The organism is Nocardia sp. NPDC049707, from assembly GCF_040674855.1.
Lineage (GTDB): Bacteria > Actinomycetota > Actinomycetes > Mycobacteriales > Mycobacteriaceae > Nocardia.
On the sequence record NZ_JBFANN010000051.1, the window covers coordinates 1 to 49,935 of the forward strand.

General features: G+C 64.1%; 51 protein-coding genes and 2 tRNA genes. 24 read left to right on the top strand and 29 right to left on the bottom strand.

The window, feature by feature from the left end; genetic code table 11:
• Positions 1-345 precede the first annotated feature (345 nt).
• Positions 346-1,923: a trehalose-6-phosphate synthase gene (locus AB0J29_RS31540; protein ID WP_364794202.1), complete on the bottom strand. Its 1,578-nt coding sequence runs from the start codon at positions 1,921-1,923 to the stop codon at positions 346-348.
• 90 nt (positions 1,924-2,013) lie between these two features.
• On the bottom strand, positions 2,014-2,184 hold the full coding sequence (locus AB0J29_RS31545; RefSeq protein WP_364381710.1) for a hypothetical protein: 171 nt from the start codon (positions 2,182-2,184) through the stop codon (positions 2,014-2,016).
• A 187-nt stretch (positions 2,185-2,371) separates the two neighbouring features.
• Between AB0J29_RS31545 and AB0J29_RS31550 the strand changes: the two genes are divergently transcribed.
• From AB0J29_RS31550 to AB0J29_RS31565, 4 genes are all read left to right on the top strand, one after another.
• The gene (locus tag AB0J29_RS31550) at positions 2,372-3,205 is read left to right on the top strand and encodes an alpha/beta hydrolase (RefSeq protein ID WP_364794205.1); all 834 of its coding nucleotides are present in this window, start codon (positions 2,372-2,374) and stop codon (positions 3,203-3,205) included.
• Positions 3,206-3,334: 129 nt separating this feature from the next.
• The gene (locus AB0J29_RS31555) at positions 3,335-3,577 is read left to right on the top strand and encodes an MbtH family protein (RefSeq protein ID WP_011207082.1); all 243 of its coding nucleotides are present in this window, start codon (positions 3,335-3,337) and stop codon (positions 3,575-3,577) included.
• A gap of 125 nt (positions 3,578-3,702) precedes the next feature.
• A tRNA-Thr gene (locus AB0J29_RS31560) sits at positions 3,703-3,777 on the top strand.
• A 196-nt stretch (positions 3,778-3,973) separates the two neighbouring features.
• Positions 3,974-4,071: transfer RNA gene (locus AB0J29_RS31565), tRNA-OTHER, on the top strand.
• A gap of 661 nt (positions 4,072-4,732) precedes the next feature.
• Here AB0J29_RS31565 and AB0J29_RS31570 read toward each other — a convergent pair.
• The 12 genes from AB0J29_RS31570 to AB0J29_RS31625 form a co-directional block, all read right to left on the bottom strand.
• Complete coding sequence (locus AB0J29_RS31570) at positions 4,733-5,221, bottom strand: h domain protein (RefSeq protein ID WP_364794116.1); 489 nt, start codon at positions 5,219-5,221, stop codon at positions 4,733-4,735.
• Positions 5,218-6,021: a hypothetical protein gene (locus tag AB0J29_RS31575; RefSeq protein WP_364794118.1), complete on the bottom strand. Its 804-nt coding sequence runs from the start codon at positions 6,019-6,021 to the stop codon at positions 5,218-5,220. The genes AB0J29_RS31570 and AB0J29_RS31575 overlap by 4 nt, the downstream gene beginning before the upstream one ends.
• Positions 6,018-7,445, bottom strand: coding sequence for an MlaD family protein (locus AB0J29_RS31580; protein ID WP_364794120.1), 1,428 nt, complete (start codon positions 7,443-7,445; stop codon positions 6,018-6,020). The genes AB0J29_RS31575 and AB0J29_RS31580 overlap by 4 nt, the downstream gene beginning before the upstream one ends.
• On the bottom strand, positions 7,442-8,692 hold the full coding sequence (locus tag AB0J29_RS31585) for an MCE family protein (protein ID WP_364794122.1): 1,251 nt from the start codon (positions 8,690-8,692) through the stop codon (positions 7,442-7,444). Before AB0J29_RS31585 ends, AB0J29_RS31580 begins: the two co-directional genes overlap by 4 nt.
• Entirely contained in the window at positions 8,689-9,954 is a 1,266-nt protein-coding gene (locus tag AB0J29_RS31590) for an MCE family protein (protein ID WP_364794124.1), read from the bottom strand. The genes AB0J29_RS31585 and AB0J29_RS31590 overlap by 4 nt, the downstream gene beginning before the upstream one ends.
• Positions 9,951-11,015: an MCE family protein gene (locus AB0J29_RS31595; protein ID WP_364794127.1), complete on the bottom strand. Its 1,065-nt coding sequence runs from the start codon at positions 11,013-11,015 to the stop codon at positions 9,951-9,953. Before AB0J29_RS31595 ends, AB0J29_RS31590 begins: the two co-directional genes overlap by 4 nt.
• Positions 11,012-12,040, bottom strand: a complete 1,029-nt coding sequence (locus AB0J29_RS31600; RefSeq protein WP_364794129.1) for an MCE family protein — start codon at positions 12,038-12,040, stop codon at positions 11,012-11,014. Before AB0J29_RS31600 ends, AB0J29_RS31595 begins: the two co-directional genes overlap by 4 nt.
• Positions 12,037-13,215, bottom strand: coding sequence for an MCE family protein (locus AB0J29_RS31605; protein ID WP_364794207.1), 1,179 nt, complete (start codon positions 13,213-13,215; stop codon positions 12,037-12,039). Before AB0J29_RS31605 ends, AB0J29_RS31600 begins: the two co-directional genes overlap by 4 nt.
• Before the next feature lie 48 nt (positions 13,216-13,263).
• Positions 13,264-14,115 carry an ABC transporter permease gene (locus AB0J29_RS31610; RefSeq protein WP_364794131.1) on the bottom strand — a complete coding sequence of 284 codons (852 nt, stop codon included), beginning with the start codon at positions 14,113-14,115 and terminating at the stop codon, positions 13,264-13,266.
• A 4-nt stretch (positions 14,116-14,119) separates the two neighbouring features.
• Positions 14,120-14,884: an ABC transporter permease gene (locus AB0J29_RS31615; RefSeq protein ID WP_364794133.1), complete on the bottom strand. Its 765-nt coding sequence runs from the start codon at positions 14,882-14,884 to the stop codon at positions 14,120-14,122.
• Positions 14,885-15,217: 333 nt separating this feature from the next.
• Positions 15,218-16,135, bottom strand: a complete 918-nt coding sequence (locus AB0J29_RS31620; protein WP_364794135.1) for a 3-oxoacyl-ACP reductase — start codon at positions 16,133-16,135, stop codon at positions 15,218-15,220.
• Between the two features lie 43 nt (positions 16,136-16,178).
• A complete protein-coding gene (locus tag AB0J29_RS31625; protein WP_364794137.1) occupies positions 16,179-16,367 on the bottom strand; it encodes a ferredoxin in 189 nt (62 codons plus the stop codon).
• A gap of 208 nt (positions 16,368-16,575) precedes the next feature.
• Between AB0J29_RS31625 and AB0J29_RS31630 the strand changes: the two genes are divergently transcribed.
• The 6 genes from AB0J29_RS31630 to AB0J29_RS31655 all read left to right on the top strand — a co-directional run bounded on the left by AB0J29_RS31630 (position 16,576) and on the right by AB0J29_RS31655 (position 22,264).
• Entirely contained in the window at positions 16,576-17,769 is a 1,194-nt protein-coding gene (locus AB0J29_RS31630) for an acyl-CoA dehydrogenase family protein (RefSeq protein WP_364794139.1), read from the top strand.
• Between the two features lie 127 nt (positions 17,770-17,896).
• Entirely contained in the window at positions 17,897-19,000 is a 1,104-nt protein-coding gene (locus AB0J29_RS31635) for an acyl-CoA dehydrogenase family protein (RefSeq protein ID WP_364794141.1), read from the top strand.
• A 1,021-nt stretch (positions 19,001-20,021) separates the two neighbouring features.
• A complete protein-coding gene (locus AB0J29_RS31640; protein WP_364794143.1) occupies positions 20,022-20,681 on the top strand; it encodes a hypothetical protein in 660 nt (219 codons plus the stop codon).
• A 61-nt stretch (positions 20,682-20,742) separates the two neighbouring features.
• Positions 20,743-21,054, top strand: coding sequence for a hypothetical protein (locus AB0J29_RS31645; protein ID WP_364794145.1), 312 nt, complete (start codon positions 20,743-20,745; stop codon positions 21,052-21,054).
• A gap of 14 nt (positions 21,055-21,068) precedes the next feature.
• Positions 21,069-21,848: a hypothetical protein gene (locus AB0J29_RS31650; RefSeq protein ID WP_364794147.1), complete on the top strand. Its 780-nt coding sequence runs from the start codon at positions 21,069-21,071 to the stop codon at positions 21,846-21,848.
• Between the two features lie 2 nt (positions 21,849-21,850).
• Entirely contained in the window at positions 21,851-22,264 is a 414-nt protein-coding gene (locus tag AB0J29_RS31655) for a hypothetical protein (RefSeq protein ID WP_364794149.1), read from the top strand.
• Positions 22,265-22,270: 6 nt separating this feature from the next.
• Here AB0J29_RS31655 and AB0J29_RS31660 read toward each other — a convergent pair whose 3' ends face one another.
• From AB0J29_RS31660 to AB0J29_RS31670, 3 genes are all read right to left on the bottom strand, one after another.
• Positions 22,271-22,618: a hypothetical protein gene (locus AB0J29_RS31660; protein ID WP_364794151.1), complete on the bottom strand. Its 348-nt coding sequence runs from the start codon at positions 22,616-22,618 to the stop codon at positions 22,271-22,273.
• Positions 22,611-22,850 carry an AbrB/MazE/SpoVT family DNA-binding domain-containing protein gene (locus AB0J29_RS31665; RefSeq protein WP_364794153.1) on the bottom strand — a complete coding sequence of 80 codons (240 nt, stop codon included), beginning with the start codon at positions 22,848-22,850 and terminating at the stop codon, positions 22,611-22,613. Before AB0J29_RS31665 ends, AB0J29_RS31660 begins: the two co-directional genes overlap by 8 nt.
• Before the next feature lie 234 nt (positions 22,851-23,084).
• Positions 23,085-23,861: a crotonase/enoyl-CoA hydratase family protein gene (locus AB0J29_RS31670; protein ID WP_364794155.1), complete on the bottom strand. Its 777-nt coding sequence runs from the start codon at positions 23,859-23,861 to the stop codon at positions 23,085-23,087.
• Between the two features lie 105 nt (positions 23,862-23,966).
• Between AB0J29_RS31670 and AB0J29_RS31675 the strand changes: the two genes are divergently transcribed.
• A complete protein-coding gene (locus tag AB0J29_RS31675; RefSeq protein WP_364794209.1) occupies positions 23,967-25,616 on the top strand; it encodes an acyl-CoA synthetase in 1,650 nt (549 codons plus the stop codon).
• A 92-nt stretch (positions 25,617-25,708) separates the two neighbouring features.
• Positions 25,709-26,536, top strand: coding sequence for an acyl-CoA thioesterase domain-containing protein (locus tag AB0J29_RS31680; RefSeq protein WP_364794158.1), 828 nt, complete (start codon positions 25,709-25,711; stop codon positions 26,534-26,536).
• Positions 26,537-26,541: 5 nt separating this feature from the next.
• On the opposite strand, the gene AB0J29_RS31685 is transcribed toward AB0J29_RS31680, so the two are convergent.
• Positions 26,542-26,958, bottom strand: a complete 417-nt coding sequence (locus tag AB0J29_RS31685) for a VOC family protein (RefSeq protein WP_364794160.1) — start codon at positions 26,956-26,958, stop codon at positions 26,542-26,544.
• Positions 26,959-27,141: 183 nt separating this feature from the next.
• Between AB0J29_RS31685 and AB0J29_RS31690 the strand changes: the two genes are divergently transcribed.
• On the top strand, positions 27,142-28,146 hold the full coding sequence (locus tag AB0J29_RS31690) for a sigma-70 family RNA polymerase sigma factor (protein WP_364794162.1): 1,005 nt from the start codon (positions 27,142-27,144) through the stop codon (positions 28,144-28,146).
• A gap of 456 nt (positions 28,147-28,602) precedes the next feature.
• Here AB0J29_RS31690 and AB0J29_RS31695 read toward each other — a convergent pair whose 3' ends face one another.
• Positions 28,603-30,153 carry an acyl-CoA synthetase gene (locus AB0J29_RS31695; RefSeq protein WP_364794164.1) on the bottom strand — a complete coding sequence of 517 codons (1,551 nt, stop codon included), beginning with the start codon at positions 30,151-30,153 and terminating at the stop codon, positions 28,603-28,605.
• Between the two features lie 22 nt (positions 30,154-30,175).
• Entirely contained in the window at positions 30,176-31,213 is a 1,038-nt protein-coding gene (locus AB0J29_RS31700) for an LLM class F420-dependent oxidoreductase (protein ID WP_364794166.1), read from the bottom strand.
• A 115-nt stretch (positions 31,214-31,328) separates the two neighbouring features.
• On the opposite strand from AB0J29_RS31700, the gene AB0J29_RS31705 reads away from it, so the two are divergent.
• Genes AB0J29_RS31705 through AB0J29_RS31725 form a run of 5 tightly spaced genes read left to right on the top strand, consistent with a single transcriptional unit; the run spans position 31,329 to position 35,840 of the window.
• Positions 31,329-32,291 carry an OB-fold domain-containing protein gene (locus AB0J29_RS31705; protein WP_364794168.1) on the top strand — a complete coding sequence of 321 codons (963 nt, stop codon included), beginning with the start codon at positions 31,329-31,331 and terminating at the stop codon, positions 32,289-32,291.
• Positions 32,292-32,300: 9 nt separating this feature from the next.
• Complete coding sequence (locus tag AB0J29_RS31710) at positions 32,301-33,362, top strand: thiolase domain-containing protein (protein ID WP_364794170.1); 1,062 nt, start codon at positions 32,301-32,303, stop codon at positions 33,360-33,362.
• Positions 33,359-34,528: a thiolase domain-containing protein gene (locus AB0J29_RS31715; RefSeq protein ID WP_364794172.1), complete on the top strand. Its 1,170-nt coding sequence runs from the start codon at positions 33,359-33,361 to the stop codon at positions 34,526-34,528. Before AB0J29_RS31710 ends, AB0J29_RS31715 begins: the two co-directional genes overlap by 4 nt.
• A gap of 8 nt (positions 34,529-34,536) precedes the next feature.
• Entirely contained in the window at positions 34,537-35,427 is an 891-nt protein-coding gene (locus tag AB0J29_RS31720) for a TIGR03619 family F420-dependent LLM class oxidoreductase (RefSeq protein ID WP_364794211.1), read from the top strand.
• Positions 35,424-35,840, top strand: a complete 417-nt coding sequence (locus tag AB0J29_RS31725) for a nuclear transport factor 2 family protein (protein ID WP_364794174.1) — start codon at positions 35,424-35,426, stop codon at positions 35,838-35,840. Before AB0J29_RS31720 ends, AB0J29_RS31725 begins: the two co-directional genes overlap by 4 nt.
• A 138-nt stretch (positions 35,841-35,978) precedes the next feature.
• On the opposite strand, the gene AB0J29_RS31730 is transcribed toward AB0J29_RS31725, so the two are convergent.
• Positions 35,979-37,244 carry a cytochrome P450 gene (locus tag AB0J29_RS31730; protein WP_364794176.1) on the bottom strand — a complete coding sequence of 422 codons (1,266 nt, stop codon included), beginning with the start codon at positions 37,242-37,244 and terminating at the stop codon, positions 35,979-35,981.
• A 141-nt stretch (positions 37,245-37,385) separates the two neighbouring features.
• Here AB0J29_RS31730 and AB0J29_RS31735 point away from each other — a divergent pair, with 141 nt between their 5' ends.
• Positions 37,386-38,549, top strand: coding sequence for a steroid 3-ketoacyl-CoA thiolase (locus AB0J29_RS31735; RefSeq protein WP_364794178.1), 1,164 nt, complete (start codon positions 37,386-37,388; stop codon positions 38,547-38,549).
• A 362-nt stretch (positions 38,550-38,911) separates the two neighbouring features.
• The gene (locus AB0J29_RS31740; protein ID WP_011207048.1) at positions 38,912-39,328 is read left to right on the top strand and encodes a helix-turn-helix domain-containing protein; all 417 of its coding nucleotides are present in this window, start codon (positions 38,912-38,914) and stop codon (positions 39,326-39,328) included.
• Between the two features lie 304 nt (positions 39,329-39,632).
• Here AB0J29_RS31740 and AB0J29_RS31745 read toward each other — a convergent pair whose 3' ends face one another.
• From AB0J29_RS31745 to AB0J29_RS31755, 3 genes are all read right to left on the bottom strand, one after another.
• Positions 39,633-40,025 (bottom strand): hypothetical protein, encoded by a 393-nt coding sequence (locus AB0J29_RS31745; RefSeq protein WP_364794180.1) that lies wholly within the window; start codon positions 40,023-40,025, stop codon positions 39,633-39,635.
• A gap of 169 nt (positions 40,026-40,194) precedes the next feature.
• The gene (locus tag AB0J29_RS31750; RefSeq protein WP_364794182.1) at positions 40,195-41,106 is read right to left on the bottom strand and encodes an SDR family oxidoreductase; all 912 of its coding nucleotides are present in this window, start codon (positions 41,104-41,106) and stop codon (positions 40,195-40,197) included.
• Between the two features lie 36 nt (positions 41,107-41,142).
• Entirely contained in the window at positions 41,143-41,940 is a 798-nt protein-coding gene (locus tag AB0J29_RS31755; RefSeq protein WP_364794184.1) for an SDR family oxidoreductase, read from the bottom strand.
• A gap of 119 nt (positions 41,941-42,059) precedes the next feature.
• Between AB0J29_RS31755 and AB0J29_RS31760 the strand changes: the two genes are divergently transcribed.
• The 4 genes from AB0J29_RS31760 to AB0J29_RS31775 are packed head-to-tail and all read left to right on the top strand — an operon-like array spanning position 42,060 to position 45,599.
• Positions 42,060-42,833: an enoyl-CoA hydratase family protein gene (locus AB0J29_RS31760; RefSeq protein ID WP_364794186.1), complete on the top strand. Its 774-nt coding sequence runs from the start codon at positions 42,060-42,062 to the stop codon at positions 42,831-42,833.
• Positions 42,833-43,717, top strand: coding sequence for a CoA-transferase (locus tag AB0J29_RS31765; protein WP_364794188.1), 885 nt, complete (start codon positions 42,833-42,835; stop codon positions 43,715-43,717). Before AB0J29_RS31760 ends, AB0J29_RS31765 begins: the two co-directional genes overlap by 1 nt.
• A complete protein-coding gene (locus AB0J29_RS31770) occupies positions 43,714-44,523 on the top strand; it encodes a CoA-transferase (protein ID WP_364794190.1) in 810 nt (269 codons plus the stop codon). Before AB0J29_RS31765 ends, AB0J29_RS31770 begins: the two co-directional genes overlap by 4 nt.
• Positions 44,520-45,599, top strand: coding sequence for a nitronate monooxygenase (locus AB0J29_RS31775; protein WP_364794192.1), 1,080 nt, complete (start codon positions 44,520-44,522; stop codon positions 45,597-45,599). Before AB0J29_RS31770 ends, AB0J29_RS31775 begins: the two co-directional genes overlap by 4 nt.
• Positions 45,600-45,719: 120 nt before the next feature.
• Here the strand turns inward: AB0J29_RS31775 and AB0J29_RS31780 are convergent, their stop codons facing one another.
• From AB0J29_RS31780 to AB0J29_RS31800, 5 genes are all read right to left on the bottom strand, one after another.
• Entirely contained in the window at positions 45,720-46,247 is a 528-nt protein-coding gene (locus tag AB0J29_RS31780) for a CAP family protein (RefSeq protein WP_364794194.1), read from the bottom strand.
• Between the two features lie 98 nt (positions 46,248-46,345).
• Positions 46,346-46,783: a hypothetical protein gene (locus AB0J29_RS31785; protein WP_364794196.1), complete on the bottom strand. Its 438-nt coding sequence runs from the start codon at positions 46,781-46,783 to the stop codon at positions 46,346-46,348.
• 182 nt (positions 46,784-46,965) lie between these two features.
• Positions 46,966-48,117 carry an acetyl-CoA C-acetyltransferase gene (locus AB0J29_RS31790; protein ID WP_364794213.1) on the bottom strand — a complete coding sequence of 384 codons (1,152 nt, stop codon included), beginning with the start codon at positions 48,115-48,117 and terminating at the stop codon, positions 46,966-46,968.
• A 127-nt stretch (positions 48,118-48,244) separates the two neighbouring features.
• On the bottom strand, positions 48,245-48,850 hold the full coding sequence (locus tag AB0J29_RS31795) for a TetR/AcrR family transcriptional regulator (RefSeq protein WP_364794198.1): 606 nt from the start codon (positions 48,848-48,850) through the stop codon (positions 48,245-48,247).
• Positions 48,851-49,021: 171 nt separating this feature from the next.
• Entirely contained in the window at positions 49,022-49,747 is a 726-nt protein-coding gene (locus tag AB0J29_RS31800) for a hypothetical protein (protein ID WP_364794200.1), read from the bottom strand.
• Positions 49,748-49,935: the final 188 nt, after the last annotated feature.

Genomic DNA, 49,935 nt, shown 5'->3' on the forward strand with positions numbered 1-49,935 from the left:
GTCGAGACTCGCGCCTGCGGCGCATGCGCTTCGACGACTCGGACGCGAGACGGGCCGCGAACGGGTCGCTCGTAAGACTCGCTCCGCGGTGGTCGTTGAAGGCAGGACGTTCGGCACCTGAAGTTGCACGCACCAGGCGGTCGAGCCTTGTCGCATGCGCTTTCGATGACTCGGACCCGAGACGGGCCGCGAACGGGTCGCTCGTAAGACTCGCTCCGCGGTGGTCACGGATGGTGGGCTGTTCGGCACCTGATGTACGCGTATCGGCACTCCAGCCTTGTCACATGCGCTTCGACGACTCGGACGCGAGACGGGCCGCGAACGGATCGCTCCGTCGGGGTTGCTTCAGCGTCGGGGAGTTCGCGACTCCGGGTATAGGTCGTCGTCGGTGAGCAGCGCACTCCCCGCGACCTGGTCTTGAGCCAGTGCCTCGAGGAATGCCCGCGCCCAGCGGTCCACATCGTGCGCGAGCACTTGGCGGCGCAGCGCGCGCATTCGGCGGCGGCGCGTATCGCGGTCGTCCTCCAAGGCGGAGACCACGGCATCCTTCACGCTGTTCAGGTCGTGCGGGTTGCACAGATACGCCTGGCGCAATTCGGCTGCGGCGCCGGTGAATTCGCTCAATACCAAGGCTCCGTTGAGGCCACTGTGACAGGCGACGTACTCCTTGGCGACCAGGTTCATCCCGTCGCGCAGCGGCGTCACCAGCATGACGTCGGCGGCCACGAAGAAGGCGATGAGTTCGTCACGCGCGATCGGGCGGTGCAGATAGTGCACGACCGGATAACCGACCCTGGCGAATTCACCGTTGATCCGGCCGACCTGACGTTCGATATCGCCGCGCATCTGGATATAGCTCTCCACCCGCTCCCGGCTTGGGGTGGCCAGCTGCACCATGACGGTATCGGTCGGATCCAGCCTGCCCTCCAGCAGCAACTCCTCCAGCGCGGCCAGCCGGATATCGATGCCCTTGGTGTAGTCCAAGCGGTCGACACCGAGCAGGATATTTTTCGGATTCCCGAGTTCGGCACGGATCTTCGCGGCCCGTTCGCGGACCGAGCGACGGCGCGAATGTTCATCCAGTTCGGCCGAGGCGATCGAAATCGGGAACGCACCGACCCGGACCGTGCGGAAGCCCACCTGCACCACGCCGAGCTTGGACCGCACCCCGACGGTGCCACGCGAGGTGGGCTGGCCGGCCAGCCTGCGGGCCAGAAAGAGGAAGTTCTGCGCACCGCCCGGCAGATGGAAGCCGATCAGGTCAGCGCCGAGCAGACCCTCGATGATCTCGGTCCGCCACGGCATCTGCATGAACAGCTCAACCGGCGGAAACGGAATATGCAGGAAGAATCCGATGGTGAGATCGGGCCGCAGCATTCGCAGCATCTTCGGCACCAATTGCAGTTGGTAGTCCTGCACCCAGACGGTCGCGTTCTCGGCGGCGACCTTCGCGGTGGCCTCGGCGAAGCGCCGGTTCACCGTGACATAGGCGGCCCACCAGGCCCGATCGTAGACCGGGCGCACGATCACATCGTGGTACAGCGGCCATAGTGTGCCGTTGGAGAAGCCCTCGTAGTAATCGGCGACCTCCGCCGCGGACAGCTGCACCGGATGCAGTTCAAGGCCGTCCTCGATGATCGGATCGATATCGACATCGGGAACGCCGGCCCAGCCGACCCACGCCCCCTTGTTATTGCGGAGCACCGGCTCCAGCGCGGTCACCAGACCACCCGGACTGCGCTTCCATCGGGTGGTGCCGTCGGGCCGTCGCTCCAGGTCGACCGGCAGCCGGTTGGCCACGACAACGAAGCCGGAGCCTGCCCCGTTCAGGTCGGCGAGGGCGGAGGGGACCACCGCGGTTTCGGATTCGGATGGGGGCTCTGAAAAGGCGGGTTCGAAGTCCTCGGACGGCTGTTGGGTCATCTGGTCCACTCACGCATCCTTTGCGCGTCGCTGTTAGGCGTTTGAAGTTGTGAGATAGTCGACGGCCTCGTTGACGTCGAGGTGAGGTGGCTACTCGCCCCGCGCGTTAGGCCCGATGCCCAGCATCGACAGCAGCATCCGGCATTCGTCCGCATCCTCCGCGTAGGCCGCGACGACGCGCTGCGCCTGACGCGCGGTCTCGTCGGCGAGTGGTTCCAGATCGTCGTCCGCGATGTCGTTCGCGCTGCTCTTCGCGGCCATCTTCTTGTCCTCCCGGCTCAGTACGCTCGTACGTGCGAATAGTCAATGGTATCTGGCCACCGTGGCGGTGTGCCGCACCCGGATACCGGTGACCTCGGACACGTTCGGCGGCATACCCTTCGCATGTTCGCCGAAACCGACGCCCTATACCGTGGGAACGCAGCACCAACTCCACGAAAGGGTCGATATGCCGCTGGCCACGGTGAACGGAATTTCACTCAACTACCAGGTCAAGGGCGACCGAACCAAGGGCACAGAAGCAAAGGGCGCGGGTCCGCTTGTCGTCATGATCATGGGCACCGGCAGTCCAGGCCGGGTCTGGGAGTTGCATCAGGTCCCTGCACTGGTCAAGGCGGGATATCGGGTATGCACCTTCGACAATCGGGGCATCAAGCCGTCCTATGAAGCGGCCGACGGTATGACCATCGATCAGCTGGTCGGCGATACCGCCGGACTCATCGAACTGCTCGATGAGGGCCCCGCACTGGTGGTCGGCACCTCGATGGGCGCGCGGGTGGCGCAGGAACTCGCGCTGGCGCGTCCGGAGCTGGTGCGCAAGGCCGTATTCATGGCCGGGCACGGCCGCCTCGACCAGTTCCAGAAGACGCTCTCGCTCGGCGAGCACGAACTCGACGCCAGCGGAGTCAGCTTGCCCACGAAGTACGAGGCGGCCGTGACCGCGGTGATGAATATGTCGCCCGCGACCATGGCCGATCCGAACGCCGCCCGCGACTGGCTCGACCTGTTCGAATTCACCGGCGGTCCGGTCACGCCCGGGATCCGCGCCCAGCGCCGGATGGATCACGATTTCGACCGAGTCCAGGCCTACCGCGGCATCAAGGTGCCGTCCCTGGCCATCGGATTCGCCGACGATCGGATGATTCCGCCGTATCTGTCCAGGGAGGTTGCCGAGGTCATTCCCGGTGCGCGCTACCTGGAAGTTCCTGATGCGGGGCACTACGGCTATCTCGAGCGCCCGGAAGCGGTGAACAAGATCCTGCTCGATTTCTTCGCGGCTTGAGGTAACTGCCAACGCGTAACGTCTGCCTTGCTAGGGTCGAAACAACGCTCGGGGAGCTTCCAGCGCTCGAACAGCGTTGGATGAGCCAAGGGCTATCCCGTACATGCGCCAGTATCCAGTGAGGTGAAATTGAGCACCAACCCCTTCGATGACGAAGACGGTCGCTTCTTCGTTCTGGTCAACGATGAGGAACAGCATTCGCTGTGGCCGGCCTTTGCGGAGGTTCCGGCCGGATGGCGAGTCGTTTTCGGCGAGGACAGCCGCGCCGCATGCGTGGAGTACGTCGAGAAGAACTGGACCGATATGCGTCCGAAGAGCCTGCGTGACGCCATGGCCGCCGATGATGCGGCCCGTCAGGGCGCCCAGTCCTGACCCGGTATCCGATACTGCGCCGGGCTCAGTACTGAACCGTCACTGCGTGACACCGTCAAGCCGGTGTCACGCAGCTGGCGTGTCCGGTTATGATTGGCACCGTTTTGTAAAGTAAGACCCCGTCCGCCTCCTTAGCTCAGTGGTAGAGCACTCGCCTTGTAAGCGAAAGGTCGTCAGTTCAATCCTGACAGGGGGCTCCAGCCGAGCACGTCGGTCACCGCGCGCCCGCCCACGCGACAGAGGCCCTGCCGTTTGTGTAAGCGAAAGGTCGTCAGTTCAATCCTGACAGAGGGCTCCAGCCGAGCACGTCGGTCACCGCGCGCCCGCCCACGCGACAGAGGCCCTGCCGTTTTCGTAAGCGAAAGGCCGTCAGTTCAATCCTGACAGAGGGCTCCAGCCGAGCGCGTCGGTCACCGCGCGCTCGCCCACGCGACAGAGGCCCTGCCGTTTTCGTAAGCGAAAGGCCGTCAGTTCAATCCTGACAGCGGGCTCCAGCCGAGCACAGCAGCTACAGCGCGCTCACCCACGCCCCAGACGCTCTCGTACAACCTTCCCGCGCAACAACACTAACCAAACCGCACCGACAGCAGGGCCGCCAGCGAATGCACCGCTGGCGGCCCTCCTGCTGGAACACTTCCGCTCAGTGCGGGGGCGTGTACTGCCAGACGAGACCGTGGTCGCCGGTCATCTTCGGGTTGCACCACATCGTCCGGCCGTCGGCGTCCTGGGCCGTCGTACCCTGGACATCGCACGGCTGCCCCGGGCCCGGCGGCTGCGCGCGGGCCGTGCCAACTGGGAGCAGAACAACGGCTACTGCCAACGCCGCTGCTGCGGCTGTGGAATATCGAGCGCCCATATCGAACAACCTCCCTGGCCGAGAGACTGCGTTAACGGGTTTCGGACTCCCCTAGCCTAGAAGCAAATTGACCGTTACGCATTTTTCTGTTGCGTCCACCGGCGTAGAAGAGATCTCGACAACATTGCGTCAGGAACAACGGAGCGAGGCGTGGGGCCGGATCCGCTCTGCGCTGCGCATCCGATGCATGCGCACCCGATCAAAGGATGTGCGAACACAGTCGACTACCGGCCGAGATCCACCCAGGGGGACGATCGCGCCCTGCTTATAGCATCGTGCACCGCTACCGGTGCACCGGATCAGATCGGCGTGACCTGGGAAATCAGCCAGTTGTCGTCGCTCTTGTCCAGGGTGACCCGGACCCGGCTGCCGGTGGAAGTGCCCTGCGGCGATTCCTGGCTGGTGGTGACCTGGTTGAGGAAAATCAGGACAACAGCATGCGAGCGATCGGCCGACACCACGCCGCGAGCTTCGGTCGTCGCCCTGACGCTGAGCTGTTTTTCCTTGGCGCCCGGCGCAATGGCCTGCTTGATCAGTTTCAGGTAGTCATCGCGGAAGCTCGCCGAGAGCCGATCGGCTGCCTTCGGCAGCTCGGTGTCCACGGTCTTGTAGTCATAGGTGAACATCGCCGATACGGTGCGGTCCGCCGCGTCCACCGCTTCGGTGCGTGACTGCTCCGATCGCCGATCGTCCCAGTACCGGAATCCGTTGATACCGGCCACAATTCCCGCGACAACCACGATTGCGGCCGTGACGAGCAGCAGGATCTTGCCTCGTAGTCCACTCATCCCACGAACTCCACGTTGGACGCGGACAGCCCGGAACCGTTGCGGGTCACGGTGACCCGGAACCGGTAGAACCGCGTCTGCGGCTCGGCCTGACCCGCGTTGGTCAGTGTCTGTTTGGCGGCGACCAGGATCTTCGCCGAGTCCTCGCTGTCGCTCTCGACCGCGGCCTCCACGACCTCGCCGTTGGAGACGACCTTGGCCTCCTTGACGATATTGAGGAACGGGTCGACCCGGCCATCGAATTCGGTCTTGAACTGGCCGGAAGCGACCGAAAGGATGCGGTCGATGTCTTCCTTGGCGGAATCGGCCCTGATGGTGGTGAGGTTGAGGATCGCCTGCCGTGCGGTCTGGGTGTACTCAGCGCGGCGGGCATCGCGGTCGTCGACCGACTTCATCGCCATGACCGACCAGCCCGCGCCGACCACTGCGGCGATGGCGACGAGTGCGAGCGCAGCCGCAGCGAGGATGCGTCCCCGGCCTGCCTTCGGGTTCTCGGCCGGCCCGGAATCACCTGGTTCGTCAGCGTCCTGTACGGTTTGCGTCCCCGATTTGCCGAGGTACACCAGGCTGCCCTCGCCAGGCGTCGGCTCGGCGGCCCGCACCGTCGAGGCGGTGACAGCAGTAGGCGCGAGTTCGGGTCCGGTCCCGGCGGCCGGTGCCGCGACACGAGCCGAGAATGCCTTCGCCACTTCGGGAGTCGCGCCTGTCGCAGCCGCGGACTCGGTCTCCTCGACCGGAGGGCCCGCCGAACGCACCGCGCGTCGCCGCCCGCGGTGAGTATCTTCGTTGATCTCACTCATCGTTGCTGCTCCTCAAGCATTGCCTGCCAGCTCGACGGTACCGTGCCCGATCCGCCCGACCCGACATCGCCTTGCCGGTAGGTGCGTCCGTCCGTGCCGATGTACACGCCGGTAGCGGGGTCGTAGGACCTGGCGGCCGCCGGCGTGCCGCCACCGTAACTCGCGGGGGCGACCGGCACCGCCGCTGGCGCGTCGGACGCACCGGCGGGAGCCACCGGCCGCGGCCGACCGAACGCGGGATTGTCGCCCTCCGGCACGTACCCGGCACGGCACAATTCCGGAGTCGGAGCGCGCACGCCTGGCACCTCCATACACGGGGTGTTGCGGATGCCGCGCACCGCGACAGGTGAATCCTGCGGCACCTTGCAGTACAGGCCGGGCGGAGTGTCGATGGAGTCCAGCTCACTGGGCGAGCGACGCTGATCCGGCGGCAGGAAACCGGTAGTACAAGCGGGCGGATCGTTGATAACGGTCATGAAGTCGACCAGCACGCCATATTCCAGCGGTCCGCGGATGATGGTCTCCAGTGCCGCGATCAGCGGTGGGAGAACCACCAGGAGTTGTTCCAGCCCAGGGTGATACGTGACACCGACCTGTCCGACACTGACCAGATTGCGCAATACGATCGGCAGCGTGGGTCGCAGATCGTTGAACTGCGCGCTGGCCCGCTGCAGCGCGGCGGGACCATTGCGCAGCACGCTGCGCAATGCGGGATCGTGCGCGCGCAGTTGGTCGGTCACCGTCGCCAGATCGCGTGTCCACGAACGGATCGCCGCGTCGGACTGTGTTTGGGTGTCCAGCAACGGCCCGATCTGATCCAGCAGCTTCTTGGTCGGTTCCGCGCTGTTCTGCGCCTCCTGCACCAGCAGGGACGCTGAATCGATGAATCGCTGCAGATCCGGGCCCGCACCGTTGAAGGCCCGGAATGCCTCGTCGATCACTTGCCGCAACCGGGTGTCGGCGACGCTGGACAGCAGCCGGTCGGTCTGGTCGAGCAGCGATCCCACATCCTGTGGCAGCTTGGTGCGCTCCACCGAAATCACCGAGCCATCAGCCAGATTTCCGCCTTTGGGCTGCTCGACGGGCACCAGATCGACATACTGCTCACCGATCGCGGAAACGCTGCGGACCAAGGCATTGACATCGGCCGGAATCTTGTAGTCGCTCGCGATGGACAGTTTCGCCTCGACACCGTCCTTGGTGAGCCGAACTTCTTTGACCACACCGACATTCGTGCCGCGATACGCGACGTTCGCCGTCTCGTAGAGGCCACCGGTCGCGTCGAGTTGGACGATCACGTTGTAACGTCCGATGCCGAACATCGCGGGCAGCTTGACGTACATACCGCCCATCACCACCAGGCCGATCACCGTGAGTACGGCGAAGATCGACAGCTGGGTGCGGACGAATCGGGTGAGCGTCATCGTGCCGGACCCCCTTGTGGCGCAGTGGCTCCCGGCAATGGCACGGTCAGTCCTGGAATGGCGGGCAGCCCTGGGATCGCCGGCAGGCCAGGGATCGTCGGGGTGGGCTGGGCCGGAGCGGGCTGCGATTGCAGTGGCCCGGTCGCCGGATCCTCGTTCTGGGTAGCCGTAGCGGGCGCGAACCCGCCGAGCACACCTTCGACGCCGCCGAACCTACCGCCGAGCGGTGTCCCGGTGAGCCAGTTGGTGTCCAGCCGTTTCGCGGTCATATCGATGGTGATGTACAGGTTGAGGTAGTCGCCCTTGATCGCGTTGTCGATGTTCTTCATCGGGAACGGGAACGTGGGCAAGATCTTGAGCGCCTCGATGAGGTTGTTGCCGGTATCGGCGAGCGTCTGCACCACCGGCGCGAGGCTGCGCAAATTCGACTTCAGGTTCTCACCGCTCGCGGCGACGATCCGCTGGGTGACGTCGCTCAGTTCGCCGAGCGCGGTGATCGCATGGGTGATGTTCGCGGTGCGATCGGCGAGCACGGTGAGCGCGGGATGGATCTGCTCGATGGCGGTGGCCAGCATCTCGCGTTGCTGGACGAGTTGGCCGCCGAGGCGATCCAATCCGCTCATGGCCCTGATGATGTCGTTGCGCTGCGCGTCGAGTCTGGTGGTGAGTTCGGCCAGTTGCGGCAGCAGATCACGGACGTCGTTCTCGCGACCGTGCAACGCGGAATTGAGTTCGCGCGTGATCGTCTCCAACTGGGCGATCCCACCGCCGTTGAGCACCACCGAGAGCGACGAAAGCACCTGCTCGGTGGTCGGGTAGACCCCGGCGCGGTCCAGCGGAATGAGATCCCCCGCGCGCAGTTGCCCCTGCGGCGCGACATCGGTCGGCGGGGCCAGCTCGAGGTGATTGCTGCCGAGCAAGCTGGTCTGACCGATCTTCGCGACCGCATTGGTTGGGAGCTTCACCTCGGGATCGAGCGAAACGGTGACCAGCGCGTGCCAGCCCTCCACCTCGATCTTGGTCACCGTCCCGACCGTCACATCATCGACGCGAACCGGTGAATTCCTGTTCAGCGTAGTGACATTCGGCATCTGGATACGTACTTCATAGGAGCCTTTCCCGGTCCCCGCGGTGCCCGGCAGCGGCAGCGAATTCAGGCCGTCCCACTGGCAGCCGGATGCACCGAGCGTCACCGCGATGCCAACGGCGAGAGCACCTATGCTGCGCATCGAACGCGCTCGCATCATCGTCCTCCTCCCGGAATAGCCAGTCCCTCTAGCCCGTTCGGCACGGTCACCGCCGCCTGCTGCGGCGCTGCGGACGACGGCGCCCGCTCCGCCAGGCTGGGTGGGCTGTACACCAACTGGTTCGGGAACGCGGTCACGCTGGAGGCCGGATTCAGCAGGATCGGCGCGTAATTCATGGCCAGCGAGCTGATCACGGGTGCGAGATACTGGGCGCACAGATCGGCGGAGCGGGCGGAATCATTGTCCTCCAGCGCTCGGATCGATCCGCACAGGAAGCTGAGCGGATCAGCCGTGTTGTTCAGTGCCACCGCGCCGTTGACCGTGCCGGTCGCGGGCTTGTAGATCTGATAGAAGTTCACCAGTGCTGTCGGTCCCGAGTGCAGCACCCGCTCCAGTTCCGGCCGCTTGTCCACCAGTATCTGCGTCACGTCGGCCAGCCGCTGCACGCCCTCGGTGAGTTCGGCGCCGCTGCCCTCCAGGAATCGCTTCACGTCCGCCAGCGCCGAGTCCAGATTGTCCAGTCCGGCACCGAGATCCGTGGAGACGCCGGCCAGCACCGAGGACACCGAGGCGAGCCTGCCGCCGAATTGCACGATCTGTTCGTTGCTCGACGACAGCACCTCGACGAACTTCTGTAGATTCCGGATTGTGCCGAAAAGGTCGGTGCGGCCGTCGGACAGCGTGTTCAAGGTCGCCGACAGCTCCCGCAGCGTGTCACGCAGCTTCTGACCGTTGCCATCCAAATTATCGGCGGCAGTGTTGACGAAGCGCCCGAACGACCCCTGCGTGTCGCTACCCACGGGGCCGAGAGTCGTTGCCAGCTTGGACAACTCGGCCTTGATGTCGTCCCACTCGACGGGCACCGCGGTGCGATCGAGCCCGATCTCCGCGCCGTCGCGCAGCTTCGGTCCACCGTTGTAGGCAGGTGCGAGTTGAATGAACCTGGCCGCCACCAACGATGGCGAAAGGATCACCGCGCGTGCGTCGGCGGGTATGTCGACGCCACGATCGATGGTTACCCGCACCTTCACCCGGTCACGGCCGGGCTCGATCGCATCGATGCGGCCGACCTTGACGCCGAGCACCCGCACATCGTCGCCCACGTACAAACCCGTCGTGGCGGGGAAGTACGCGGTGATCGTGGTCTTCCCGATCCGGCTGATACCGGTGTACACACCGGCCAGCACCAGGGCGGCGACCAGCACTCCCGCGACAACCAGCACCCAGCGCGGCAGCTTCCGAACTTTGGTCAGCAGGCTCATCGTGGCGGCTCCTGGACTGCGGGCCCGATCGACGGTCCCGGGTTCGTGAAGAGATTGCGCAGGTCATCCGGGAGATGTTGCGGCCACACCAGGGCGTCCACGAGCGGCTGCAGTTCGGCGCTCGACGCGTTCACCACGTAGGCGTTGAACCAGGGACCGCTGCCGACCTGTTCACCGAGCGCCGCCGAGTACGGTCCGAGTCCATCGAGTGCTTCACTGATGTTCTGCTTGTTCCGCTGCAGCAGCGCGAGCACCGAATTCAACTTGTCCAGTGCCGGTTTCAATTGCGCCTCGTTATCAGCGACAAGTCCGGACAGCTGTTGGGACACACCGTTCACGTACACGATCAGCTGCGCGATCGCGCCACGACGCCGATCCAGCTCACCGAGCAGGTCATTGCCGTCCAGGAGCAGTGCATTGATCTGGTTGCTGCGGTCGGCGACGATCTTCGTGACGTTCTGCGCACGGGTCAGCAGCTCCGACAACGCCTGATCGCGGGCATTGATGCTGCGCGACAACGCGGTCACGCCGTCCAATGCGGAACGCAGCGGCGCGGGGGTATCGGCGAAGGTCGCCGATAGTGCGTCGAGGGTCTTGTCGACCTGATCCATATCCAGCCCCTGCACCGTGCGACCGAGATCGCCGAGCGCGTCGTTGAGCGAATACGGAGAGGTGGTGCGTTCCAACGGAATCGTGTCATCGGCACGCAACGCTCCGGAACCTTCCGGCGTCACCTCGAGCGACTTGCGGCCGAGCACCGTATTCGTCTTGATCGCCGCAGAGGTCTTCTGTCCCAACACGATCGACTCGTCGAGGCTGAACCGGACGAGCACCTTGGCCCCGTCCAGATGGACATCCTCCACCCGACCCGAGCGCACCCCGGCGACCTGCACGTGGTCGCCGGGCACCAAACCACCCGCGTCGGCGAAGTACGCCGTGAAGGTGGCGCCACCGCGAATGAACGGCAGCCGGTCGAATTGCAGTGCCGACAGTGCCACCGCGACCCCGACGACAATGCCGACGATACCGATGGTGATGGCTGGTGATCGCTTCTCGTTCATTTATTCGGCGCACACCTTCCGGTCGTCTGCTCACCGGGCAGGTTGACCTGCATCACCTTGCCGTCGGGGCCATCTACGAGCATGTTCGTGCCGCAGATGTAGAGCTGCAGGAACGACCCGTAGGCGCCGATGCGGATCAGCTGCCGGTAGGTGGCGGGCAGGCGTTCGAGCACCCACTGCACGGTGTCGGAGCCATCGTCGAGATTGGTGGCGAGCCGCCCGGTCTGCTCGATGGTGGCACGCAGGTCGGGGCGCGCCTGACCGAGCAGCTCGGTGAGATCACGGCTGGCTCCGGCGATGCGGGGCAGTGCGTCACCGATCGGGTCCCGCTCGGCGGCCAAACCACTGACCAGGCGCTGCAATTCGTCGATCGTGGTGGCGAATTGGTCACCGCGCTGGTCGATGGTCTGCAACACCGTATTCAGATTGTTGATCACGCTGCCGATCAACTCGTCGCGGTCGGCGAGGGTCTTGGCGAACGAGCCGCCGCTGTTCAGCAGTTGCACCAGCGTGCCGCCCTGGCTCTGGAAGATCTGCAGCAAAGCATTGGTCAGATCGTTGACCTGCCCGGGATCGAGGCCACGGATCAGCGGCTTGAAGCCACCGAGCAGCATGTCCAGGTCCAGCGCGGGCGCGGTCTGCTCCTTGCCGATGGTGCCGCCGTCGGGGAGCACCTTCGTCGAGCCGGGCCCTTCGAGTAGTTCCAAATACCGGTCGCCAACCAGGTTTTCGTACTTGATCGTCGCGCGGGTGCTCGAGAGCACCCGGTACTTGCGGTCGACATCGAAGGTGACGTGGGCCAGATGGTCCTTACCCACCTTGACCGAGGTGACCGAGCCGACGGGCACACCGGCGATGCGCACCTTCGAGCCGGGCAGCATCCCCGACGAGCTGGTGAACACCGCGTGGTACCCGTACTCCCGCGCGAAACGCATTTGGCTGAACACGATCGCGAGCCCGGCGAAGACCAGGGTCATCACCACGGTGAAGATGGCCAACTTGATTGTTGTTCCATTGTTTTTCACGGCTTGGCCACCCCCGGTAGCCCGGCGAACAGCAGCTGGAACACCTTGGGCGCCTCGTTGAATTGCGGCGATCCCGTGTGTGGCTGGTACACCGTGCCCTCACTGGTATCGGTGACGACATAGTCGGCGTGGCTGCCGGGCACGCGGTTCGCGACGCCGTCACAGTGCGGTCCGCCGGTGGCATTCACCTTCGGCAGATCATCCGGATAGGTATAGGGCTTGGCACCGAACATGAAGTTGGTGTTCATCCCGACGCCGGGCTTGATGCCACCGAACATGGCCTCGGCTGTCGGCATCAGCGGCGCGATGCCATTGATGACGCAGCCGAGCGCCGGCGCGTACTCCCACAGCAGACGGGTCGTCGGCTGCAACAGATCCAGCGCGGTGGCGAGCTGATTCTCGTTCTCCCGCAATACCGAACCGGTGGTATCGGCCAAGCCGATGAGGTTCACGAGCACCTCGTCCAGGCTGCTCTTCTCGTCGACGAAGGTATTGCTCGTCGTAATGAGGTTGTCGACGGTGCGCAGGAGGTCCGGGACGGTGTCGGCGTAGAGGTTGGTGACATCGGCCGTCTTGGTCAGGTCTTGTTGCAGGGTCGGCAGATATGGGTTGATGTCCTTCAAATACGCATCGCTGCGCGACAGCAGCTCACCCAGCTTCTGCCCCCGGCCCTCCAGCGCGGTGCCGAGCGCGGTCATCGTCGCGTTCAGTTTCTCCGGCTCGATCTTGCCGAGCAGATCCGACAGATGCTGGAACAAGGTGTTGAACTCGACGGTCACCGCGGCGGCGGTCACGGTCGCGCCGGGCTTCAGCGAAGTCGACGAGGGCTCCTGCGGCACGGTGAAGTTGATGTACTTCGCACCGAATACCGTGGTGGAGCGGATGTCGACGCCCGCATTCGACGGAACCAGTTTCAACAGTTCGGGATCCAGCGCGAGCTTCAGCCGCGCACCCGCACCGGTCTGGTCGATCGCCGCAACCTTGCCGATCTCCACCCCACGCATCTTCACCTTGGCGTCCGGGTCGAGGACGAGACCGCTACGCGGTGCGTCGACTGTGACCGTGACCGTTTTGGTGAAGCCACCGGCGAACATGATCATTGCGACGGCAGCGATGGCGACCAGGGTGAGCACCATCGCGGCGCCCGCCAGTTTCAGGCCGAGCCCACCGCGCATGGCTGCTGCCAGGCCGTGTTCTGCTTGCTTCGATTGCGCCATACCGCTTTACCCGGAGAGATGGAAGTTGCCGGAGGTGCCGTAGATGGCCAGCGAGATCAGCAGGGTCACCGTGACCACCGCGACCAGTGAGGCCCGCACCGCATTGCCGACCGCGATCCCCACACCGACCGGCCCGCCCGCGGCGTTGTAGCCGTAGTAGGTGTGAATCATCATGACCGCCAAGGCCATGAGGATCGCCTGGGCAAAAGACCAGAGGATGTCGCTCGGGATCAGGAAGGTGGAGAAGTAGTGGTCGTAGACGCCCGCCGACTGCCCGTAGATGACCACGGTGGCGAATCGGCTGGCGACGAACGAACAGATCACCGCGAGCGCGTACAGCGGCACGATCGCGATCATGCCCGCGAGCACCCGGGTACCGACCAGATACGGCATCGGCCGGATCGCCATGGACTCCAGCGCATCGATCTCCTCGGCCACCCGCATGGCGCCCAGCTGCGCGGTCGAACCCGCGCCGATGGTTGCCGCCAAACCGATTCCGGAGATCACCGGTGCCGCGATGCGCACATTGATGAATGCCGAGAAGAAGCCCGTCAGCGCCTCGACACCGATGTTGCCGAGCGAACTGTAACCCTGCACCGCGATGGTGCCGCCGGTGAACAGCGTGAGAAATCCGACGATGACCACGGTGCCGCCGATCACCGCCAAAGCGCCTGTGCCCATGCTGATTTCGGCGATCAAACGAATGGTCTCGGTCCGATAGTGCAGCAGTGCGCGTGGGACGGAACCTATTGTCTGCCCATAGAACACCGCATGTTTACCAACCGAATCGAGCGAGTTCGAAAAACGACGCGCTCGCCGCACGGTACGCGGGAAGCGGGATTGGATTACGAATGCCATCGCCTCACCGCACCGCGAACTTGATACCGACGGCGGTGACCACGACATTCACCACGAAAAGGGCCATAAAGGCGAAGACAACGGTCTGATTCACCGCATCACCGACACTCTTGGGACCACCTTTGACATTCAGGCCGAGATAACAGGCGACCAGTCCGGCGATCAGCCCGAACAAACCGGCCTTCACTTCGGAAATGACCAGCTCGGGCAGACGGGTGAGCAACGTGATGCCATTGACGAAGGCGCCCGGATTCACATCCTGCAGCAGCACCGAGAACAGGAAGCCGCCGATGATGCCGACGGTGCACACCAGGCCGTTCAACAGCAATGCCACGAACATCGAGGCCAGCACCCGCGGCACCACCAGTCGGTGTACCGGGTCGATGCCGAGCACGCGCATCGCATCGATCTCTTCGCGAATGGTTCGCGCGCCGAGATCCGCGCAGATCGCGGTGGCGCCTGCGCCCGCCACGATCAGTACGGTGACAATCGGCCCGACCTGGGTGACCGAACCGAATGCCGCGGCGGCGCCGCTGAGATCTGCGGCGCCGATTTCGCGTAACAGGATGTTGAGCGTGAAGCAGACCAGCACGGTGAAGGGAATCGCCACCAGCAGCGTCGGAACGATCGAAACGCGTGCGATGAACCAGCCCTGATCAATGAACTCGCGTCCTTGGAATGGTCGTCGAATGCTGGCCCGCGCGACGTCGGCAACGAGTTCGAAGAATCCGCCGACTGCCCGCAATGGCACAGCAAGGACCTCGTTCATGCACGATCCTCCTTGCTCATCCTGCTGATTCCGCACATCGCACGATGGCCCGCCTTGGCCACATCGCCGCAACGATTAGAACACGTTCACATTGCTATAGGAAGCTTTTTGGCACATTTGAGCTGCCATTCTTCTCAAATTCGGCCCATGAATTTGTAACAGGTGTCATTTGAGCGTGGCCTAACCCTTGTGGGGTGTCACACACGTTGACTCCCATGTCTACCAAGCGCCGCATCGGCGATCAACAACAACTGGTCAAGTGATCAGCTGGTATCCGATGGCACCCGCCATCACAGAGCAGCCCGAATCGCTCCGAGCGACCCTCGAACCGTGTCAGCTATCGAGATCTATCAACGAGGACGCTGAAAACGTACGCCCCGACGGCCGCTGCGCGAAGTAACCACCGAGCGTGGCGGCGAGATCATTTACCGACCAGTGATCATCGGCGGCGTCGAAGCGCTGCTCGACCACGGGCGCGGCCATCAGGGCGACCATCGGTCCGTACACCACGAACAGTTGACCGTTGACCGCATCGGCGGCGGGCGAGGCGAGATATGCGACCAAGCGGGCCACATGATCCGGCGAAAGCGGATCGACGCCGCCGTCCGGCGCCGCGCTGAAGACCGCCTCGGTCATCGCGGTGCGCGCCCGCGGCGCAATAGCGTTGGCGCGCACGCCGAATCGGGACAGCGCACGCGCGGCCGACAGCGTCAGCGCGGTGATACCGGCCTTGGCCGCGCCATAGTTGGCCTGCCCCTCCGGACCCAGCAGACCCGCCTCGGAAGAGGTATTCACGAGCCGGCCGTAGATCGGCGCGCCCGCGGCCTTGGACTTGGCCCGCCAGTAGGCGCCCGCGTTGCGGGTCAAGAGGAAATGGCCGCGCAGATGCACGGCGATCACCGCATCGAAGTCCTCGTCGGACATGTTGAACAGCATTCGGTCGCGGGTGATGCCCGCATTGTTCACCACGATGTCGACGCCGCCGAACGCCTCATCGGCGGTGCTGATCAGCGCGTCGGCAGTCGCACGCTCGGCGATGCTGCCCGCGACGAACTCGGCCTTGGCGCCGAGCGCACGGATATCGGCGAGGGTTTCGGCCACCGCATCGGATTCCGTCAGGTCGTTGACCACCACCGACGCGCCCGCCCCAGCCAAGGCCAGCGCCTCGGCCCGTCCCAGTCCGGCGCCGCCACCGGTAACGATGGCCACCCGCCCCGCAAGGCCCACACCCGTGTTGTCTACATCACTCACGCGGCCGACTCTAGAACGTGTTCTTACCTACGGCAAGCACGGGTCACTGCAATTTCAGCGCCGCCTTCGGACACTGGGCGACCGCATCCTCGACATCCGCGAGCCGATCCTCGGGCACGTCGGCCGCCACGATGTGCAGCACATCCTCGTCATCGAGTTCAAACACGTCGGGAGCGATTCCGACACAGATTCCATTGGCTTCGCACTGATCCAGATCGACCGTGACCTTCATAGGAACTCCTTAAACGCGACTCTGGTCGAAGCGTAACAACACCAGGTCGTATCGGGTACCGCCGTTGTGCGGATTAAGCAGCAATACTGGAACATGTTTCAGTCCATATGCAATGATCGGTTGACCGACATAGAACCAGGGGCTCCGCTATATACACCCCGCCGACTCCGCGAGCTCCGTCGGCTGACCATCCCCGAGAGGTATTGCCATGCGCATTGCGTACACGCCGCAGCAAGAAAAGCTCCGCGCGGAACTGCGTGACTACTTCGCGCGGCTGATCACCCCGGAGCGCCGATCCGCGCTGAGCGCGACCACCGGCGAGTACGGCCACGGCAACGTCTACCGCGAGGTGGTCCAGGAAATGGGCCGCGACGGCTGGCTCACCCTGGCCTGGCCCAAGGAGTTCGGCGGCCAGGACCGCTCGACCATGGACCAGCTGATCTTCACCGATGAGGCGGCCATCGCCGGCGCGCCGGTGCCGTTCCTCACCATCAACTCGGTGGCGCCGACGATCATGCATTACGGCAGCGAGGAGCAGAAGAAGTTCTTCCTGCCCAAGATCGCCGCGGGCGAACTGCACTTCTCCATCGGCTATTCGGAACCGAGCGCGGGCACCGACCTGGCCAGCCTGCGTACCACCGCCGTGCGCGATGGCGACGACTACGTGATCAACGGCCAGAAGATGTGGACCAGCCTGATCGCGTACGCCGACTACGTCTGGCTCGCGGTGCGCACCGATTCGAATGCCAAGAAGCACAAGGGCATCAGCATGCTCATCGTGCCGACCACTGCCGAGGGCTTCTCCTGGACTCCGGTGCACACCATGGCCGGACCGGATACCAGCGCCACCTACTACCAGGACGTTCGGGTGCCGACGAGTTCGCTCGTCGGCCAGGAGAACGGCGGCTGGGCGCTGATCACCAACCAGCTCAACCACGAGCGCGTCGCACTGACCTCGGCCGGACCGCTCATGGTCGCGCTGAACCAGACCACCGAATGGGCACGCGATACCAAGGCGGGCGACGGTTCCCGGGTCATCGATCAGGAATGGGTGCGGCTCAATCTGGCCAAGGTACAGGCCAAGGTCGAATATCTGAAGCTGCTGAACTGGGAGATCGCCAGCCGGGCCGATGCGGGCGGCGATGCCGCGCCACGGCCGTGGGATGCCTCGACCTGCAAGGTCTACGGCACCGAGCTGGCCACCGAGGCCTATCGATTGCTGATGGAGATCCTCGGCCCGCAGGCCTATCTGCGTCAGGACTCGCCCGGCGCCGAGTTGCGTGGGCGGTTGGAGCGGTTCCACCGCGCCGCACTGATCCTCACTTTCGGTGGCGGCACCAACGAGGTCCAACGCGACATCATCGCCATGACCGCACTGAAGCAGCCGGCCTCGGCGCGCTGAACCTATGGCGGTGTTCCCGGGGCCCTGCGTGGTCACGCAAGCCGATCGTTTCGAGCGACCTGCAAGCAGTCGCTACGGCTACGCCGCCGGGCCCGTCGCTCACACCGCAGAAAGCAGGTAGATCACCATGGATTTCACTCCCACCGAGGCCCAGCTCGACCTGACCCGCCTGACCGCCGAGGTCTGCGCCAAATTGGTCACCGCGGACCGGATCCGCGAACTCGATGCCGAGGGCCGCTTCGACGAATCGCTGTGGCAATCCCTTGCCGAGACCGGTGTATTGGCCGCCGCACTGCCGGCAGCGGTGGACGGCGGCGATTTCGGCGCACTCGAGCAGAGCGCCGTACTACGTGAACTCGGCAAGCATGTCGCGGCGGTGCCGTACCTGTGGTCGATCGTCGTCGCTGCGGGTGCGCTGGCGCACTTCGGCTCGGCGGCGCAACAGGAGTGGGCCCGGCGGGCTGGTGCGGGCGATGTCATTCTCACGGCCGGGCTCGCCGAGGAGCACAACTGGGAGCCGACCAAGCCGACCACCGTGGCGCACGAAGCCGATGGCTGGCGACTCACCGGCGCGAAGACCACCGTGCCCTACGCCGATCGTGCGGCCCGAATCCTGGTCTCGGCCACGGTTTCCGGAGCTCCCGCCCTCTTCCTGGTCGACCCCACCGATGCGTCGGTCACGGTGACCGCGCAGCGCGTCGTCGACTTCAGCGCCGAGTTCGGCGTCGAATTCCATGACACCCCCGCCGAATTGGTCGCGACGGTGGCCGAGGGCGCCGAAATCCTGGACTGGATGCTGACCCGCGCCTGGCTCGGCCTGAGCGCACAACAGCTCGGCACCCTGGAGCGCGCACTCGAGCTGGTCGCCGACTATGCCAGGGAGCGTGAACAATTCGGTAAGGCCGTCGGCAGCTTCCAGGCCGTAGCCCAGCGCCTGGCCGACGCCTATATCGACGTCCAGGGCCTGCGACTGGCCGTCACCCAGGCGGCATGGCGGGTCTCGGAGGACCTGGCGAGCGCCGAAGCGGTACACACCGCCAAGTTCTGGGCGGCCGATGCGGGACATCGCGTGGCGCACACCGTGGTTCACGTACACGGCGGCGTCGGAATCGACCGCGACCACATCGTGCACAACTACTTCACCGCCGCGAAACACAATGAATTCGCACTGGGCACCGCGACCGATCACCTGCGAGCCATCGGCTCGCTCCTCGCGGACACTCCTGCCTGATCCAGGATTACCGCACCATATCGGCCCGCCGGTCCTGCCACCGGCGGGCCGATCGACGTGCCGACACAACCCGTATGATCAGCCCGTTCGCACTAGTACTACGCAATACACGTATTACAGACACGGCTGCCCGTACCGCGGTCGCCGGATATCGACTCCTGGCACGTGATGCCGCCCGGTATCGCGGCTATCTTCCCATCATGGGACTGATCACACCCACGCCATGACCACGGCCGCTGGTTGATCTCCGCCTTGGTGGCAAGCATTGCACACCAAGGCGATTCGCAACCCACTTCGACGCCGCGCTGCAATCGTTCGCCGCGCCAGCCTGATTCAGCGCTTGGCCGAGCTATCACGCCCAGCTAGGGCAACTGCCGTCCGCACGCACGGGCACGACGTAAGCCGAATCCCCAGCATCGATCTCACTGGCAGAATCCCCGCGCCCGAATGGAACCGTTCGTCCGATCCATGCGTCAAGTACATTAGACGAACGATCAGCGAGGGAGGGGCTGTCGATGGACGTGGGGCATTCGACTGTGAACGCGCTACACCAACAGGCCGTGGCGGGAGCTAGCGCAAATGGGGGTTCGATGCAGATTCCAGAGAAGACAACGCTGTCCGCGTCAACGGCCAGCGGTTACCGCGAGGTGCGATGATGTCCGGAGGACACTACAACCACTACGACGACCCCGACGAATTCTGGGACGAAGAGCCCCTTCAACTGAAGCCCAAAACCTCTCCCGCGGTATCGACTCCACACCATCCCTCGAGCGCGCCTCCTTCATTGAGTCCGGCTCCGCCGGCAACGCCCGCTCGTCCCGTCACCCCACATCGCCCATTCAACCCGCCTCCTCTTGCCGCTTCTGCGGATCCCGATCTTTCGCAGACATCGAGTTTGCCGGGGTCTCCATTTTCAACCTCCAGTACCACGCCTCCTCGAACACCAGATTCAGTAGGATTCGACAAGCTACTTAACGACCTCGCCCAGTTCCACGGGTATACCCAGGCAATATCAGGTCTGATGCAAGAGGTCTTCGCCGCCGGGCCGTCCCATGTCGCAGGTCGCGATAGCACGGGGGCAGTGGAGGTCATTCTCACGGACACAGGAGAACTCGCTCGAGTTATCGTTTCAGACAACTGGCGGCGATACCTCGATCCTAGCGGTATCGGTACAGCTGTTGTCAACGCCGTCAAAGACGCCGAGCAAAAGCGTTTCGAATCGGTCTGTATCACCGCAGTAGAAAACGGCAGTATCGAAAGACTCGAAACACTAAGTATTAACGACGTCGTACCGACCGAGTTCACCCCACCAGAACCCGCACCCTCCCCGGCAGTCGGCACCGAGCAACTGCTGGAGGAGACACTTCAAATGCTGAACAGCAATCCCGATGAGGCGAAGTTCGGCGAATTCGTGGGCACGGCTGGTTCGGAGGACGAGCTCTATGCATCGATCACGTTGAGCCAAAACAGTATTGTCGACTGCATCGTCCGCATTCCATGGGGAATGGATGCCGGAGGCGGCCCGATCGCGTGGGCAATCAAAGAATCATATGACCAAGCCCATCGTCACCGGCACGCAACTGTGAATGACAGTGCCACAAACACGTTCAGCACATTAGTCAACGACGCGCTTCAAGCGCTTGTCAACTTTCAGATTCAATCACCTGATGACAAACGGTAAGCCCACTGCACGAGGGATTGGACTCTACTAGACATGCAAATCAATCAAAGAGGGGAAACCAGTGGGTGCTGATCCACAGAAACTCAAGGTTGCCACTGACTCATTGCGTACCGACGCAGGCGTTTGGGATGGCAAGTCAACCACCATGTCAGATCTCAAGACGAAGATAGAGACACTGACGTTCAGTCACTTCGAGGCGGGGTTGTTCCAGCTTATCGTCAGCGCTAACGATGAACTTGTCACGAACTTGGCCAGCCGATCAGGCGAAGCTTCCCAGCGCTTCACCGAGGTGGCCGACGTGCTGCGTTTTTGCGCCGATACTTACGAGGCCGAGGATGCGGCGGGCAAGCATCGCATCGACAATATTTGGTAAACAGGAAGCTGATAATGAGTTTTGACGTTTCTCAATACAATTCGGTTCTCGATGGGTTGGACAAGTTCTTCAACAAGGTTGACAGCGCAATTAAAGTTGATGTCCCGAACGCCAAAGACGACGCCCTCGACCTCCCCTACGTGAGGCTGATTCCCGAGATGCAGCGGGTTATCAAGGCTTGCGCAGACAAGATTATAGAGATTTGCAAATGGATATGGGAAAAGATTAAAGAAATCTACCATGGAGTACGTGCACCGTACGAAATGTACCTGCGAAGCCAAGACTGGTCGGACGTGCGGGATGCTGCAAGCGGGGTAAAGCAGGGGCTCGACCCGAACAATGTCCAAGCACTTCGAAACTGGGAAGGTGCGGCGCGAACATCGTATATGCAGACGTGCACCAGCCAGAGTGCCGCTGCAGGAACATTTTCCGACATCGCCGAGAAAGCGAGGAGTGCGATGATGGACTCCGCAGTGGGGGGCCTCGCCTTTTATGCCGGGATACTGGCGATATGTGCTGAATTCCTATTCGGTCTCGCCAGGGCGATCGGCGAACTGCTCTCCGGCGTTGGCGCAGGTATCAGCATTGCCGATATTGCCGCGACGTCCGGGATTTCCACAGCAGCGCTTTGGGCTGCACTCGGCGCGGCGTCGACCTTTATCGGAATGCAGGCAAAAGCATTCAGCGAGCTCGATAGGGCCTTCCCCGACGGGAAGTGGCCGGACTCGCAGGCGTCGAGTTTCAGTGATGCATCGGTTGAAGGGGATAACAAATCTAATTGGAAGATCGTGTAATCGTGTCCAGTGAAGAGATCCAGAGCGTGGCCAAATGGGAACGGCGAGTCCGCCTGTTCGGGCTCGTCATCCTAGCCATAGTGCCCACCCTGATCGGGTGTGGACTCATGTTCACGTTCGTCGGTGCTGTGGCGGGAGTCGGTCCCGTCCAGCGCGTTGCGATCGGGTTAGCGTTGGCAGTGCAGCCACTAGCGATCGCAATCAGCCGACGAGAGCCGCCACAGGGGCGACTCCTGGTCACAGTTCGCAGCGCGTTTTTCACTGCATATGCGGCGGTGGCAGTAGCAGCGATTCTCGCTGCCCTGGACGAGAACACGGAAATCTTCGCAATCCCGATCTACCTTATGCAGGTCGCTTCCCTCCACGCCTTATATGAACGCTGCACCCAACGGTTTGAAGCATTCCGCAAGAAATGAATCCTTTTACCTGCGCCGAGAGCTGTTGTCGCAGTGGTTGGCCGGGTTCGCGGGTAATATGACGATGGGAAACCCCTGAAACGCCTTGCCCGCCAAGAAGCCAGCGCGGAATGGTAGGGCCGCACGCTCGAACTCGTCGGCGGGCAGCAAATCGTCCAACTCTTCGACGGTGTCGTACCCGACGGAGACCTCTGCGTAGATGATCGGGTTGATGACCACCCGACCGGAATCGAGAGCCTCGGTGATTCGGTCCGTCGACCACTCCGCCCACTGCACGTCATTGGTCATGACGTCGAGTAGGACACACGAATCGATGAGGACGGCGGGTCCGCCGATGGGAGTTGGGCTACTCACCACGGAGCAGGTCCATGATCTCGTCCGTGCTCATACCTTCGATATCTCGGCTGTCCGCGGTTCCGCGCAGGCGCCGGACGAGGCGTTGCCCATGAGTGGGGGCGCCTTCGGTGCGCACGATCCGAAGGGTGCCATCGACCTCGATGATTTCGACGTCATCGCCCGCACGCAGATTGTGCTTGGCGCGCAGCTGTGCGGGGATCGTCACCTGACCCTTGCTGTTGAGCAGCACAATGCCCTCCTCGAGCCATATCTGTAATACGTGTATTACGTAATACTCGCCCGAACGCGCTGATCGCCGCGAAACCCGTCTGCCGCCGGGACTACGCGCCCGGCCCCGATCAACCAGGCTCTGGCTTGGTGCTTGATCGGGCATCGGGGTGATCGTCGACCAATACGCCAGGCTCTGAGCCGGTCGAACGGTGACCGAGCACTACCATTCGAACTCAGCCGGGCGACAACGGATTCAGCTGCCGGTGAAGGTGGGCTTGCGCTTCTCGGCGAAGGCCTTCGGCCCCTCCTTGGCATCGGCCGACCGGAAGACCGCCATGCCGAGCTTCGCTTCGATCTGGAAGGCGTCCTCCTCCGGCATGGCCTCGGTTTCCCGGATCGTGCGCAGAATCGCCTGTACCGCCAGGGGGCCGTTGGCGGCGATCTGCCCGGCCAGCTCGAGCGCCTTGTCCAGGGCGGTACCGTCCGGCACCACGTGGCCGATCAGCCCGATCTCCTTGGCCTCGGCGGCGGTGATGTGCCGACCGGTCAGCAGGATGTCCGCGGCCACGGTGTAGGGGATCTGGCGGACCAGTCGCACCGCCGAGCCGGCGAGCGGGAACAGACCCCAACGCGCCTCGGACACACCGAATTTCGCACCCTCGGCAGCCACTCGGATATCGGTGCCCTGCAGGATTTCGGTGCCACCGGCAATGGCCGGACCTTCGACCGCCGCGATCAGCGGTTTGGTGAGTCGGCGGCCCTTGAGCAGCGCCTCCAATTTGGTCGGATCGAAGCTGCTTGCGTTGTCACCGGGATGCCGGGCGGTCATCGCCTTGAGGTCCATACCCGCGCAGAACGCGCCGCCCGCACCGGTCAGGATCGCGGCGCGAATTTCGGGATCGTTGTCCACCTGATCCCAGGCGTCGCGCATGATCGCCATCATCTCGGCCGAAAGGGCATTGCGGGCCTCGGGCCGATTCATGGTGACGATGAGGACATGATCGCGCTTCTCGACGAGGCAATCTGGCATTGCTGATTCTCCTGACTTTCCAGGGGTATGGCAGGTCGGCGGAGCCGGCCGGGGTGGGCAAATTCGGCCTTGTCAGAAACAGTAACACGTTCTATTTTTAGCTTTGTGAGCTACAACATAGCGGACCTAGTCGAACACGCCATCGATCTGATGCCCGACCGCGTAGCGCTGGCCGACAACGGCCGCGAGGTGACTTACGCGCAGCTGGAGGAGCGGGCCAACAAACTCGCCAACTACCTGCTGCAACAGGGTGTCCAACCGGGCGACAAGGTGGGCATCTATTCACGTAACACCATCGAGGCCGTCGAGGCCATGGTCGCGGTCTTCAAGGCTCGCGCCGTGATGATCAACGTGAATTTCCGATACGTCGAGAACGAGTTGCAGTACATCTTCGACAATTCGGATATGGTCGCCCTGATCCACGAGCGCCGCTACAGCGACCGGGTGGCCGGGGTTCGCCCGAATACGCCCCTGCTGAAGACGGTCGTCGTCGTCGACGACGATACGACCGGCACCATCCCCACCGCAGCCGATTCGGTGGAGTACGAGACGGTGCTGGCCGAGTCTTCCGGTGAGCGCGATTTCGGCGAGCGCTCGGCCGATGACATCTTCATGCTCTACACCGGCGGCACCACCGGCCTGCCCAAGGGCGTGATGTGGCGGCACGAGGACTGGTGGCGCGTGCTCGGCGGGGGCATCAACTTCCTCACCGGCGAATACGTCGAGGACGAATGGCATCAGTCCAAGACCGGTGCAGGCAACCCACAGATGGTCCGCTTCCCGATTCCGCCGATGATCCACGGTGGCTCACAAACCGCGACCTTCCACAGCCTGTTCGACGGCGGCAAGGCCGTAATGATTCCGGAATTCACCGGACACGGCGTGTGGCAGCACATCGACCGGCACAAGATCAACCTCATCTTCATCACCGGTGACGCCATGGCCCGGCCGATGGTGGACGCGCTCGCCGAGGGCAATCCGGAAACCGGTGAGCCATACGATCTTTCGAGTCTCTACGTGATCGCCAGCAGTGCCGCGCTGTTCTCGCCGACGCTCAAAGACCAGTTCCTGGAACGACTCCCGAACCGGATGATCACCGATTCCATCGGCTCTTCCGAAACCGGTTTCGGTGGTCTGGCCGTTGTCGCCAAGGGCGCCAACCACACCGGCGGCCCGCGGGTGAAGATCGATGCCGCCACCCAGGTGCTCGACGACCAGGGCAATCCGGTGGCGCCGGGCTCCGGGCAGGTCGGCTTCCTCGCACGCAGCGGCCACATTCCGGTCGGCTACTACAAGGACGAGGCCAAGACCAAAGCGACGTTCAAGGAGTTCAACGGAATTCGCTACTCGATTCCCGGCGATTACGCCCGGGTCGAGGAGGACGGCACGGTCACCATGCTCGGCCGCGGTTCGGTGAGCATCAATAGCGGTGGCGAGAAGATCTACCCGGAGGAGGTCGAGGGCGCGCTCAAGATTCACCCCGAGGTCTTCGACGCGCTCGTGGTCGGCGTTCCCGATGAACGTTGGGGGCAGCGGGTGGCGGCGGTCGTGCAGTGCCGCGGCGATAAGCGGCCCACCCTCGATGAGTTGCGTCCGGTGCTCACGCAGGAGATCGCGGCCTACAAGCTGCCGCGCAGTGTATGGTTCGTCGACCAGATCAAGCGCAATCCGGCGGGCAAGCCCGACTACAAATGGGCCAAGGCGCAAACCGAGGAGCGCCCGGCCGACGAGCACGCCGACGCGAGCAACAAGTAGTAGCGGCTGGGCATAGACATCGGCAAGGGCTGCCGAGCAACGCGGCAGTCCTTGCCCATTTGCCGTTGGTTCGGCGGCGATTGGAGATCGAATTGGCAACGCCCTATGCGTTTTTCGCGGCAACCGACAACGGGTTCGAGCCGCTGCCGTTCGCAGCGAGCCATTGGTCGCCGAATATGGTCAATGGGCCCGCGATCTGCGGACTGTTGGCCAGGGCGCTGGAGCAACAGCACTGCGCGGATGGCTTCTCGCCCGCCCGACTGACCGTCGACCTGTTCCGGCCCACCTTGAAAAAGCCGGTGACGGTGGTGACCGAGTTGGTGCGCGACGGCAAGCGGATTCGGGTCGCCGATGCCGCCCTGATGCAGGATGGTATGGACGTGGCCCGCGCCAGCGCGGTCTTCCTGAAGCGATCGGCGCAGCCGCCGGGCGAGCGGTGGACGCGCGCGCAATCCCCACAGCCGCCGCCGGTTCCGGTCGCGGACGGACCGACAGCGCCGCTGTGGAGCAGCGACGATGGTCTCGACGGCTGGTCGCCCAGAATCGGCGATCATCAGAACAGCGCACGCAAGCGCATATGGCAGGCCCCACTCTCGGTGGTCGAGGGTGAGCCGCCTTCGGCGTTCGCCGGTGTGGCGATGATCGGCGAGTCGACCAGCCTCATGACCAACTGGGGTACCACCGGAATCGGTTTCATCAATGCCGATCTCACCCTGGCGCTGGCGCGCCCGCTCATCGGGTTGGAGATCGGGGTCGAGGCCGACAGCCATATCAGCGCCGATGGCATCGCCGTCGGCAGTGCGACCTTGTTCGATCGGCACGGATCCTTCGGCACCTGTGTGGTGACCGCACTGGCCAATGCCGCCCGGCAGGTCGACTTCGCCGATGGCGATCCACTGGAGCGAGCCGGCATTCGCTGACGCCCTCAGGTGCCGGGATAGTCCATCCAGAACGGCTCCCATTGGTGGCCGTCGGGATCGATGAAGGTGCGGCCGAACATCCCGACCTGGGCCTCCTGGGCCCTGCGGTCCTCGTTGATTTCCTCGGTGCCGCCGGCGGCCAGTGCCGCGTTGGTGAGTACGTCGACTTCGTGGGCGCTGGCCAGGGATAACGCATAGGCGCCACCGCTGGTCGCGACCGTGTCGGCGATCGGACGCTTGCTGAAGGTCGTGAAGAAATCCTTGGTCAGCAGCATGGCGCAGATATTGTCGTCGATGACGATGCAGGCGGAATTGTCATCGGTGAAGTCCTGGTTCACCTTCCAGCCGATGGCCGCGTAGAAGTTCTTGGACCGGCCCAGGTCTGCGACCGGAAGATTGATGAAGATCATCTTGCTGGGCATGCGGGGTCCTTACGTCGTCTTCGGCGGTTTCTCTGTAGAGACGGAATGAACGCGCTGAACTCATCGCTCGCGGGCGTTGCGTGACCGGATGCAAACCCACACCAGGCCGAGATGATCTTGATTCCGCAGGTAGGTGGCTTTTTGTGCTCGAATGTGTCGGTGGGCTGTGGCAGGGTGACACCCATGAACGACTCGTCCGGCTCCACTGTCGGCCTCACCCCGGATGTCCTCGAGTCCTTCGAAGGACATCGGCGAGAGCTGTGTGCGTACGCCTATCGCATGCTCGGCTCCTCCTTCGAAGCGGAGGATGCGGTGCAGGAAACCTTCACGCGCGCATGGAAGTCCTATGGCTCGTTCGAGGGGCGCGCCAGCCTACGGTCCTGGCTGTACAAGATCACCACGAACGTCTGTCTCGATATGCTCGACGGCCCACAGCGCCGGGCCAGGCCGATGGATCTGTCCGGTCCGTCGCGGCCGGATTCGCCGATGCCCATACCGCAGCCGGATTACGTTTGGATCGAACCGATCCCGAACGCACTGGCCTTCGGATCGGATCCGGCCGAGCATGCCTCGGTCAAGGACACACTGCGGCTGGCATTTGTCGCGGCCTGTCAACATCTGCCCGCGACCCAACGCGCCATCCTGATCATGCGCGAGGTGCTGCGGTTCTCGGCCAGCGAGACGGCCGAGGCGCTCACCATGTCCTCCGCCTCGGTGAACAGCGCACTGCAACGCGCCAGAGCCACCATGTCGAAGGTGCAGCCCACAGCCACCGACACCTACGACGAAACCGATAGCGACCAGCGCAAACTCGTCGACGATTTCGTGAAGGCCTTCGAGGCCTACGATATGGACACCCTCACGACCCTGCTGAAAACCGATGTGGCACTGTCCATGCCGCCGCTCGAACTCTGGGTCTCGGGCCCCGAGAACGTGGCCGCCTTCATGCTCGGCCACGGCAAGGGCTGCCGCGATTCCCGCATGATCCGTCTGCAAGGCGCCAACGGCCTCCCCGCGTTCGGCCACTACAAACCGAGCGAAACCGAACCCGGCGTCTGGCTCCCCTGGTCCATCACGGTGCTCGAACTCGACGGCGACGCAATCACCGGACTCAACTTCTTCCTCGACATCGAAAAGCTGTTCCCGCTTTTTGGTTTGGCACCGGAGCTGCGCGAATCGGTTGCGTGAGGTTGGTCGTCCATGGGTGAGCGGCAGGGTACCGGAGAGAGTGAGCTGAGCAGGGGCGGCTGGGCCGAGGCAGAGGCGGGCGAACCGGACAAGCAGACCGGCAAGCCAACGGATGGATAGCCACAGCCAACCGCTACCCAAGTGAGGCCAGGCCGGTAGATGGCCGCTGATTCCGGTGCGGCGCACGAATTCGCGTGGCACGCATGAATTCTCGGGGCAAAAACCATGCGTGGCGCGCGAAAACGTTTGCGGCACAAGTGACTACGGCAAGGTAGGGCAGACCAGTTGACGCTCGGACCGGACCTGGGGACGAGCAGATCGATCCAGCGGGCCTCGTCGAACCAGAGGACACGCGCGGCTGTCCCGCATAGTCTGTGACCATGGCGCACAACCAGCGCTATCGCGCAGAACGCGTACCCTCTGCGGGATAGGCACTGGACATGCGACAGACACTCCCTACGCTGGGATGTAGCGGTCGCGAAGTTTGCGCTTGTAGAGTTTGCCGTTGGGGTCGCGGGGGAGTTCATCGACGTAGTCGATCGAGCGGGGCATTTTGTATTTGGCCAATTGGGTTGCGGCGTAGGCCAGTAGTTCGGCGGTGAGGTCGGCATTGCCTTCGACACCGGCGACGGGCTGGACTACGGCCTTGACCTCTTGGCCCCAATCCGGGTGGGGTAGACCGAAGACCGCGACATCTTCGACCTTGGGGTGGGTGGTCAGGACGTTCTCGATTTCGGCCGGGTAGATGTTCACACCGCCGGACAGGATCAGGTCGGAGCGGCGGTCGTGCAGGTAGAGGTAGCCGTCCTCATCGAGGTGACCGATATCGCCGACCGTGAAAAGGTCGCCGACTCTTGACTCTTCGGTCTTCTCCTTGGCGTGGTGGTATTCGAAGCTGGACGCGCCCATCTTCATATAGACCAGACCCGGCTCCCCGACGGGCAGCTCGGAGCCGTCCTCCTCGCTGAGCACCTTGATGACCGACCACGGCCAGGCCTTGCCCACCGAGCCCGGCTTCTTCAGCCAGTCGGTGCCATTGATGACCGTGCCGCCCCCTTCGGTCGCCGCGTAGTACTCGGTGACCGTCGGCCCCCACCACTCCAGCATCCGTCGCTTGGTTTCGGCGGGGCACGGGGCCGCGCCGTGCACCATGCTGCGCAGCGATGACACGTCGTACTCGGCGCGCACCTCCGCCGGCAGCGCGAGCAGCCGGTGGAACTGGGTCGGCACCATATGGCTGTGGGTCACCCGATACTTGTCGATGAGCCGCAGCATCTCCTCGGCGTCCCAGCGATCCATCAGAACGAGCTTGTGCCCCAACTGAATAGAGATAGTCGCGAAGTTCAGCACGGCCGTGTGATACAGCGGCGAACCGCAGATGTGCACGTTATCGTCATAGGGCTTCAGTTCGAACAGACCGAAGAACGCGGACGAATACACCGGTACGACATCCGGGTCGGTGCCGGTGAGTGGACGCCGAACGCCCTTGGGCCGCCCCGTAGTTCCGGAGGTGTAGAGCATCGGCGCACCGGTCGTCCGGTTATCGGGCCGACCGGTATCGGCCGCCCCCAGCCACGACACCGGCTTGAAGCCTTCGATCTCGCCGACCGCGAAGCGCGCGGTGGCGGGCAGTCCGGCCTCATCGGCGGCGGCGATCGCGGCAGCGGCGAACCGGTCGCTGGCGATGAATGCCTTGGCCTCGCTGTCGGCGAGGATGTAGGCGACCTCCGGGCCGGTCAGATGCCAGTTCACCGCGACGATGTACAGCCCGGCCTGATAGGCCGCGAAGTAGGCGGCCACCGCCTCGACGCAGTTGTGCACCATGGTGACCAGCACGTCGCCGGGCTGCAGGCCGAGCGACCGTAGTCCGATGCCGTAACGGTTTGCGAGCGTGGCCAATTCGCGATAGGTCACTTCGCGGCCGGATGGATCCACCAGTGCGATCCGATCGGGTTCCGTGTTCGCGATGTTCCAGAGACCGAGAATTTCTACTGAGTCCTGCGTCATCCCTACGAATCTAGAACGTGTTCTACATCTGTACAAGGGGTGCGAGCCGATGCAGTTGCTCGATATCTGGAACCGACACCAGCATCTCGGTGACACCCGCGGCTTCCCAGACCCCGAGTTGCTTACGGACCTGCTCCTCGTCGCCGATGATCGCGGTATCCACAATCAGCTCATCCGGCACCATGGCGGCGGCCTCGGCCTTCTTCCCGGATTGGAACAGCCTGCCGATCTCGTCGACCTCGCGCTCATATCCCATGCGCCGGTAGACCTGCGCGTGGAAATTCAGCTCCGGTGCGCCCATGCCACCGATGTAGAGCGCCATGATCCAGCGCATCCGCTCCAACTCGCTCTTGGGATCGTCGGTGATCACCACCTGACAGCTCGCGGCGATCTCGAAATCGTCCCGCGAACGCCGCGCGCCGGCCCTGGCGAAGCCCTCATCGAGCCAGTCGTTGTACATCCCGGCCAGCCGCGGCGCGTAGTAGATCGCCAGCCAGCCATCGGCGATCTCGGCGGTCAGTGCCACATTCTTGGGCCCCTCCGCACCCAGCCAGATCGGCATATCCGCTCGTAGCGGGTGCACGATCGGCTTGAGCGGCTTGCCGAGTCCGGTCGATCCCGGTCCGGTGTAGGGCAGCGGGTACTGCGGCCCGTCATTGGTGACCGGCGCCTGCCGCTCCAGGATGCGGCGAATGATGCCGACGTACTCCCTGGTGCGCTGTAGCGGCTTGGCGAACGGCTGCCCGTACCAGCCCTCGACCACCTGCGGTCCGGAAACGCCGAGCCCGAGGATGGCCCGGCCACCGCTGAGATGGTCGAGCGTCAGCGCATGCATCGCCGTCGCGGCGGGGGTGCGCGCCGACATCTGCACCACCGAGGTGCCCAGCCGCACCCGATTCGTCGACGAGCCCCACCACATCAGCGGTCCGAAGGCATCCGACCCCCAGGATTCGGCGGCGAAGACCGCGTCGAACCCGGCCGCCTCGGCGGCGACCACCAACTCACCGGCATTCTGTGGCGGCTGCGCCATCCAGTAGCCGAGTTGCAATCCGAACTTCATGGCCGACCTCTTTCCACACGACTTCTTGCCACCAGAATAAGAACCTGTTCTACTCGATATCGTGACTCAGGGGAATACGGCATCCGGCATAATTACGGATGAGAGAGGGTCGGATTTGAACACCGGCCCCGATGTACTCAGCGCACCCCTGCGGGTGCAATTCGACTACACACGATCGGTCGGACCGATCATCGGCACCTTCCTGACCAAGCTGCGCGCCCGCAAGATCGTCGGCATGCGCGGGTCGGACGGGCGGGTACTGGTGCCGCCGCCGGAATACGATCCGGTCACCTCCGCGCCGCTGACCGAATTCGTCGATGTGGCCGATACCGGCACCGTCCAGTCGTGGACCTTCGTGCGCGAGCCGCTGCCCGGCCAGCCGTTCGACCGCCCGTTCGCCTGGGCCTTGATCAAGCTCGACGGCGCGGACACCACACTGCTGCACGCGGTCGATGTCACCGCGCCCGAGGACATCCACACCGGACTACGCGTGGTCGCGCGCTGGGCCGACGAGACGATCGGCAGCATCAAAGACATCGCCTGCTTCGAACCGGGCGAGACCTCCACCGCACCGGCGGAACCCAGCGCGGACGGTGAGCCGATCGAGGTGATCACCACCCCGGTCGACCTGCACTACATACACAGCGCATCGCCGCAGGAGACCGTCTACCTGCGCGGTCTGGCCGAGGGCAAGTTGCTCGGCGGACGCACGGATGCCGCGGGCAAGGTGTACTTCCCGCCGCGCGGCGCCAATCCGACCAACGGCCGTCCGACCGACGAAATCGTCGAGCTGCCCGACCGCGGCATAGTCACCACCTTCTGCATCGTGAATGTGCCGTTCCTCGGCCAGCGGATCAAGCCGCCGTACGTCGCGGCCTATGTGCTGCTCGACGGCGCCGATATCCCGGTGCTGCACCTGGTGCTCGGCTGCGAGGCGAGCGAGGTGCGGATGGGCATGCGAGTGGAGGCGGTGTGGAAGCCACGCGAGGAGTGGGGCTTCGGGCTCAGCAATGTGGACCACTTCCGACCCACCGGCGAGCCGGATGCCGACTACGAGACCTATAAGCACCACCTCTGAGAGGCCACGTTGACGAACAACGCTCTGCCTACCCACCCCGCCGCTTGCGACATCGCGGTTGTGGGCTTCGCCCACGCACCGCATGTGCCGGAGACCTTCGGCACCACCAATGGTGTCGAGATGCTGGTGCCTATCTTCCAGCAGCTCTACGCCCGACTGGGCATTACCAAGTCCGACATCGACTTCTGGTGCTCCGGTTCTTCGGATTACCTTGCGGGCCGCGCATTCTCGTTCATCTCGGCGGTCGACGCCATCGGCGCGGTGCCGCCGATCAACGAATCACATCTCGAAATGGACGCCGCGTGGGCGCTCTACGAGGCATTCGTCAAGCTCCGCTCCGGCCAGGCGCAGACGGCGCTGGTGTACGGCTTCGGCAAGTCCTCCGCGGGTACGCTGCGCCAGGTTCTGACCATGCAACTCGATCCGTATCTGGTGACGCCGCTGTGGCCGGACGCACTGTCCATCGCCGGTTTGCAGGCACAGGCCGGACTGGATGCCGGACGCTGGACCGAGCGCGATATGGCGGCGGTGGCCGCCGGTGCTTCCGGTGACATCGAAAGTCTGCTCGCCACACCGTATGTCGCCGATCCGCTGCGCGCGCACGATGTCGCACCGGTCACCGATGGCGCGGCGGCGATTGTGCTCGCGGTCGGCGACCGAGCGCGCGAACTGTGCGAGCGCCCCGCCTGGATCACCGGTATAGCGCATCGGGTGGACACCCCCAACCTCGGCGCCCGCGATCTGACCGTCTCCCCGTCGACTTCGGCTGCGGCACAGTCGGTTACCGGCGGCGATACCAGCGGCGTCGATATCGCCGAATTGCATGCGCAGTTCAGCCATCAGCAGCTGATCCTCGCCGAGGCTATCGGCCTGCGACCCGAGACCAAGGTGAACCCGTCGGGCGGCGCACTTGCCGGGAATCCGATGTTCGCGGCGGGTCTGGAGCGCATCGGCTTCGCGGCCGAGGCGATTATCGCGGGCACCGCGAATCGCGCGCTCGCTCATGCCAGCAGCGGTCCGGCGTTGCAGCAGAACCTGGTGACCGTTTTGGATTCGGAGGCGAGCCGATGAATTTTCCCGCTGCGGTGCTCGGCACCGGACAAACCCATCACGTGACGAAACGAACCGATGTGTCCATGGCGGGCATGTGTCGCGAGGCCATCGATCGCGCGCTCGTCGATGCCGGACTCACCATCGCCGATATCGATGCGGTGGTGGTCGGTAAGGCGCCGGACTTCTTCGAGGGCGTCATGATGCCCGAGCTGTATCTGGCGGATGCGTTGGGCGCCACCGGAAAACCGCTGCTCCGCGTGCATACCGCCGGATCCGTCGGCGGCTCCACGGGTATCGTCGCCGCCAATCTGGTGCAGGCCGGGGTGCACAAGCGTGTGCTCGCCATTGCCTGGGAGAAGCAGTCGGAATCGAATGCCATGTGGGCGTTGTCGTTTCCGGTGCCCTTCACCATGCCCGTTGGCGCGGGTGCGGGCGGCTACTTCGCCCCGCATGTGCGGTCCTACATCCGCCGCGCGAACGCACCGGGCCATATCGGCGCGATGGTGGCGGTAAAGGATCGCCGCAACGGCGCGAAGAATCCGTTGGCACATCTGCATCAGCCCGATATCACGCTGGAGAAGGTGCTCTCCTCCCAAATGCTGTGGGATCCGATCCGATTCGACGAGACCTGCCCGTCCTCGGACGGTGCGTGCGCGCTGGTGATCGGTGACGAGGAGGCCGCGAAGGCCGTCGAGGCCACCGGTAAGAAGGTCGCGTGGGTGCACGGCACCGCCATGCGCACCGAACCGACCACCTTCGCCGGACGCGATCAGGTCAATCCGCAGGCCGGACAGGATGCCGCGGCCGCGCTGTGGCACGCCGCCGGAATCACCGACCCGCTCAACGAGATCGACGTCGCCGAGATCTACGTGCCGTTCTCCTGGTTCGAGCCGATGTGGCTGGAGAACCTGGGCTTCGTCCCGCAGGGCGACGGTTGGAAGCTCACCGACAAGGGCGAGACCGAGATCGGCGGCACCCTGCCGGTCAATCCGTCCGGTGGCGTGCTCTCCTCGAATCCGATCGGCGCTTCCGGGCTCATCCGATTCGCCGAGGCCGCCAAACAGGTCATGGGCCGGGCCGGGGACTACCAGGTCGCGAATGCCAAGAAGGCGCTCGGGCACGCGTATGGTGGTGGGTCGCAGTACTTCTCGATGTGGGTGGTCGGCTCGGAGCAGCCCAGTTGATGACCCCGCTGAAGTTCACCATCGGCATCGCGCTGAGCCCGCTCGAGCAGCTGCCGGAATTGGCGAAAACCGCTGAGGAGTGCGGATTTTCGTCGATCGCGCTACCCGATTCGCTGTTCTATATGAAGTCGGCGGCGGCGAAGTATCCCTATACCACCGACGGCAGCCGCTTCTGGGGCCCGGAGACGCCATGGGTCGACCCGCTCATCGGTGCGACCGCCATGGCCGCGGTGACCAGCCGAATTCGCTTCTACACCAACGTGCTCAAGCTCGGTTCACGCAATCCGCTGCTGCTTGCGCGTCAGGTGGGCTCCGTCGCCAACCTGTCGGGCAACCGGTTCGGGTTCGGTGTCGGAATCGGCTGGGCGCCCGAGGAATTCGAATGGTGCGGGGTGCCCTACGCCGATCGCGGCGCACGGGTCGACGAGATGATCGAGGTCATCAAACTGGTACTCGGCGGCGGCATGGTCGAGTACCACGGGAAATTCTTCGATTTCGAACCGCTGCAGATCAGCCCGGCGCCGAGCGAACCGGTGCCGTTCTACATCGGCGGCCACACCGCGCCCGCACTGCGCCGGGCAGCCAAGATCGGTGACGGCTGGACCTCAGCCATGATGACCTACGACGAACTGTGCGCCACCATTGGCAAGCTCACTACGCTGCGCGCCGAATTCGGCAGGGAGAGCGCACCTTTCGAAATCCAGGCGGTGTGCATCGACAAGTTCGGCCGCTCCGGATATCAGGATCTGGCCGATGCCGGGGTGACCGATGCGATCGTGGTCCCGTGGCTGGCCGACGGTATCGGCTTCGATGGTGAGCTGGCGGCCAAACAGGAGTCACTGCGCCGCTTCGCCGCGAAGAATATCGAGGAACCCATCGTCGCGAAGGCACGCGTATGAGTAATTCCGAACATCCAGCACGAGCCGCCGGACTCGCGTCGCAGGCCGCGGTGCGGGCCAAGGACAAGCAGGCCTGGCTCGAGCTGTTCGCAACGGACGGCATTGTCGAAGATCCCGTCGGCCCTTCGGGTTTCGATCCGGATGGCAAGGGCCATCGCGGTAAGGAGGCCATCGCGGCCTTTTGGGATATGGCGATCGCGAAGACCGATTCGATCGAGTTCCTGTTCGAGGATTCCTTCGCCTGCGGTAACGAGATCGCCTTCACCGGCCTGATCCGCACCACGATGGGCGGACACCAGATCGATGCCGAGGGCGTCTTCACCTACAAGGTCGACGAATCGGGCAAAATCGCTGCGCTGCGGGCCTTTTGGGAGGTCGACCGCGCCATGGCGACGGCGAAACCGAGCATCTGAGCGGCTGCCCCTCCCCTCCGGGGGCAGCCGCAACAAGGGCCCTCGCACCGGCTTTGGACACACCGGTACGAGGGCCCTTGTCTGTCACCGAAGCCGGGGGACCGAGACTGCCGACACCAAGCCTGGATCCCCCGCATTTCAGTGCGCGACCGGGCAGCCCGAGGTCTTGTAGTCGACCTGGAATTCCTTGACCCCGTTGAGCCAGCCGGAACGCAGCCGCTTGGGATCACCGAGCTTGGTGATATCGGGCATGGCGTCGGCAATGGCGTTGAAGATCAGATCGACCTCCATCCGCGCCAGATTCGCACCGATGCAGAAGTGTGCGCCGGTACCGCCGAAGGACAAGTGCTGGTTGTCCTTTCGCATGATGTCGAACTGCTCCGGGTTCTCGAAGACGTCCTCGTCGAAGTTGGCCGAGCGGTACAGCATGACCACCCGCTGCCCCTTCTTGATCTGCACGCCGCCGAGTTCGGTGTCCTCCAGCGCGGTCCGCTGGAACGAGGTGACCGGGGTGGCCCAGCGGATGATCTCGTCGGCGGCGGTGGCCGGACGCTCGTTCTTGAACAGCTCCCACTGGTCCGGATGCTCCAGGAAGGCCGCCATGCCATGGGTGATCGCATTGCGGGTCGTCTCATTGCCCGCGACGGCCAGTATGATCACGAAGAAACCGAACTCCTCCGGAGTCAGCTCATCGCCGTCGACATCCGCTTCGATCAGTTTGGTCACGATATCGTCGGCCGGGCATTCCTTTCGCGCCGCGGCCATCTGATAGGCGTAGCCGAGCACCTCGGCGGAGGCGGAGGCCGGATCGGCCGTGCTCTCCGGATCGTCGTAGCCGGTCATATCGTTGGACCAGGTGAAGACCTTCCCGCGGTCCTCCTGCGGAATGCCGATCAGCTCGGCGATCGCCTGCAGCGGCAGTTCGGAGGCCACCTGAGTGACGAAGTCGCCGGAGCCGTTCTGCACCGCCGCCTTCACGATGGTTTCGGCCCTGGTCTCGAGTTCGGCACGCAGACCGTTGATCACGCGCGGGGTGAAGCCGCGGGAGATGATCTTGCGCAGTTTGGTGTGCTGAGGTGCGTCCATGTTCAACAGCACGAAACGCTGCAGTTCGATCTGCTCGCGGGTGATGTCGTCATTGAAGCGCGGGATCGCGGTGTTCTCGAAGGTGGAGAACACATCGCTGCGCCGCGACACCTCCTTGACGTCGGCATGCTTGCTCACCACCCAGAAGCCGTCGTCATGGAAGCCCCCGACCTCGGCGGGCTGTGGATTCCACCAAATCGGTGCGGTACGGCGCAGTTCGGCGTACTCCTCGACCGGAACACGCTCGGCATAAATGTCCGGGTCCGTGACATCGAACCCATCCCGCAGGTTCGGCCGGGCATTGCGCTGGTCTACCACCAGATGCTTCCTTCGACAAACTGAAACACGTTCTACAATTATTCAAGCATAGGCTGCATAATGAGGGAAGAACTGGACTGATTCTGTCCGCACATGCGTGAACACACGTTTCAGTTTCCTGTCCCAGACGAAAGGTTGAACATGGGCACACCCGTCATCGTCGAGGCCGCTCGCACCCCCATCGGCAAGCGCGGCGGCTGGCTCGCCGGACTGCACGCCACCGAACTGCTCGGCCTCGCCCAGCGCGGACTGCTCGAGAGGGCGCATCTGGATCCCACATCGGTCGAGCAGGTCATCGGCGGCTGCGTCACCCAGGCCGGCGAGCAGTCCAATAACGTGACCCGCGTCGCCTGGCTGCACGCCGGGCTGCCGTGGCAGGTCGGCGCCACCACCATCGACGCGCAGTGCGGATCGGCGCAGCAGGCCAACCACCTGATCGCCGGACTGATCGCAACCGGCGCCATCGATATCGGCATGGCCTGTGGCGTGGAGGCAATGAGCCGAGTTCCCTTGGGCGCCAATGTCGGCGAGAACGCGGGCCCGCGCCGCCCGGCTTCCTGGAATATCGATCTGCCGAATCAGTTCGAGGCGGCCGAGCGTGTTGCCAAGCGGCGCGGCCTCACTCGCGATGATCTCGACGAACTCGGCGTCCGCTCGCAGCGGTTGGCGGCCCAGGCTTGGGCCGAGGGACGCTTCGACCGCGAGGTGCTCACCGTGGCGGCGCCCGCCGTCGACAAGGAAGGCAAGCTCACCGGCGAAAAGCTGGACGTAACAAGGGACCAGGGCCTGCGCGACACCACGCCCGAGGGGCTGGCCAAGCTGAAGCCGGTAATGGAGGGCGGAATCCATACCGCGGGGACCTCATCGCAGATCTCCGATGGCGCGGCAGCGGTATTGCTGATGGACGAAAAGGCCGCACAGCGAGCGGGTTTGCGCCCTCGCGCCCGGATCGTGAGCCAGGTACTCGTCGGCGCGGAGCCCGAGTTCCATCTCGACGGTCCGGTGCAGGCATGCACCCGACTGCTCGAACGGTCCGGAATGAATATCGGTGATATCGACCTGTTCGAGATCAATGAAGCCTTTGCGGCAGTTGCACTTTCATGGGCTTCTGTACACAAGCCGGACATGGATCGCGTAAATGTAAACGGTGGTGCGATTGCCCTCGGACATCCCGTTGGCTCAACCGGATCTCGGCTCATCACAACGGCTTTGCATGAACTCGAGCGTTCCGGCGGCAGCACCGCGATGGTACTCATGTGTGCAGGTGGCGCATTGGCGACAGGCACCATCATCGAGAGGTTGTAGCAGTTTCAACCAATTCTGCCTCATAGGTTGAACGTTCATGCCCACGAGCCGAAAACGTGTCGTACGCCACACAAAGACCAGCTCAGGTGTATGGATGACCGAACAGCTACCTTTTCGCTATCATGGACTCGACGGGCAAGACCCTCGCGACGGGCCAGAACCGGTTCACACCACGTTTTCTCAAGAGCCGTTGGCGTGACCCGCAAACGCCACCATCACAGCGCCTTCCCCGGGGCGACACCTAGAAGCTTCAAGGAAATCCCGAATCAGGCGTAGGTTTTCAGTTACTGAGCCGCTAATATCAATGATACGTATCCGAGATAACGACTGTTAGTACAGCGAAGGGAATTGGGCGGCTCACAATGGCTGATTTCGCGGCGCGGCTGAACAAGCTGTTCGAAACCGTGCATCCCCCGGGGCGCAAGCCGCACACCAACGCGGAGGTTGCGGCTGCGCTGACAGCCTCCGGGCATCCGATCTCGAAACCGTACCTCTCGCAGTTGCGGTCGGGACAGCGGACCAACCCGTCAGACGAAACGGTGGCTGCACTGGCCAAGTTCTTCAAGGTCAAACCGGACTACTTCTTCAACGACATCTATGCCGCCAAGATCGATCACGATCTGGAGTTGCTGTCCCAGCTGCAGGGCTACGGGCTGCGACGGTTGTCGAGTAGGGCGTTCGACCTGTCCGAAGAATCACAGAACCTCCTCACCTCCATGGCGGAGAAGTTGCGGGCAAGCGAGGGCCTGCCCGAAATTCCTCCGGACGGTACCGAATAGGTTCTCCCACAGCGCAGTACGGTGCGACCCCCAAGGGTCGCACCGTACTGCGTCATGGGTATGGATGTTATCGACTCCATCACCACCGGCGTCATCCATAAAATGTGGGCTTGGCGACGAGTGCAGGGTTGCGAAAGAAGCGCGCTTCAGTCACCGGGTTGTGACGAAATCAGTTGTGCGGATACGTCGGTAGACACATGGAATCCGGCATGGCCATAGGACCTGCCGGATTCCTTGCTATGTCAACCATTCTGAATACCCGGAGCGAGTCCTTCAGAATGCCTCGGACCGATCGCTTTTGGTGTTACTCGTTATTCTGGACAGCGGCTCCGGCATCCGCTTCGTAGGCACGGGCGATCGCATGGACCCAACCGCGGGGACTAATGCCCTCCGGCGGAGCAATCCACCGCGCGTCGACTACTACATCGCCCAATGGGTTTCGCGCCCACTGCGCAACTCGGTCGGCGCGCGCCGATACCAGTGGCGGAGGCGGACCCGCGGCAACCAATTCGACGCCGCCGCCGGATTGCAGATACAGCGCATCCGTGATCTGCGCGACCTGATCGGATGCCTCGAGCTGCGTGAAGGTACCCGGCTGGCCGTGGGCGACCACCTCCGGAAACCGGCCGACGATGAGGCGGTGCAGAACCTTGGTCTGCCGCAACAGAATTCGCGCGCGCACCCACAACTCCACCACGATCCAGACCGTGCCGAACGGCGCAAAAACGGGGCAGACCAGTACGTATGTCGATGCCGCGTTGCCGTCACCATATGGTACGGAAGTACCGATCTATGGCGGGTCAAGCAATCGCCGAGCGGCCTGATAACAGCCGCTCGGCACGATTATTCGGCAGATCTGTCGGCGCTCACGCGCCGTACACCGCTTCCGGCGCAACGGACTTGGCGATCAGATCGGCGACCACCGGGCCGAGTTCGGCCGGATTCCAGCGGGCGCCGCGGTCCACAGCGGTGCCGTGGCGCCAGCCGTCGGCCAGTGCGACCCTGCCACCCTCGACCTCGAACATTCGTCCGGTGACGGCCGCGGATTGCGGACTGCCGAGCCAGACGACGATCGGCGAGACATTCTCGGGCGCCATGGCGTCGAAGCCATCCTCGGGGGCAGTCATGGTCTCGGCGAAGACGGTTTCGGTCATGCGCGTGCGGGCAGCGGGGGCGATGGCGTTGACAGTGACGCCATAGCGCGCGAATTCGGCAGCCGCGGTGATGGTCAAACCTGCGATACCCGCCTTGGCCGCACCGTAATTGCTCTGGCCGACGCTGCCCTGCAGGCCCGCGCCGGAACTCGTATTGATGATGCGGGCATCGACCGGGCGACCCGCCTTGGACTCGCCCCGCCAGTACTCGATCGCGTGGCGCATGGTCGCGAAGTGGCCCTTGAGATGGACCCGGATCACCGCATCCCACTCGTCCTCACCCAGGTTCACCAGCATCCGGTCGCGCACGAAACCGGCATTGTTGACCAGCACGTCCAGGCCACCGAAGGTATCGACGGCCTGGCGGATGAGATTGCGGGCGCCATCCCAGTCCGCGATGTCGTCGCCATTGGCCACGGCCTCGCCGCCGAGCGCCTTGATCTCGGCGACGACCTGTTCGGCGGGCGTCTCGCTGGTCGCCGCGCCGTTCAACGCGGAGCCGAGATCATTGACGACCACGCGGGCTCCGGCGGCGGCGAAGGCGAGCGCATGCGCCCGGCCGATACCTCGGCCGGCGCCGGTGACGATGACAATGCGCCCCGCGCAGATCTGCTCGGTGTCCATAACCTGTTGTGTCCTTTTCGTTTTCGGTTCGATTGCTCAGGCCTGAGCGGTCTGGTCGCCGAGATTCGCATTCGACGCCGCCAGGAATGCCGGACGCTCACCGCCGCCGTGCACCAGCAGCGTCGCGCCACTGACATAGGCGGCCAGGGATGAGGTCAGGAACGCGGCGCAGCGGCCGATGTCCTCTGGGCAGGCCATCCGACCGAGCGGGATGGTCGCGCCGACGGCGTCGATACCGTCTTGGTCGCCGTAGTGCAGTTCGCTCAGTTCGGTGACAACCGGGCCAACGACCAGCGAATTCACCCGAACCTTCGGCGCCCATTCGACGGCGAGCGAGGAGGTCAGGCTATCGACGCCTGCCTTGGCCGCGCCGTAGGCGGCGGTACCCGGCGACGGTCGGTGACCGCTCACGCTGGACACCATCACAATGGAGCCGCCTCCCGGCTGCCGCTGCATCACCGCATTGGCGGCCTGCGAGACCAGCAGGGGCGCAAGCAGATTCAGTTCGACGATCTTGCTGTGGAAATTCTTGCTGGCATCGGCGGCGAGGGCGAACGGCGCACCGCCCGCATTGTTGATCAGGTGATCGAGGCGGCCGTGCCGCGCGACGATCGTGTCGACCAACCCCTGCACCGCCTCAGCATCGCGTACATCGCAGGGCAGGTATTCGATCGCCCGTCCCGCGTGCCGCACCGGCTCGTCACCGGGGCGTCGCGCGCAGGCCACCACGGTCGCGCCCGCGGCCAGGAAGGCCCTGCTGACGCCCGCACCCACCCCGCGCACGCCGCCGGTAACCAGGACGACATTGCCGGTGAGGTCTATTTCGAGTGCCACCGTGCTAACCTACCAAGCAACTGCTTGCTTTGCCAATGCACAGCGACTGCTCGCGGGTCGCTCGAAACGATCAGCGCTGAGGTTTGAGCGGCACCTCGGCACACACGATGGGACATGCGATGGGGATCAACCGTCACACCGAATCAACCGGCATCACTGTGGTCACGGTCGACTACCCGCCGGTCAACGCCATACCGTCCGACGGCTGGTTCACGCTCGCGGATGAGATCCGCGCGGCCGGGCGCGATCCGGAAACCAAAGTGGTGGTGTTGCGCGCCGAGAACCGCGGCTTCAATGCCGGTGTCGACATCAAGGAGATGCAGCGCACCCCGGGTCATCAGGCGCTGATCGACGCGAATCACGGCTGCTTCGAGGCCTTCGCGGCCGTCTACGACTGCCCGGTTCCGGTGATCGCGGCGGTGCAGGGCTTCTGCCTCGGCGGCGGCATCGGCCTGGTCGGCAATGCCGATGTCGTAATCGCCTCGGATGACGCGACTTTCGGACTTCCCGAGGTAGACCGCGGTGCACTCGGTGCGGCCACCCATCTGTCCCGGCTGGTGCCGCAGCATCTGATGCGCGCGCTGTTCTATACCGCGAGCACCATCACCGCACAGCAGTTGCAGCACTTCGGTTCGGTGTACCAGGTGGTGCCGCGCGCGGAACTCGACGCCGCCGCACTGGAAGTCGCCAAGAACATCGCGGCCAAGGACAGCCGGGTGATCCGGGCGGCCAAGCGGGCACTCAATGGCATCGATGTGCAGGACGTGCACCGCAGTTACCGCTACGAACAGGGCTTCACCTTCGAACTGAATCTGGCCGGTGTCGCGGATGAGATCCGCGCGCGGTTCGACGACGATCTGGCCGCGCGCAAGGAAGAAAGCAAGGAAAACTGATGCGGGACAAGCGAATGTCGCTCGACGAGGTCGTCGGCGAACTGCGCAGCGGGATGACCATCGGCATCGGCGGCTGGGGCTCGCGGCGCAAGCCGATGGCGCTGGTGCGGGCCATCCTGCGCTCGGATATCACCGATCTGACCGTGGTCAGCTACGGCGGACCGGATCTCGGTCTGCTGTGTTCGGCGGGCAAGGTGCGCAAGGCGTATTACGGCTTCGTCTCGCTGGATTCGCCGCCGTTCTACGATCCGTGGTTCGCCAAGGCGCGCACCACCGGCGCATTGGTGGCGCGGGAGATGGACGAGGGCATGCTGAAGTGCGGACTGGAGGCGGCGGCCGCGCGTCTGCCGTTCCTGCCGATCCGCGCCGGACTCGGATCCGATGTCGTGAATTTCTGGGATGGTGAGCTGAAGACCGTCGCATCGCCGTATCCGGACGGCGACGGACGAACCGAGACGCTGATCGCCATGCCCGCACTGAATCTCGATGCGGCGCTTGTACATGTGAATATCGGCGACAAACATGGCAATGCCGCCTACACGGGTGTCGATCCGTACTTCGACGACCTGTACTGCCTGGCCGCCGAGCGTCGCTACGTATCGGTGGAGCGCGTGGTGGAGACCGAGGAACTGGTGAAAGCCGTTCCACTGCAGTCGCTATTGCTCAACCGAATGCTGGTCGACGGTGTGGTCGAGGCACCCGGCGGCGCGCACTTCACCCTGGCCGCCGATAGCTACGGCCGCGACGAGAAGTTCCAGAGGCACTACGTGGAGTCGGCCAAGACGCCGGAGTCCTGGCAGCAGTTCGTCGACAAGTATTTGGCGGTTTCCGAAGACGAATATCAGGCCGCCGTTCGCGAGTTCGCACAGGAGGTGCAGAAATGACATCATCGCGTAGCGATTCCGTGGTGGGTGGCGGTCGGGCAACGGCCGAGCCCTCGACCGAAACTGTCACCAGGGCCGAGATCTGTGCGCTCGCCTGCGCCGAGATCTTCAGCGGCGCTGGGGAAATCATGGCCTCGCCGATGTCGCCGATGACGATCATCGGTGCGCGGTTGGCCAAGTTGACCACCGAACCGGATCTACTGCTCTCCGATGGCGAGGCACTGTTGTTCGCCGACACTCCCCCCTTTGGCGCTAAGGCGCCGATCGAAGGGTGGATTCCGTTCCGGAGGGTGTTCGATGTGGTCGCCTCCGGTCGGCGCCATGTGGTGATGGGGGCCAACCAGCTCGATCGGTTCGGCAATCAGAATCTGTCGGCATTCGGTCCGTTGCGGCAGCCGACCCGACAGATGTTCGGTGTGCGCGGCGCGCCGGGCAACACCATCAATCACCCGACCAGCTACTGGGTTTCGCGGCATACCCGCCGGGTGTTCGTCGAGCAGGTCGATATCGTCTCCGGCGTCGGCTATGACAAGGTCGATCCGGCCAATCCGGCGTATCGGTTCCATCACCTGCACCGGGTGGTCACCAATCTGGGCGTCTTCGATTTCGAGGGACCCGATCACACGATGCGGGCGCGCAGTCTGCATCCCGGCGTCACCGTTGACGAGGTCGCCGAGAACACCTCGTTCGAGATCGCCGAACTGGCCGAGGCGGGCCAGACCCGGCTGCCGACCTCGGAAGAACTGCGATTGATCCGGGATGTGCTCGATCCCAAGAAGGTTCGGGAATCGGAGGTGCCATCATGACCGTGCTGCGGACGCCGCTGACCGAACTGGTCGGTATCGAACATCCGATCGTGCAGACCGGTATGGGTTGGGTGGCCGGGCCGAGTCTGGTGTCGGCGACCGCCGAGGCGGGCGGACTCGGGATTCTGGCCTCGGCCACCATGACATTCGCCGAATTGGAAGCCGCGATTGCGAAGACCAAGGCGCACACCGACAAGCCGTTCGGGGTGAATATCCGCGCGGATGCCATGGATGCGCCCGAGCGGATCGATCTGCTGATCCGCGAAAAGGTGGCCGTCGCGTCGTTTGCGTTGGCACCCAAGCAGGAACTCATCGCCAAGCTGAAAGATGCCGGTGTGGTGGTGATTCCGTCGATCGGCGCGGCCAAGCACGCGGTGAAGGTCGCGTCCTGGGGTGCCGATGCGGTGATCGTGCAGGGCGGCGAGGGCGGTGGGCATACCGGTCCGGTGGCGACCACACTGCTGCTGCCGTCGGTGCTGGATGCGGTCGATATCCCGGTTGTCGCGGCGGGCGGATTCTTCGACGGACGTGGTCTGGCGGCCGCATTGGCCTATGGCGCGGCGGGTGTCGCGATGGGTACGCGCTTCCTGTTGACCAAGGAGAGCACCGTGCCCGACGCGGTCAAGCAGGAGTACCTGAAGCGGCAGCTGCAGGACACCGTGGTCTCGCTCAAGGTCGACGGCATGCCGCACCGGGTGCTGAATACCGAACTCGTCGATCGCCTGGAACATTCGGGGCGCTGGCGGGGTCTGGTCGCCGCCGTCTCGAATGCGACGAAATTCAAGGGTATGACCGGGATGAAGTGGTCGACCATGGTCCGCGACGGACTGGCCATGCGAAAAGCCAAGGACCTCAGCTGGTCTCAGGTCGTCATGGCGGCCAATACCCCGATGCTGCTGCGCGCCGGACTCGTCGAGGGCAATACCCAGGCGGGCGTACTCGCGGCGGGCCAGGTCACCGGCATCATCGACGACCTGCCCACCTGTAAAGAACTCATCGACCGCATCGTCGCCGATGCCGTCGCGCGGATCGACACCATCGCGGCGCTCACCGCGGCAACCCCCAACGAGTCCTGATCGGAAGCGAACCCGAAAGGCCGCCCCTCTGGAATCGCTTCCAGAGAGCGGCCTTTGGTGTTCTTGTCGTCTGCCACCTGGGCACTGGCGCGGATTTCGTGAAGGTACTGATCAGCGTTGTCAGCGTGCAGAAAGCACGTTCTGGGGAAACTTGCCTTCATAGTTGCCCGGCGGGTCGTAATTCGCCACGACATAGGTCTTCGAACCGTTGCATGCAATGCCGACCCCGAGTTGCTTGCTGCCTTTCCACACCACCTGTGTGAAGTGTCCGGTCTTGTCGCTGAACCCGGGTTTGCTGACGTTGTAGTCCTTGATCTCGGCGTACCAGTCTTCGACCGCTGTCGCGCCCGTGACCTCCATCCCCTCCGCCATGTACAGATTCTCGCCGTACGGGCCGCCGGAATGCTTGAAGGTCCCCGAGCTGGCCAACCTGTTCGCATAATCCTGGGCAACCCCGCTCAGTCTCTGATCCAACGTGAGCGGGGGCGAACCGTGCTCAGCTCGGAACTTGTTGTGCGCCGCGACCATGTCCTGCGCGAAAGTCGCACCACCACAGCCATCGCCAGGCTCCGCGGAGGCGGTCGCACTGGGCGCAATAATGCCGAGCACGAGTGCGGCACCAAGTGACAGGAACCAAATAGAACGCACAGCTGTCTCCTACGAAGAGTCGGTTCGGATGAGGCGAGTCGATCCGAATCGCACATTGTTGTGCCAGATCGCGGCGGTGAGCGCGAGCAGGGTCGTCGTCAGACGGTGACGCTGATCTCACCCGGATTCGTGGTGATGGTGACGACCACAGTGCCCGGGCCGGTGTCAGCCAGGGCACGACCGTAACCGTGATCGGTGTTGAAGCGACCGCCCGGCTCGGGCACCGACGGCACAGTGACATCCTCGGATCCGCTGGCTCCGGAATCGATATTGCGCCAGGACACCGTTGCGGTCACCGCACAGGCCGGGTCCTGGCGGTCCGCTCGGAACAATATCGCGATACCGACGCCGTTGACATTGGTCGGCAGCGGAGTGACGGCTACCTCGGCCCGGACCGTGCCGACGCATCCGGGCGACACTTCGACTCGGGCGTCTTCGAAGTCGGCGGCCTTCTGGGCGCCCGCGGGGGCCGCGACGGAGAGCAGGGCGCATGCGGCAAGCGTGCCGATAGCCAAGGGGCGCAGGAGCATTCGCAAGGCGATATTTCCTCTCGGAGGGCTTCGGCGCCGGTTACCCACGCCGCAGCCGCGATAAACTCGATCGGCCACCGCGACCACCGGACCGCGATCTGGTCCTCGCGATACGCCGAAAGGCCGCTCCCTGGAATCGCTTCCAGGAGGCGGCCTTTGGTTACCCAGCCGGACTTGACGAAGGGCTCTCAGCTGAGACGTTCGATGATCGTCGCGTTGGCCGTGCCGCCGCCCTCGCAGATGGTGAGCAGGCCGTAGCGGCCGTTGCGGCGTTCCAGTTCATTGAGCAGGGTGGCGAAAAGCTTTGCGCCGGTGGCGCCGAGCGGGTGACCGAGGGCGATCGCGCCGCCATTGACGTTCACCTTCTCCGGATCGGCGCCGATCTCCCGCAGCCAGGCGAGCACAACCGGGGCGAAGGCCTCGTTGATCTCGACGACATCGATATCGTCGATGGTCAGACCGGTCTTCTCCAACGCCCACTTGGTGACCGGAATCGGGCCGGTGAGCATCATGATCGGGTCGGCGCCACGGGCGCTGACGTGGTGAATGCGAGCGCGCGGGCGCAATCGGTATTCCTCGACGGCCCATTCGGAGGCGAGCAGGGTTGCGCTCGCGCCGTCGGAGATCTGGCTGGCGACCGCGGCGGTCAGTGTGCCGCCCTCGGCGAGCACCGGCAGCGACGCCATCTTCTCGAGCGAGGTCTCACGCGGGCACTGGTCGATCCAGAAGTCGCCGACCGGCACGATTTCGCCGTCGAAGCGGCCGTTCTTGATGGCATCGCGGGCGCGCTCATGGCTGCGCAATGCCCAGCGCTCCATCTCTTCTCGGCTGATCTGCCACTTATCGGCGATCAGCTGCGCACCGTTGAACTGCGAAACCTCGGCGGTGCCATAGCGATGGTCCCAGCCCTGCGCACCGACGAACGGCGAGTCGAAGCCATATTCCTTGCCCGCCAACATGGCCGCCGAGATCGGGATGGCGCTCATGTTCTGCACACCACCCGCGACGATCACCTCGGCGGTGCCACTCATAATCGCCTGTGCGCCGAAATTGATGGCCTGCTGGGAGGATCCGCACTGCCGGTCGACGGTGACGCCGGGAACTTCCTCCGGATAACCGGCGGCCAGCCACATGGTGCGGCCGATATTGCCGGCCTGCGGACCGATATTGTCGACACAGCCGACGATCACGTCATCGACCATCGCCGGGTCGATCGGGTTGCGGTCCAGCAGCCCACGCAGTGCGGCCGCGCCGAGATCGGCCGGATGCACGGCAGCCAGCGCGCCATTGCGCTTGCCGACCGGCGTGCGCACCGCGTCGATCACAAAGGCATCCCGCAGCGGGGCGTAGGGGCGGCGAGCGGATGGTGCTGACATGAGAACTCCTACTTGGTGATGCCCGGCGGGCACGCCAGGCCCGGAGGCGGCAGCTCGCGTAGCCACACCGGGCCCGCGACCGCCGGTATGGCTATGGCACGGTGAGGCCATCGAGCACGATGGTCAGGTACTGCTTGGCGAGGTTCTCGACGGTGATCGAGCCGCCGGGCTCGTACCACCGCACGGCAACCCACACCGTGTCCCTGAGGAACCGGTAGGCCAATTCGACGTCGAGTTCCGGCCGGAAGCTGCCGTCCTCGACGCCATTGATCAACACCCGGTGCCACAGCTCGCGGAATTCGCGGTTGTAGTCCGCGATATAGGTGAACCGCTCCGAATCGCGCAGGCGCTTGGCCTCGGCCTGGTAGATCGCCACCGCGGCATGCGAGCGGTCGAAGGATTCGTAGGACGCGATCACCAAGGCCTCCAAGGTATCTCGCGAACTGATCCCGGCGGCCACGATCTCCCGGTATCGCCCGAACAGATCGTCGAGGAAGCCACGCAGAATCTCGTCGACCATCGACTCCTTGGAGTCGAAGTGGTGATACAGGCTCCCCGAAAGAATCCCGGCCGCATCGGCAATATCCCGCACGGTCGTCGCACGCAGTCCACGCTCGGCGAACAGTTGGGCCGCCAGTGCGAGCAATTCATTGCGCCGTGCTGATTTCGAGGCGTCTGGTGCGGTCACGCGACTCATAATACAACCAAGCATTTGCTTGGGCTAGGCTCCTCCGCCTCCCCGGGCCTTTAGGCGCCAGACTCGGGTGCCATGAGATCAGCGTTGGCGACCACCGGTACTCATGGAGTTCCGTTAGCCCGTCCCCGACGAGTTACCCATGTACTCACGAAATCAGTCGATCGGAATGTCTCAGCGCATCGAAAAGCGTAGGGGCGAGGAGACCGATAGGTCCGCGAGCAGTCGGTCGCAGATGACAACCGGGGAAATTCCCGCCCGCGCCATCCGCGCTACCAGCGCGAGTCGGCGTTCACAGCTGTCCCATTCGACGGTCAGCGGGCCGCGATCCGGGCCCGCGTCGACGGTGGCCATGACGCGCGGTGGACCGAACGGGACCGGCTCCTCGATGAGTTTGAGGATCATGCCGCGCTGCCAGGCTCGATAGGTATCCATATCCGCGCCGACGACGAGCTTGTCGGTAGCCGCGCACAGGCCTTGGGCGATCTCGTCGGCGAATGTCACGCGATCGAAGCGGAATTTGCGGCATTTGCGAATAACGTCGAGCAGATCCGCGCGCACCTCACACAGCACCGCCGTCTGCTGTCGCCGTCGACGTTCCTGTTCGGATCCCGATTCGACCTCCAGCCCAATGCGGCAGGCGCGTTCGTGATCGCGTGCCATATCGGCGCGCAACGCGCCACGCGGATCGCGGGCGACCTCGGTCTCATCGATCGCGTATTGCTCGAGAATCTGCGTGGCCCGCGTCGCGGTCACGCGCTCGGACGTGTGGTCCATGAGTTCGGCACCGAGGGTGAGCGCCGCGAGCACCATGCTGTCCATCCGTCGCCTGGCCAGCACGACTTCGCGCACCAACTCGAGTTCCAGTTGTTCGCGGGCATGTGGGCGATCCAGCCCCATAGCCATCGCCCCTTACGGGAGTGCGGGATTCGACCACTCCCAGCATGGCACACCTGTGCTGTGTTTTTGGCCGCGTGGCCGCGGCGGGTTCGCGGCCCCCTTCAGTCTCGCGTCCGAGCCGTCGAGACTCGCGACTACGGCGGTCTCCATGTCATCGAACGGCGCGGGTAGCGGTCGTCCTTCGCACA

What these genes read in the sequence shown, in the direction of transcription:
- AB0J29_RS31540 (WP_364794202.1), bottom strand. Translation starts at nt 1,923, where the DNA reads ATGACCCAACAGCCGTCCGAGGACTTCGAACCCGCCTTTTCAGAGCCC.
- AB0J29_RS31545 (WP_364381710.1), bottom strand. Translation starts at nt 2,184, where the DNA reads ATGGCCGCGAAGAGCAGCGCGAACGACATCGCGGACGACGATCTGGAA.
- AB0J29_RS31550 (WP_364794205.1), top strand. Translation starts at nt 2,372, where the DNA reads ATGCCGCTGGCCACGGTGAACGGAATTTCACTCAACTACCAGGTCAAG.
- AB0J29_RS31570 (WP_364794116.1), bottom strand. Translation starts at nt 5,221, where the DNA reads ATGAGTGGACTACGAGGCAAGATCCTGCTGCTCGTCACGGCCGCAATC.
- AB0J29_RS31575 (WP_364794118.1), bottom strand. Translation starts at nt 6,021, where the DNA reads ATGAGTGAGATCAACGAAGATACTCACCGCGGGCGGCGACGCGCGGTG.
- AB0J29_RS31580 (WP_364794120.1), bottom strand. Translation starts at nt 7,445, where the DNA reads ATGACGCTCACCCGATTCGTCCGCACCCAGCTGTCGATCTTCGCCGTA.
- AB0J29_RS31585 (WP_364794122.1), bottom strand. Translation starts at nt 8,692, where the DNA reads ATGATGCGAGCGCGTTCGATGCGCAGCATAGGTGCTCTCGCCGTTGGC.
- AB0J29_RS31590 (WP_364794124.1), bottom strand. Translation starts at nt 9,954, where the DNA reads ATGAGCCTGCTGACCAAAGTTCGGAAGCTGCCGCGCTGGGTGCTGGTT.
- AB0J29_RS31595 (WP_364794127.1), bottom strand. Translation starts at nt 11,015, where the DNA reads ATGAACGAGAAGCGATCACCAGCCATCACCATCGGTATCGTCGGCATT.
- AB0J29_RS31605 (WP_364794207.1), bottom strand. Translation starts at nt 13,215, where the DNA reads ATGCGCGGTGGGCTCGGCCTGAAACTGGCGGGCGCCGCGATGGTGCTC.
- AB0J29_RS31610 (WP_364794131.1), bottom strand. Translation starts at nt 14,115, where the DNA reads ATGGCATTCGTAATCCAATCCCGCTTCCCGCGTACCGTGCGGCGAGCG.
- AB0J29_RS31615 (WP_364794133.1), bottom strand. Translation starts at nt 14,884, where the DNA reads ATGAACGAGGTCCTTGCTGTGCCATTGCGGGCAGTCGGCGGATTCTTC.
- AB0J29_RS31625 (WP_364794137.1), bottom strand. Translation starts at nt 16,367, where the DNA reads ATGAAGGTCACGGTCGATCTGGATCAGTGCGAAGCCAATGGAATCTGT.
- AB0J29_RS31630 (WP_364794139.1), top strand. Translation starts at nt 16,576, where the DNA reads ATGCGCATTGCGTACACGCCGCAGCAAGAAAAGCTCCGCGCGGAACTG.
- AB0J29_RS31635 (WP_364794141.1), top strand. Translation starts at nt 17,897, where the DNA reads ATGGATTTCACTCCCACCGAGGCCCAGCTCGACCTGACCCGCCTGACC.
- AB0J29_RS31640 (WP_364794143.1), top strand. Translation starts at nt 20,022, where the DNA reads ATGCAAGAGGTCTTCGCCGCCGGGCCGTCCCATGTCGCAGGTCGCGAT.
- AB0J29_RS31650 (WP_364794147.1), top strand. Translation starts at nt 21,069, where the DNA reads ATGAGTTTTGACGTTTCTCAATACAATTCGGTTCTCGATGGGTTGGAC.
- AB0J29_RS31670 (WP_364794155.1), bottom strand. Translation starts at nt 23,861, where the DNA reads ATGCCAGATTGCCTCGTCGAGAAGCGCGATCATGTCCTCATCGTCACC.
- AB0J29_RS31685 (WP_364794160.1), bottom strand. Translation starts at nt 26,958, where the DNA reads ATGCCCAGCAAGATGATCTTCATCAATCTTCCGGTCGCAGACCTGGGC.
- AB0J29_RS31690 (WP_364794162.1), top strand. Translation starts at nt 27,142, where the DNA reads ATGAACGACTCGTCCGGCTCCACTGTCGGCCTCACCCCGGATGTCCTC.
- AB0J29_RS31695 (WP_364794164.1), bottom strand. Translation starts at nt 30,153, where the DNA reads ATGACGCAGGACTCAGTAGAAATTCTCGGTCTCTGGAACATCGCGAAC.
- AB0J29_RS31700 (WP_364794166.1), bottom strand. Translation starts at nt 31,213, where the DNA reads ATGAAGTTCGGATTGCAACTCGGCTACTGGATGGCGCAGCCGCCACAG.
- AB0J29_RS31715 (WP_364794172.1), top strand. Translation starts at nt 33,359, where the DNA reads ATGAATTTTCCCGCTGCGGTGCTCGGCACCGGACAAACCCATCACGTG.
- AB0J29_RS31725 (WP_364794174.1), top strand. Translation starts at nt 35,424, where the DNA reads ATGAGTAATTCCGAACATCCAGCACGAGCCGCCGGACTCGCGTCGCAG.
- AB0J29_RS31735 (WP_364794178.1), top strand. Translation starts at nt 37,386, where the DNA reads ATGGGCACACCCGTCATCGTCGAGGCCGCTCGCACCCCCATCGGCAAG.
- AB0J29_RS31740 (WP_011207048.1), top strand. Translation starts at nt 38,912, where the DNA reads ATGGCTGATTTCGCGGCGCGGCTGAACAAGCTGTTCGAAACCGTGCAT.
- AB0J29_RS31750 (WP_364794182.1), bottom strand. Translation starts at nt 41,106, where the DNA reads ATGGACACCGAGCAGATCTGCGCGGGGCGCATTGTCATCGTCACCGGC.
- AB0J29_RS31760 (WP_364794186.1), top strand. Translation starts at nt 42,060, where the DNA reads ATGGGGATCAACCGTCACACCGAATCAACCGGCATCACTGTGGTCACG.
- AB0J29_RS31765 (WP_364794188.1), top strand. Translation starts at nt 42,833, where the DNA reads ATGCGGGACAAGCGAATGTCGCTCGACGAGGTCGTCGGCGAACTGCGC.
- AB0J29_RS31770 (WP_364794190.1), top strand. Translation starts at nt 43,714, where the DNA reads ATGACATCATCGCGTAGCGATTCCGTGGTGGGTGGCGGTCGGGCAACG.
- AB0J29_RS31775 (WP_364794192.1), top strand. Translation starts at nt 44,520, where the DNA reads ATGACCGTGCTGCGGACGCCGCTGACCGAACTGGTCGGTATCGAACAT.
- AB0J29_RS31795 (WP_364794198.1), bottom strand. Translation starts at nt 48,850, where the DNA reads ATGAGTCGCGTGACCGCACCAGACGCCTCGAAATCAGCACGGCGCAAT.
- AB0J29_RS31800 (WP_364794200.1), bottom strand. Translation starts at nt 49,747, where the DNA reads ATGGGGCTGGATCGCCCACATGCCCGCGAACAACTGGAACTCGAGTTG.